The sequence below is a fragment of the candidate division KSB1 bacterium genome (assembly GCA_022566355.1).
Classification (GTDB): Bacteria; Zhuqueibacterota; JdFR-76; order JdFR-76; family DREG01; genus JADFJB01.
In genome coordinates, this window is record JADFJB010000014.1 from 1 (window position 1) to 52,061 (window position 52,061).

At 40.5% G+C, this 52,061-nt stretch carries 44 protein-coding genes, 1 tRNA gene and 1 pseudogene; 14 read left to right on the top strand and 32 right to left on the bottom strand.

Features of this window, described 5'->3' with window-relative positions; genetic code table 11:
• Positions 1 to 172 precede the first annotated feature (172 nt).
• The 11 genes from IIC38_04255 to IIC38_04305 all read right to left on the bottom strand — a co-directional run bounded on the left by IIC38_04255 (position 173) and on the right by IIC38_04305 (position 11,651).
• On the bottom strand, positions 173 to 1,120 hold the full coding sequence (locus tag IIC38_04255; protein ID MCH8125159.1) for a hypothetical protein: 948 nt from the start codon (positions 1,118 to 1,120) through the stop codon (positions 173 to 175).
• Between the two features lie 84 nt (positions 1,121 to 1,204).
• Complete coding sequence (locus IIC38_04260) at positions 1,205 to 2,194, bottom strand: hypothetical protein (protein MCH8125160.1); 990 nt, start codon at positions 2,192 to 2,194, stop codon at positions 1,205 to 1,207.
• Entirely contained in the window at positions 2,175 to 3,569 is a 1,395-nt protein-coding gene (locus IIC38_04265) for a sigma-54-dependent Fis family transcriptional regulator (protein ID MCH8125161.1), read from the bottom strand. The genes IIC38_04260 and IIC38_04265 overlap by 20 nt, the downstream gene beginning before the upstream one ends.
• A 1-nt stretch (position 3,570) precedes the next feature.
• Positions 3,571 to 4,974, bottom strand: coding sequence for a HAMP domain-containing histidine kinase (locus IIC38_04270; protein ID MCH8125162.1), 1,404 nt, complete (start codon positions 4,972 to 4,974; stop codon positions 3,571 to 3,573).
• 209 nt (positions 4,975 to 5,183) lie between these two features.
• Positions 5,184 to 5,600, bottom strand: coding sequence for an META domain-containing protein (locus tag IIC38_04275; protein MCH8125163.1), 417 nt, complete (start codon positions 5,598 to 5,600; stop codon positions 5,184 to 5,186).
• A 51-nt stretch (positions 5,601 to 5,651) separates the two neighbouring features.
• The gene (locus IIC38_04280) at positions 5,652 to 7,457 is read right to left on the bottom strand and encodes a hypothetical protein (protein ID MCH8125164.1); all 1,806 of its coding nucleotides are present in this window, start codon (positions 7,455 to 7,457) and stop codon (positions 5,652 to 5,654) included.
• Between the two features lie 356 nt (positions 7,458 to 7,813).
• Positions 7,814 to 8,176, bottom strand: coding sequence for a hypothetical protein (locus IIC38_04285; protein ID MCH8125165.1), 363 nt, complete (start codon positions 8,174 to 8,176; stop codon positions 7,814 to 7,816).
• Complete coding sequence (locus tag IIC38_04290; GenBank protein MCH8125166.1) at positions 8,176 to 9,414, bottom strand: serpin family protein; 1,239 nt, start codon at positions 9,412 to 9,414, stop codon at positions 8,176 to 8,178. Before IIC38_04290 ends, IIC38_04285 begins: the two co-directional genes overlap by 1 nt.
• Positions 9,415 to 9,469: 55 nt before the next feature.
• Complete coding sequence (locus IIC38_04295) at positions 9,470 to 10,534, bottom strand: DUF2330 domain-containing protein (GenBank protein ID MCH8125167.1); 1,065 nt, start codon at positions 10,532 to 10,534, stop codon at positions 9,470 to 9,472.
• 39 nt (positions 10,535 to 10,573) lie between these two features.
• A complete protein-coding gene (locus IIC38_04300) occupies positions 10,574 to 11,176 on the bottom strand; it encodes a hypothetical protein (protein MCH8125168.1) in 603 nt (200 codons plus the stop codon).
• A gap of 34 nt (positions 11,177 to 11,210) precedes the next feature.
• A complete protein-coding gene (locus tag IIC38_04305) occupies positions 11,211 to 11,651 on the bottom strand; it encodes a hypothetical protein (protein ID MCH8125169.1) in 441 nt (146 codons plus the stop codon).
• A gap of 408 nt (positions 11,652 to 12,059) precedes the next feature.
• On the opposite strand from IIC38_04305, the gene IIC38_04310 reads away from it, so the two are divergent.
• Both IIC38_04310 and IIC38_04315 read left to right on the top strand, forming a co-directional pair.
• Positions 12,060 to 14,108 (top strand): hypothetical protein, encoded by a 2,049-nt coding sequence (locus IIC38_04310; GenBank protein MCH8125170.1) that lies wholly within the window; start codon positions 12,060 to 12,062, stop codon positions 14,106 to 14,108.
• A gap of 265 nt (positions 14,109 to 14,373) precedes the next feature.
• Positions 14,374 to 16,659 (top strand): isocitrate lyase family protein, encoded by a 2,286-nt coding sequence (locus tag IIC38_04315; protein MCH8125171.1) that lies wholly within the window; start codon positions 14,374 to 14,376, stop codon positions 16,657 to 16,659.
• Positions 16,660 to 16,769: 110 nt separating this feature from the next.
• Here the strand turns inward: IIC38_04315 and IIC38_04320 are convergent, their stop codons facing one another.
• Together IIC38_04320 and IIC38_04325 are read right to left on the bottom strand one after the other, a co-directional pair.
• Positions 16,770 to 16,964 carry a hypothetical protein gene (locus IIC38_04320; protein ID MCH8125172.1) on the bottom strand — a complete coding sequence of 65 codons (195 nt, stop codon included), beginning with the start codon at positions 16,962 to 16,964 and terminating at the stop codon, positions 16,770 to 16,772.
• Positions 16,965 to 17,061: 97 nt separating this feature from the next.
• On the bottom strand, positions 17,062 to 19,347 hold the full coding sequence (locus IIC38_04325) for a family 10 glycosylhydrolase (GenBank protein MCH8125173.1): 2,286 nt from the start codon (positions 19,345 to 19,347) through the stop codon (positions 17,062 to 17,064).
• 491 nt (positions 19,348 to 19,838) lie between these two features.
• Here IIC38_04325 and IIC38_04330 point away from each other — a divergent pair, with 491 nt between their 5' ends.
• The 4 genes from IIC38_04330 (at position 19,839) to IIC38_04345 (ending at position 21,687) form a co-directional block, all read left to right on the top strand.
• Positions 19,839 to 20,408 (top strand): TlpA family protein disulfide reductase, encoded by a 570-nt coding sequence (locus tag IIC38_04330; protein ID MCH8125174.1) that lies wholly within the window; start codon positions 19,839 to 19,841, stop codon positions 20,406 to 20,408.
• A 49-nt stretch (positions 20,409 to 20,457) separates the two neighbouring features.
• On the top strand, positions 20,458 to 20,790 hold the full coding sequence (trxA, locus tag IIC38_04335) for a thioredoxin (GenBank protein MCH8125175.1): 333 nt from the start codon (positions 20,458 to 20,460) through the stop codon (positions 20,788 to 20,790).
• Positions 20,791 to 20,867: 77 nt separating this feature from the next.
• Positions 20,868 to 21,434: a sigma-70 family RNA polymerase sigma factor gene (locus IIC38_04340; protein ID MCH8125176.1), complete on the top strand. Its 567-nt coding sequence runs from the start codon at positions 20,868 to 20,870 to the stop codon at positions 21,432 to 21,434.
• Between the two features lie 16 nt (positions 21,435 to 21,450).
• Positions 21,451 to 21,687: a hypothetical protein gene (locus IIC38_04345; protein ID MCH8125177.1), complete on the top strand. Its 237-nt coding sequence runs from the start codon at positions 21,451 to 21,453 to the stop codon at positions 21,685 to 21,687.
• On the opposite strand, the gene IIC38_04350 is transcribed toward IIC38_04345, so the two are convergent.
• The 5 genes from IIC38_04350 to IIC38_04370 form a co-directional block, all read right to left on the bottom strand.
• Entirely contained in the window at positions 21,688 to 22,734 is a 1,047-nt protein-coding gene (locus tag IIC38_04350; protein MCH8125178.1) for a hypothetical protein, read from the bottom strand. It abuts the gene before it with no gap.
• A 29-nt stretch (positions 22,735 to 22,763) separates the two neighbouring features.
• Complete coding sequence (locus tag IIC38_04355) at positions 22,764 to 24,038, bottom strand: TRAP transporter large permease subunit (protein ID MCH8125179.1); 1,275 nt, start codon at positions 24,036 to 24,038, stop codon at positions 22,764 to 22,766.
• 7 nt (positions 24,039 to 24,045) lie between these two features.
• Entirely contained in the window at positions 24,046 to 24,543 is a 498-nt protein-coding gene (locus IIC38_04360; GenBank protein MCH8125180.1) for a TRAP transporter small permease, read from the bottom strand.
• 27 nt (positions 24,544 to 24,570) lie between these two features.
• Positions 24,571 to 25,614 (bottom strand): TRAP transporter substrate-binding protein DctP, encoded by a 1,044-nt coding sequence (gene dctP / locus IIC38_04365; protein MCH8125181.1) that lies wholly within the window; start codon positions 25,612 to 25,614, stop codon positions 24,571 to 24,573.
• Positions 25,615 to 25,679: 65 nt separating this feature from the next.
• Entirely contained in the window at positions 25,680 to 26,543 is an 864-nt protein-coding gene (locus IIC38_04370) for a TRAP transporter TatT component family protein (protein MCH8125182.1), read from the bottom strand.
• Positions 26,544 to 27,015: 472 nt separating this feature from the next.
• Between IIC38_04370 and IIC38_04375 the strand changes: the two genes are divergently transcribed.
• A complete protein-coding gene (locus IIC38_04375; GenBank protein ID MCH8125183.1) occupies positions 27,016 to 29,436 on the top strand; it encodes a 3-hydroxyacyl-CoA dehydrogenase/enoyl-CoA hydratase family protein in 2,421 nt (806 codons plus the stop codon).
• Positions 29,437 to 29,527: 91 nt separating this feature from the next.
• Entirely contained in the window at positions 29,528 to 30,709 is a 1,182-nt protein-coding gene (locus IIC38_04380; protein ID MCH8125184.1) for an acetyl-CoA C-acyltransferase, read from the top strand.
• 323 nt (positions 30,710 to 31,032) lie between these two features.
• Here IIC38_04380 and IIC38_04385 read toward each other — a convergent pair whose 3' ends face one another.
• Positions 31,033 to 31,638, bottom strand: a complete 606-nt coding sequence (locus tag IIC38_04385; protein MCH8125185.1) for a hypothetical protein — start codon at positions 31,636 to 31,638, stop codon at positions 31,033 to 31,035.
• Between the two features lie 192 nt (positions 31,639 to 31,830).
• Here IIC38_04385 and IIC38_04390 point away from each other — a divergent pair, with 192 nt between their 5' ends.
• The 3 genes from IIC38_04390 (at position 31,831) to IIC38_04400 (ending at position 34,970) form a co-directional block, all read left to right on the top strand.
• Positions 31,831 to 32,856, top strand: coding sequence for an endo alpha-1,4 polygalactosaminidase (locus tag IIC38_04390; protein ID MCH8125186.1), 1,026 nt, complete (start codon positions 31,831 to 31,833; stop codon positions 32,854 to 32,856).
• 77 nt (positions 32,857 to 32,933) lie between these two features.
• Positions 32,934 to 34,154, top strand: coding sequence for an AmmeMemoRadiSam system radical SAM enzyme (amrS, locus tag IIC38_04395; protein MCH8125187.1), 1,221 nt, complete (start codon positions 32,934 to 32,936; stop codon positions 34,152 to 34,154).
• A gap of 120 nt (positions 34,155 to 34,274) precedes the next feature.
• Positions 34,275 to 34,970, top strand: coding sequence for a haloacid dehalogenase type II (locus tag IIC38_04400; protein ID MCH8125188.1), 696 nt, complete (start codon positions 34,275 to 34,277; stop codon positions 34,968 to 34,970).
• Between the two features lie 121 nt (positions 34,971 to 35,091).
• Here the strand turns inward: IIC38_04400 and IIC38_04405 are convergent, their stop codons facing one another.
• Both IIC38_04405 and IIC38_04410 read right to left on the bottom strand, forming a co-directional pair.
• A complete protein-coding gene (locus tag IIC38_04405; protein MCH8125189.1) occupies positions 35,092 to 35,535 on the bottom strand; it encodes a hypothetical protein in 444 nt (147 codons plus the stop codon).
• 74 nt (positions 35,536 to 35,609) lie between these two features.
• Complete coding sequence (locus IIC38_04410; protein ID MCH8125190.1) at positions 35,610 to 36,053, bottom strand: hypothetical protein; 444 nt, start codon at positions 36,051 to 36,053, stop codon at positions 35,610 to 35,612.
• A gap of 161 nt (positions 36,054 to 36,214) precedes the next feature.
• Between IIC38_04410 and IIC38_04415 the strand changes: the two genes are divergently transcribed.
• On the top strand, positions 36,215 to 36,382 hold the full coding sequence (locus tag IIC38_04415) for a hypothetical protein (protein ID MCH8125191.1): 168 nt from the start codon (positions 36,215 to 36,217) through the stop codon (positions 36,380 to 36,382).
• A 424-nt stretch (positions 36,383 to 36,806) separates the two neighbouring features.
• Here IIC38_04415 and IIC38_04420 read toward each other — a convergent pair whose 3' ends face one another.
• From IIC38_04420 to IIC38_04470, 11 genes and pseudogenes are all read right to left on the bottom strand, one after another.
• The gene (locus IIC38_04420) at positions 36,807 to 37,799 is read right to left on the bottom strand and encodes a glycosyltransferase (GenBank protein MCH8125192.1); all 993 of its coding nucleotides are present in this window, start codon (positions 37,797 to 37,799) and stop codon (positions 36,807 to 36,809) included.
• Between the two features lie 428 nt (positions 37,800 to 38,227).
• Positions 38,228 to 39,726, bottom strand: a pseudogene (locus tag IIC38_04425) (MFS transporter).
• Positions 39,727 to 39,813: 87 nt separating this feature from the next.
• Complete coding sequence (locus IIC38_04430; GenBank protein ID MCH8125193.1) at positions 39,814 to 40,680, bottom strand: hypothetical protein; 867 nt, start codon at positions 40,678 to 40,680, stop codon at positions 39,814 to 39,816.
• Positions 40,681 to 40,773: 93 nt separating this feature from the next.
• A complete protein-coding gene (locus IIC38_04435) occupies positions 40,774 to 42,003 on the bottom strand; it encodes an ammonium transporter (GenBank protein MCH8125194.1) in 1,230 nt (409 codons plus the stop codon).
• Positions 42,004 to 42,289: 286 nt separating this feature from the next.
• The gene (locus IIC38_04440) at positions 42,290 to 42,574 is read right to left on the bottom strand and encodes an MGMT family protein (protein MCH8125195.1); all 285 of its coding nucleotides are present in this window, start codon (positions 42,572 to 42,574) and stop codon (positions 42,290 to 42,292) included.
• Entirely contained in the window at positions 42,567 to 42,764 is a 198-nt protein-coding gene (locus IIC38_04445) for a hypothetical protein (protein MCH8125196.1), read from the bottom strand. The genes IIC38_04440 and IIC38_04445 overlap by 8 nt, the downstream gene beginning before the upstream one ends.
• Before the next feature lie 537 nt (positions 42,765 to 43,301).
• Entirely contained in the window at positions 43,302 to 44,390 is a 1,089-nt protein-coding gene (locus IIC38_04450) for an ABC transporter ATP-binding protein (GenBank protein ID MCH8125197.1), read from the bottom strand.
• The gene (locus IIC38_04455) at positions 44,387 to 46,072 is read right to left on the bottom strand and encodes an iron ABC transporter permease (protein MCH8125198.1); all 1,686 of its coding nucleotides are present in this window, start codon (positions 46,070 to 46,072) and stop codon (positions 44,387 to 44,389) included. Before IIC38_04455 ends, IIC38_04450 begins: the two co-directional genes overlap by 4 nt.
• A 70-nt stretch (positions 46,073 to 46,142) precedes the next feature.
• On the bottom strand, positions 46,143 to 47,195 hold the full coding sequence (locus IIC38_04460) for a Fe(3+) ABC transporter substrate-binding protein (protein ID MCH8125199.1): 1,053 nt from the start codon (positions 47,193 to 47,195) through the stop codon (positions 46,143 to 46,145).
• 12 nt (positions 47,196 to 47,207) lie between these two features.
• The gene (locus IIC38_04465) at positions 47,208 to 49,676 is read right to left on the bottom strand and encodes a TonB-dependent receptor (GenBank protein MCH8125200.1); all 2,469 of its coding nucleotides are present in this window, start codon (positions 49,674 to 49,676) and stop codon (positions 47,208 to 47,210) included.
• 34 nt (positions 49,677 to 49,710) lie between these two features.
• Positions 49,711 to 50,253 (bottom strand): metal-dependent transcriptional regulator, encoded by a 543-nt coding sequence (locus IIC38_04470; protein ID MCH8125201.1) that lies wholly within the window; start codon positions 50,251 to 50,253, stop codon positions 49,711 to 49,713.
• Positions 50,254 to 51,001: 748 nt separating this feature from the next.
• Between IIC38_04470 and IIC38_04475 the strand changes: the two genes are divergently transcribed.
• Positions 51,002 to 51,075, top strand: a tRNA-Ala gene (locus IIC38_04475).
• A 222-nt stretch (positions 51,076 to 51,297) separates the two neighbouring features.
• A complete protein-coding gene (locus tag IIC38_04480) occupies positions 51,298 to 51,942 on the top strand; it encodes a cyclase family protein (GenBank protein MCH8125202.1) in 645 nt (214 codons plus the stop codon).
• Positions 51,943 to 52,061: the final 119 nt, after the last annotated feature.

Here is a 52,061-nt window from a genome sequence, read left to right on the forward strand (position 1 = left end):
ACAGACTTACATTTAGACTCCTGTCTCCCTTTCACTATTTCTCCTATTCTATCTTTTTGTCACGCTCTCCAATTATACTGGAATTATCAGTTTTCGGCGCTTTCACGTTTGCCGTTTGCCGTTTGCCGTTTGCCGTTTGCCGTTTGCCGTTTGCCGTTTTACGTTTCTCATACTATCTTCTCCACTCCAATCCCATGGTCATTTGTTTACTACTGAATGCAATATTTTGTAGGAATAGTTCATCTTTGGCATACTCAAGTTTGAAAAACAAATTTACCTGTGGATTAATTTTGTAATCAATTTTACCATACATATTGCTTTCAGTGTTCAGGGGAGTATACCTGGCATAGTAAACTGAGTCGCTGATTGCCGGTTTGTTCCGGATATAAGTGTCCAGCAAGATAAAAACCGACCATTGTTGATTGATGATTTTTCCGAACAGTAACCTCAGTGAATGCTCGGCTTTTATATCATTATCTAATTCTGATTGCTGTTTATAAATATGATAATTTAATCTTAAGATAAATTTTCGTTGATAGGCATAGCCAATATCCGGTCCAAGACGCCAGCCGGTATTGCTGAGCAGGTTTTTGTCAATCCCAATGAGTTCAGAGTTGTCTATCGTAAACTGTTCACCATAAATCTCAAATGTCAATTTCGCATATCGGTCCAATGACCAGTGTAGCGCCGCGCCGATTGCCACTGCATCCAGGCTATTCCGGACATTCGAAGACAAATCCCGGTAGAAATATTTTGCATACAACATTCCGGCCAATTTTGGATTTATGATTCTGGACAAATTAGCCTGCAGTTGGAGAATATCAAAGTTTATTTCACTAATGGGATTTCTATATTGATAAAATTGCCGGACAAAACTCAGTCCCCAAGTGGTTTTTTTGTTACGCCTAAGATAATCGCTTTGGGCCGAATATTTTGTGATGGAAGTCGTGTTAATCGATCCGTAAAATTTAGGCCTGATTCTCAGCTTTAGATTCCAATTATTTTTTTGATCAACAAATTTATAACTACCCTGGGCATCAAATCGGAAAGTAATATGACTATTTGTAGAAATCGATGTGCCGCTGCTGCTAAAAAATCCCGTTTCTGCTGATAACTTCATACCAATTTGAGCAAACAGCAAAAATCGAGGACTCAAGACAATGAATGCAAAGCAGACAATAAAAAGACGGATGTTCAAATCTTATTAATTTTCATTCAACTTTTTAGTGAGAATTTCTTGGTAGTCTAAAAGTCGCTGCTCAATTTGTATTAATAATTTAAGATATTCCTGGTTTGATAGGGTAGAAGCGCTTTGTCCGGGTTCGATCATAGAACTAATTGTTTGTACAACCGCCTGGTTCAATTCCAGTTGGTTTACTAAATATAAATAGGCTTGGATACGGGTTTCAATAATATTTGCCTTACTTCCTAAATCGCTTGCTCTAACGCTTGATTCATCAGGAGAATTCAAATTAACTAACGAAGAAGCTGAAGAAAAGCCAACGAATCCATCTGTGTCCACATCCTCCAGGAAATGCTGGGTTTTTTCTTCCAATAAAACAATCTCCTCCAGTTCCAATTTGGTGTTTTGTAGGTTGGCTAGCTTTTCAGTAATTTCGGACAAAGCGTTGTTCAAATAATCTTTTAACATTTCTTGCTCGAGTGGATCGTCACTTTTAATCGACTGGATAGAATTTATCTTTTGCGGATCAAAGGAAAACGATTGAACCAACGGTAAGATCATCATTCGTTTTTCTGCGATTTCTCGATGTTTTAATTCTAAGACTAACCGGTCTCCGGAAAATTCATCGGATTGTAACAGTAACTGGATAGAATCGATCTGAGCTGTATACACATTTTCCAGGTTTTTCCTGTGTTGTTCCAATTGGTTTTGTAACTTTCGAATTGAATTTTGTTGTTGTTCGATTTCGTTTGAAACTGAAAGAGCCTGGGCCATGAGCTTTTTCACTTGACCTTGATCGAGATTAGCTTTTTTTGCTTCATCGATTTCTTTGGCAAAATCTGCCAATGTTGTGTTCAATGAACCAAGTTTTGATTGCTGTTGTTTTACTGCAGCAAGGGTTTCATAATAGCTACGCTCTGATTGTTGCTGGTCCTGCGCCCAAAGCGGAGTGGTAAGCAGAAAAACCAGTACTATAAAACTTAAGTTTTGCTTATCTTTCTTTTTTCTCATTTGCATCGATGAATCCAAATTTTTCCATTTTATAATATAAAGTACTTGTGTTAATCCTAAGCAATTTTGCCGCACGGTTTTTCACACCATTCGTTTTTGTAAGCGCATCTTGAATCAAATTTTTCTCGAAATGATAAACCGCTGTTTCAAGATCATAATTATTAGATTTACTTGAAACACGATTGGATTGAATCAAATGTTGTGAAATCAGCATAGGATTAATCTCAGTTCCTTCTGAGATGACCCATAATCTTTCAATAAGATTTTCGAGTTCCCGAATATTACCCGGCCAGGAATGTTCCATCAAAATTCTCATCCCATCCTGGGAAATTTGTTTTTTTGCGCTATCTGATTTTTGTGTCATCTTGGTCAGGAAATATTCTACGAGAGCTGGAATATCTTCTTTCCTTTCTTGCAACAAAGGCAGCTTTATTGGAAATACATTTAGGCGATAGTAAAGGTCTTCACGAAATTTTCCTGTTTCGACCAATTTCTGCAAGTCTTGGTGGGTGGCGGTTATCAACCGAACATCCACCGAAATAGTCTGCTCTCCACCAACGCGTTCGAAATCCATTTCTTGAATCACTCGCAACAGCTTCACTTGCAGTGAGTTAGAAATGTCCCCGATTTCATCAAGGAAAAACGTGCCTTTGTCTGCCAATTCAAACCTGCCTCGTTTTTGTTTGCTAGCGCCGGTAAATGCTCCCTTCTCATGTCCGAACAACTCGCTTTCTAACAGATTTTCATTGAGAGCGCCACAGTTTATTTTAATAAAGGGCTTATCTCTTCGATTACTTTGCTTGCAGATCGCGCGGGCAACCAACTCCTTACCGGTACCACTCGCGCCTTCTATTAAAACGGTGCTATTCTCTTTGGCAACACGATCTATCAAGGAGAAAACATGTTTCAAAGCTGGCGAACTTCCAATCATATTGTCGTAGCCAATACTTAAATCCTGGTTGAGTAAAAGGTTTTCTTCTTGCAGTAGAGTCACTTTTCTACTTTGTTCAATTTTCTTCAGTATTTTTTTCACCCGAATTCTTAACTCTTCTGAAGAAAATGGTTTTGTTATAAAATCTGCTGCTCCAAGCTGCATGGCTTTTACAGCTTTTTCTACCGTTCCAAAAGCCGATATCATTAATATTTCCGTCGCCGGATTTTCAGCCTTCAATTTTTCCATCAATTCGAACCCATCTATGGGCTCCATCTTGAGATCGGAAATGACCAGGGGAACTTGTTGGCGGCTAAAAAACTCCAGGGCACTTCGCCCATTATCAAATTCAAAAATCTCATAATTTTTACGACGCAGGCTTTCAACCATTGCGAGCCGCATTGTATCGTTGTCTTCTACGATGATGACCTGGTTCAATTTCATATCAATTCATTTCATTTCTTATCGAAATTGTGAAAATGCATCCATTGCCTGCATTGTTAATTGCGGAGATATCCGCCTGATTTTCCTGGCAAAGCTTTTTGCAAATAGCAAGTCCGAGCCCAGTTCCATTCTTATTTGTTGTGAAGAAAGGTTCGAATATTTTTGGTAGATTTTCCTCCGGAATTCCAGGTCCATCATCATGGATCCTAATAATGTCGCTAGTCTTATTGCTAATTCTTGAGATGGATAAAGACCCTCCGGAATTTGCTGCGGTGATACTGTTAGAAATCAAGTTCATAAACACTTGGCGAATGTGTTGAGGATCAAACCAAATCTTACCCAAATCACCATTGTGGTTAATTTCAAAATTTTTAGCTTTGATTTCACTTTGCATTAACTCACTGGTCTCCGAGATGATATCTGGTAAACTTACCCATTCAGGTTTTGCCATTAAAGGCTTGCTGTAATTGAGAAATTCTGAAATGAGATGTTTTAAACCGCCAATTTCTCCTAGAATTTGTTCTGCGTATTTTTTACTATCCGGTTTAAGTGAAACATCCTCATGGATTAGTCCGGTTAATAGTTCAATACCACCGAGAGGATTGCGAATTTCATGAGCAATTTGTGCGAGTATCTCTTCTTTTTCCTTTTGTTTACGGGCTATATCTTTTCGCATTTTGTCCATTGCCCGGGAGAGGGCGGCAAGTTCTCCTTTCACGGAAGTTGGAGTATCAATATCAAAACGGCCTCTACCAAGCTCATTGCTAAATTTTACCAATCGGTCTATTGGTTTTGTAATTGATCTGGCCAGGAACCAGCCGGTTAGAATGGTAATCAGAGCTCCTGTCAAGCCAATCAACCAAAATATTTTTGCTAACTCTTCAATTTTTTCGAGCCTGGCTGCGCTTTCCTGAATGCTAAGCCAGTGATTTTCATCCAAGCGGTAAAATCCCCACAAATACCAATTATCATCGTTTCCTTTAAAAGGTAAAGAAAGGCTGCTTTGAGCGATGGGCAGGTTGGTGATTTCGAGTCTGCTAAGGTATAACCTGGGTTCTTTCCGGCCAAGGATAAACAGGGAGTCTGAATGCGCCAAGACATTGAAATCACCATCGAAAATGAAGGTCTGATTCAGTTGCATACTTTGGGATTGTTTCTTCAAGTACTCATAATAATATTTATTAGTCAGACTTTTTTTATCTCCACTTGCCAGGAACGATAAATACTTGGTATTCAGATTACTGCCAATCAAACGCGTCAATAACTGTGTCTGTTCTGATATTTGATTCATGTAAATATTTTTAACTGAATAATAGCTTACCATGGAAATGACCCCGACAAAAACCACCGTGATGATTGGAAATGTCAAAATGATTCGAGTTTTTAGAGTAGGGTTTATAAGCATCTGGTTATCTTTTGATTATCATCCTAAACTTATTAACTGATTCTGAGGAATTGCAACGATTATTTGCCAGGTTCTGCAAAAACTGAAATATCGAAATTGTGATTGCTTAAAAAACAAATAGTTACATAAGTATTTTGTTCATATATAATGGTCATTTTATATCTCTTTCATATTTTGTTTACCACTGTGATTTTTAGAACCAAGTTTGATTATTTACTCTTAAAAAACAAATAGTATATACCATAAAATATCCGTAATTTTTTATCATCAATAAAGTATGTCGTGGCATTATTTAGGGCGCGGTTTACTTCGAAATCTTTAGAATTTGGTCCACATAACACTTTAGTGCAAGCACCAGTATTAATAGAAATCACATTGTTCACCTTTACAGTATATTCACCGGAACAATTATTACAATCCATTTTTGATTTCATTGTTCCGGAATCAGAAAACAAAATGGTGAACTCACTTTTTTCTACTACTAATTTGGATACTCCAAAATAATTCAGAGATACCAGTTCCCAGGTTTTATCTGTTAACAGGAAGGCTTGATTGTTATTCCCTGTTGGATTTGAGTTACATGAAATGAAGATGAAGAAAATCACGAAGAATGAAACCCTAAACATTTGGTGTCCTGTTTTTATTTAACCTAAGATTGGTTTTTATGTTTGTGGTGTTTATTTAATAAAACTTCTAAAACTAAGCCACCACTGTGCCACCCGAAAGTGATCTTCGAAATCCGGGTTGATAAGAAAATTTACCTGTAATTCCTGAGATAGATTAGCTTGAAAACTAACCAATACATCCGTATGGTCTTCGGTAATTCTTTTACGCGGTGTTGTGTATCGCTCGCCAAAATTTGTTTCAACTTTAACTATTCCGTTGTCTTCTCGCTCCCTTTTATTAAAGATGGCAGTAGTTTGCTCTTTTATATTCCAGCTGTTTAGAATTCGATTAACGCCTAGCATTACACTCCAGTTCGGATTCAATTTAAAGTTAACCATTATGGGAATTTGGAAACTCCAGTTTCTGGATTCATAGTTCCACAGTAAGGATTTGTCTTCAAACAAACGATAGTCATTAAACAGGGTATCCGTTTGCGATGGCTGATAGAAATATTCGCTATGGGAGAACCTGGATGCCAGTACAGGTTCATTGCTATTGATTTTTAGATGATCCCTGGAAAAATAGATTGCTGCAAAAATCGAATTTTTGGGTGTGAGTTGCCATTTGTAGCTGAACAATCCCTGTTGAGTAGTCTTATTGCGGATTCCTGTCGAGGATCGAATATCGAAAAATGCTGAATTGCCCAAATAATAAGAGTTATTTGTATCCCATGACCATTGCGAAGTATAAAATGAAGTATCCCGGATGACCGAGGAATTTGATAAATCAATGTTACTCTCAGCGTATCTGAAATAAAAAGAGAATTTCTTGTCACTTGATAACTCATGAGAAAAACTTAGCCTGGCATATTTGGTATTGCCGTCCTGGTTCCAACTTTGATTGGTAGAAGAATTAAAAAATCCTTCACTACCATTAGCAGGATTGTTTGCATCACCATAGTTGTATTTTGAATCATTTGTTGACAAAAATTCTTGGGTAACATCTCCGGACAAAGAGCCTATTTTAATGCCAAAGCTGGAATTATCGTTAAGGTGAATTCTTACCCCGCCACTCAAATCCATGTGATCGTAATTCTGAGTACGTTCACGAAGGTTTCTATATTCATTTTGATAAGTATTAATATCTCCATAAGGACCCTGGGAAGCATTTAAATAGATGCCTTCTCTCGAATGGAAAACCGAATTTAAAGACACGCCAAGATCAACCGTTTGGTTTACGCGATATCCCAAATAGGATGAAAATAAATGGCCGTTGATCATCATTTCGTCTTCACCGGAAAATCGGTCGATTATTGGAACATCCGTAGACAACTCTCTGCCGAATGAATCATACCCCGCTCTGGCATTGTAAATTCCGGTGGGGACTGAATAAAACTGCTCATTTTTATGAATCAACTGGTAGGTTGCCCCTGCGAAAAAATTCTTGTTTGCATCCCCAAAAGGGTAGGTGAGTACTCCGAGTGAAAACACCGGTTCCGGTTCGGTACGGGTTTGACTAAACCACCTGGGATCGATATAAGGCGCTATAGAAATATCCAAAGCCCGGGAATCATATTCGACAGGATAAGCCGAGAAAGGTGTTTCGGAGCGATCGCCGCGAAAATCCAGGTAGATTAATGCTGTTTTATTCTGAAACTCCGGTAAATTGGCCGGATTGAGATGCAGGTCCAGAAAAGGATCTTCTATGAGCCCCGGGGCAACATTTTTGAATCGAAATAATCCAAACGTATTTAAAAAATTACTTTTAAAATAGACGTTAGATCGTTCAAAACTTTTTTCCGTTACTCTTTCGCCGTAATATTGAGCAGATAGTGTAAAGGGAAGAATAAGCATGAGTATCAATAGTTTTGATTTCATTTTGGTCTCCAATCAGTGTAATGTTTCTTGTTTATAAGGGAATCCTAGTTAATGCTGATAAGTAGCATACTGAGTAAAATGTTCTCATTTTTTGATTTATTTTTATTAACTTGATCATTCATAAACTTTGTCCTGGTTAATAATTAATGTCATTCCCGAATGTTTTCACGCTATCCAGGAAATCCAAAACTGTCACCCTCGAATGCTTTAATCGGGGGTCTGATCACTTTTTGAAAGACCTCATTTCCAAAGTGAATTCATCATCGGCTATTCCGGTACTCCCATCAAAATTAATTCTTTTGGGATAACCATACCTTGGATCATATTCGATCTCTAACGTCGCTGGATTTCTTTCTTCAAAATTTCGAATTTTGTTGAAAGGCTTCTTCGATTGTGTACAGTTTATCAGATATCTCGGTAGAATAAACTGATGAAGTCTCCAGATCTAAAGCTGCTTCGATTTCATTGTCCTTAACGGTTACGCGAATCCATCGACCTGCTGGCGAGATGCAAAAACAAATGAACCGTTGTTCGATTTGGTATGAAGAGCTTTTGTTTCCCTGCCATTTTTGATATGCAACCTCGATATTGGTGATTTCTTCTAACTCGCTATCCAGGGGAGATTGATTGCGCTTGCAGCTCATAAAAAAGAGAAAGCCGACAAAGACAATCAGGCTGATTAACCAACGTCGATTCATCAATTTGTCTGCAATTTTCATTATTCATTTCCCACCGGGTTTAGTACTTTACCCATGAAGAGAATAGTCTGTGAACGGTTTTCATGAATGAAGAAAAGAAACGGCCGGTCAATCCTCATCGTAAATCCTCCACCCCCAATTGAAGTAACCCCGATTATAACAGATGTAACTGCTGCCGCTTCGGTGCCTTCTTCGTTGACTTCCACAAAGGTTTTGTGTAGTACATCACTGATGAATAAATCTTTATCGCTGTTGATTTTGGAAAAATCCGCGTTTAAAGGTTCGAATGCTACGCTCATGCCCATCATTTTTAAAATTTCTTTTAATGAAAATTTTAACTCCATGGAAAATGTTGGCAGTTGGATCGTACCATTTTCGGGGATAAGTGAATTTTGCCAATCCTGCCAATTGGATTCATTGATTTGATTCATTACAGCATTTAAATCATTTTCCTGAGTTGGTAAAATCAGCATCATGCTGAAATCACCATCACCGTACGGCAGGTTAATGGCCTGAAATTCCTGGTTTTCAAAATAATCGAATTCCCCTTCCTGTTTCATCATTTGGACTGCAACAGTAGAACCGTCAGTTTTTGTGAAAATGTCATCAGTCGTTAAATCTTTATCGAATTCATAAGTCCAGTTCCCTTTGAAATAGATCGCATTGATGAGGAACATGACATCCTCATCCTTTATTTGCTCGACGATTTTTTCTATCTTTCCTGATGTTTTATCTTTTACCCACTGGTTGATGGTGTCCGGTGCCAGCGGATCGTTAAAATTCAACTTTTGTACCAAGGCATCAAAAAATGATTGGTTCACATCGATAAAATCATTTTCAACAGCAAACTCTTGTCTATACCAAATGGAATTGGCGAGCGTAAATTTTACTTTCGCATCCAAATGTGATAATAGATCGATCAGGGATTTATAGGTCTCATTGATTTGAACTTGCGATAATCCGTTTAATTGCAGGGTTTCTTTCATGGCATCAAACGTGGCGCCATTTGCACCATTGAGTGTCATTCCCAAAGCCATAGAGACACTCAGCGGAGAAATGAAGATGTTTTGCTTTGGATCGGATTTATTGATTTCCTTAAAAAGATTGAAGCCAAATTTATTACCGGACTGAGCAAGCTGCTTCTCCAGTTGTGTTGCATCTCGCTTAATTTGAAAATCAACCGGATCAAAGATTTTATCTGCACATTTGATCAGGAGTATTGCTAAAATGGTTACTATTAGAGTCGATCGTTGTATCATTTTTTACCCTCCAGGTAATTCATCTTATTAATTCCTCTGCTCTTAATTCTTTGGTCTAATGCACCAATTTTTTACTACGCCTCATTCTAAAAAGTCCATATGCCAACAACATTAACCCAATAAGATTAAGACCACTGGCGCGATAACGGATCTCTCGAAATTCTCTTCTGTCATTAGAAATAGTGATGTCCATATCTTGCTGCATTTCGGACTTTGTAAATGTTTTCCGCAATTTTGTAACAAAGACACCGGGTGGAATAAACTCCGAGAAAGCTGGGTAAATTTCAGCGATTGCCTCTGCCTCATCTGCATCGATCAGGTTGGCATATTCAACTTTAGCTCCAGGAAAGCGCATAGGATGTGGACCAATCGTGTAAACTAGAACCTCCATACGTTCCTTAGTACTGATTGAGGATATTTTCAACGGGTAAGTCAATTTATCGTTGTTGAAAGCAAAAGTGATCTTTGCAGGCGAAGTTGTTGCGTTCCACCACTGATTGACGTGCTGCGGTACTTGTGAAGTATCGAGCTTCATGGCAACAAAAAACCAGTTCTTTGTTATGTATTCCTCCAAAAGCTGTGAATGGGATGGATTAAATCTGTAATTGTTTTCATCAAGCCACTGAACCAGGTCATCAGCATTTGTTGCTTGTAAAACCACTGCCTGGAAAGTGCCAACGATTTGCTCATAGATTACAGTGACTCCAGATTTACTTGCTTCTGCGATTGCGCCATCGGCCAAGGATGCGAAAGATTGATCAGGGGAATTAAATATTTGGTTACTTTCATTACAGGCGCAGCTTTGACTGCTTTGTCTTACCAGGGGTTGGGTCATAAAACTGGCTTCAGAAAAAATCATAGAACTGACTGTTGCAAGTTTTGGTTCAGCCGGCACCGGCACAAAAATGCCAAAATCCCGGGCGTTTCCCTCGAAATGAACTTGCGGAATTAGCGAGACTTCATTGTCGCCAATGATTATAATATTCCTTTGCTCAACGCCAAAAATATCTCGACCATTTTGTGGAAAAATGACGCAGTAGCTATCGCCATCGTCGTAGGAAACAGCCATTAATAGGAATAGGCCCATAGATAAAAATAATGAGTTAAACAATGTCTTCATGATTTTTCTCCTGAATAAAATGATCATAAATTTATTGATTTATTTTACGAATAGATAAGCTAAGCCAAACAAAAGGTTGGCGCCGGAGAGGTTCAAACGATAACGGTTTTTACTTTCCTTAAAGGTGATCTCTTGGAATTGGTAGCTGGCTTCGGCGACAAAGGCTATTTTATTGGAAAGTCGAATATTGGGTGAAATGGATAGGTGCATCCCAATGGCTCCCCCGTGACTGGCTTTTATTCCAGTAATTTTTTCACGACCAAACAAATAGTCGATGCCGGCGCCAAAGTACAATTTTGGATTACCGGCAGATTTGGGACTGGTTTCCAGTGTAAAGGAAAAGCCGCCAAGCGTCAGTTTGCCTGCGTCTCCAGCATCGAAATCCCTGGACCTGTAAAATGGATCGCCTTTCAAGCCAAAATAATTTCCTGAAAATTTTAACCTGCCATGCTCGCCAATGGGAGATGTAAAGACAATTTTTCCGATAATACCATCGCCATAAATATTCTGCATCTCATCTTCGATAGGCGAATAAACTCCTGTCAGAAAATGAAGCTGCCATCGGTCCTCTGTTTGGCCTAATAAAGAAGCTGGTCCGAATATAACAAAAAATAGGATTAGTTGAGTAAATTTGGTTTGCATTGAAATCCTCTCGATAAATTGTTGTTAACGAACCTCATTTTTTGGTAGCGACAAACGTTCCTTGATTTGTGGGTCCAATAAAAGTAATCCACGACCATTGCCCGGATATAGACTTGTTTTCGATTCTTCCGTGTAATATGACATTATGATCCGCATAGCCCGGATGTAAATTAATAGAGATAGTATCACCTTGAACCCAACCTTCTAATTGACCCTCACCTACCTGGGCGCCCATCTCCAATGAATCGTTCTCACTGAAAAACTCCCATTTACCCAGAAGATCAGGTGAATCCTTGAAATTAATTGTAAAAAGACCGGAAACCCCCAGTTTGCCGTCGTTATCCAAAGCTTCATAGTGATATTTTGCTTCGTATGATGGAGATATATTTAAATCACGGCACGAAAATTGAGTAAGTCCGAAAGCCAGTAATATGAGGTAAAGCTTATTGTTATGAAATACTTTTGCTAATGACATTTTTTCTCCGTTTTAATTTAAAGATGTTACTTCTTTGGACAACAATGATGCCAGAAAAGATCGAGTAGAAAAAGTGTTTAAAGTGAAAAAATAAAATATGCGTATAAAAGTCTGTATTTTAATTAGTTACATTGATATGATAATTTATTTTCAATGAAATATAATGAATGAAATTGTTGTGAGAAGATTTATTATTTTTATCAGGATTTTGAAAGTATTATCAGATTTCTGATAGTGATGCTGGATGGAATTGTAATAGCGATGAAATTTGACATTCCATGAATCATAAAGACGGGGACAATTCTGATGTCGATTTCCTCACAAGGTGAATGAAACAAATCTATGAAATTTCAATAAGGATTCTTATATTGATATTCGAAGGATATTTTGAATTAGGAAGGATGTTTTATGAACCGCGGTAAGATAATGATTTTTTCAATGATTCTGATCGGCGTTTTCTCAAATTCTTTACACGCATCCGATCATTCGGCATTCAACAACACCTGGGAGCTCATCAAACCCATGAGTCTCAATATCGATCTTGAACTGAAGATCTCTGTGGGAGCCCAAAGTATAACAATTATTCACAACTGGCAAGGGCTAATTGATTCAATCCATGTCACTACGGATGGCAAACCCAATCGTGTACCTGTTCTAATCACGTCGACTCCAACAACACTTTATTCGGCAATGCATATGGTACCGGGTAGCGATCGCATTATCACTGCTACCTGGGAGGATGGCGGCAATATGTTAGTAATGAAGCAGAAATATCCTGTTGAGATTTCACAGGGAACTGCAATATTGAACGAAACTCATACTTTTAAAATATCGAAAAATAATACATTCCTCACATATACAATAAATCGTGATTCCCGTCCCGACCAACCAACTGCAAAATATGTCTTTAAAATTAAGGGAAGCCTCAGGGCTTATGGTATGGAATTGGAGGACAATTGGGAAGTCAAGGGCGATCTGCAACGACAAGCATTGCTGATTAGCTTACAGGGATTGGTCAATCGAAACGCTGCAAATCTCTATTTTGTCTATCCTGAAACCTGGCAGTTTAACTACAGCAGGCAGCTTTATGAATGGTATGAAGAAGATCGTGGTTATACTTTTGACATGCTTAACTCGCCGAATGAGGCCCTGACCGTTTTCCGAGATTACATTAAAGGTTATGTGGTCTGGGACAAGAATGTGCGCACTTCGCTGATTGTAGCCTATACTGTGGCTGGTCTCGAAGACGCGGTGGTGGTGAGCGAAGACCAGATCGAAATGCTCGATTCATTGGGATTTACCAGGATTGAAGATTTTCGTGGTAAATTTACTGGCAAAAATGACGCCGAAATCTATAAATGGGCGAAAGACAAATATTGGGAACGATGCAGCCGTAAATTTATAATCTGGCTTGGCGGCAGTTCCGGTAAGATACTTCATCCGGGGGTTGCAGATTGGGGTGTGGCCAACCGGGTCTTTTTTCAGGATCTATCCACAAATCCTGTTGACACTACCGAGTACAACTTGGCTAAAGAGTTGCTTGGTGACATGAATGCAAATGCCCTGGTGATGGGTTGGCATTCCTACGCTAAAGACCTTGAGAGGCAACACATCACCCTCTGCTCCAGTTTCGGTTTGCCGGTACTGGGGCTGCACAGTAATCCGAATATCAGTTTCGAGAATAAAATTGGATTTTCCGAAGGATTTGAATTCAAAAACAACCACAATATTGACTCTACTAAAATCTACAAACCGGAAAAGAAAGTCTATGTTGCCTGTATCCAGACCGATGGCATAGGGATTGGGGCCTGGCTGAAGCCAGGTCGCGGTGAGATTCCATATGCTTGGGAAACATTGATGAACTATAATTGGCTGGCTCCAAGCCTGCTTGAGTTTTTCTACAGTACTGCCACCCCTAATGATTATTTTATTGGTGCCATTTCCGGTCCGGGGTATATGTACCCCAAATCGGTTCCAAAGGCAAAACTACCCGGTTTAATCCGGCGGGCGGATTCACTTATGCAGCGTCTGGATTTACGGGTATTTGATATCATGGATTATTCTGTTAACGGGCGTGTGTCGGAGTTTGCCGACCTAACTCTTTCGGTTATCGAGGCATATTTTGAAAACATGCCCACCGCCATAGGTTTCGTCAATGGTTATATACCGGCCAACACTTATTATAATAAGGATAGCCGACCGATGATTTCATTCGAATATTATTTATCACCCGAGGTATCTAAACAAGAAGCGGTTGCAGATATAATTGAACTAGCAAATCTGAACAAAATACGTCCATACTTCTTGCTCATGCACATCCGGGAAAGCAGCAATATATCCCATGTAAAATCGATTCTCGAGCAACTTCCAGACGATTTTGAAGTGATTCCCCTGGATATATTCATTAAAATGGCCGGCGAGAACCCGACTTTTATTAAGAGGTATATTGATAGATAATCGTAAGAAGTAGAGTATGGGGAGATGAAGCAAACTCTAGGGTTGTAAAGTTTCGGGGGTTATTTATAGAATTTATTTATTGCGAATAGATGAAGTATTAATTGCATCCCATCAACTTTTTGCTGAGCTGGAAGTTGACTGTACGAAATGTAAATAACAAAAAATATTATGCTTTTATACCATTCGCCCGAATAATTATTAACAAATAAACTTATCCAGCAATCCTAAAAGTTAAGATGAAATAAGCAGCCAAAAGGAGAACCCAATGGAAAGATTTGAGCAAGACGTATTGGAAACCAAGGAGTGGTTTTCATCTTCCCGTTTTAGAGAGATTACCCGTCTCTATTCCTCACGACAGGTGGTTGAACAGCAGGGCACAATACGGAGAGAGTACTCCATCGCTAAAAATGCTGCAAAAGAATTTTATGAATTATTGAGAGAGCTATTTGCTAAACGGGAATCGATAACGACTTTTGGTCCTTATTCTCCGGGGCAGGCTGTAATGATGAAACGGACCGGGATCACAGGAATCTATTTAGGTGGCTGGGCGACTTCGGCAAAAGGATCCATCACTGAAGACCAGGGCGCCGATTTAGCCAGTTACCCGTTGAGCCAGGTACCGGATGATGCTGCAACAATCGTCCGGGCACTACTTTCTGCTGACAAGAATCAGCAATTTGCCAGGGCCAGGATGACTGAAGAAGAACGCAAAAAAACACCTGAAATCGATTACCGCCCTTTCATCATTGCCGATGCGGATACCGGGCACGGTGGCGACGCCCATGTTAGAAACCTGATTCGCAGGTTCGTTGAGGTGGGTGTTACGGGATACCATATTGAGGATCAACGGCCGGGTGCAAAAAAATGTGGCCACCAGGGCGGCAAAGTTCTGGTGCCGGTGGATGAACAAATCAAACGGCTGAATGCCGCCAGGTTTCAGCTGGATATCATGAAGGTGCCGGGAATTATCGTAGCGCGAACTGATGCCGAATCAGCTACTTTGTTGGAAACCAACGCAGATGAACGCGATTTTCCTTTTATATTTGGCGCTACAAATACTAACATTCCAAGTTATAAAAATTGTTATCTTGCTATTTTAAAGAGATGTTATGAAAAAGGCCTCGAAGACGTGAATGGCCATCTGCTCTATAAAATATCCGTCACTGATTACGATGCTGCATCCAAGTGGTTCAAAAAAGCAGGTATATTATCGGATATCGATGAGAAAATTGTTGCCCAGGTTAACGGAAGTGAGAAGAATCTTGAAAAGACCTTAAATGAAATTACCACAAAGTTTTTTGAAGCTTGGGAAGCAGATGCCGGAATTAAGACTTTTGGTGAAGCTGTGGCCGATTCAATGGAATTTCATATTGAAGAAGGCTCTGAATTTAAAATGACAGTTGAAGAATGGCTGGATTTTGCAAATCATGCATCATTTACTGAGGCAAAGAGAAAAGCCAAATCGATTGGTGTGAATGTATCCTGGGATTGCGAATTGTCACGAACACCCGAGGGTTATTATCAAATTCGGAGTGGAATTAATTATTCAATTGCAAAGTCACTTGCCGTTGCTCCTTTCGCAGACATCCTTTGGATGGAAACCAAAACAGCGGATCTCGCAGACGCCAAAACATTCGCGAATGCCATCCATGCAAGATACCCGGATAAAATGCTGGCGTACAACTTGTCTCCTTCATTTAACTGGGATACCACCGGCATGACCGACGGGGAAATGATGGAATTTCCCAAACAGTTGGGAAAAATGGGGTTTGTCTTTAATTTTATTACCTATGGCGGTCATCAAATCGATGGATTGGCGTCAGAAGAATTTGCCACAGCCTTACTGCAAAATGGTATGCTGGCGCTTGCAAATATCCAACGGAAATTGCGATTGCTGGAATCTCCTTATAGAACGCCGCAAACGCTTGTCGGTGGCGCTCGTTTGGATGGCGCATTAACGGCTTCATCCGGCCGTACGGCCACAACCAAAGCTATGAGCAAAGGTTCAACACAGTTTCAGCACCTGGTCCAAACCGAGGTGCCACCCAAGCTGTTGGAGAGCTGGCTGGAAATCTGGGCCAAACAATATGATATTGTGAGCACCCTGCATGTGAAACTACGACCGGCACTGGCAGGATCTGAACTCTTGGAAATCAGTGTGTTTGATGATTATGACAACAAGATTGCAAATGTAGTCTTTGCTGCCATCCTGGACCGTAGGGGCAAACATATCTTGTCCATTAGAGATCAGAACACACTCAACGCCGATTTTCGCAAGAAACGATTCATGACTCTGATCCAGCTATTCCTAATTCACCGCTATAAGAGTAATTGTGTTCATTATGTTACTCCTACCGACGATAACAAAAAACAAACCCGGGGCATGAAAAAATTGGGTATCTTTGACGAGGTAAATACTGAAATCGGTGATATCATTGTCGCTTCGGTAAACAGCAAACGAGTGAAGGAGTTGCTGAATCCAGATGAAGTGCAGTTGAAAAATCTCATCTACAAAAAAGTAACAAACGGAAAGTTAGTGGGTGTAGAATAGTTGGATCTGTTATATAATTGATCTTTGACTGGCTCAATCGCTTTTAGTGATTGAGCCAGTTTTGTATTATCATTTCAAAATGTGAGCTATTTTATCTTTATCTTTTAATATTAGATAATTAAGTCTAAGAATGAATTATCAGTTATTTTTACTCGCTTCCTAGAAAACGGTGGTACAAGACTATTTTCCCAACTTAGAAAACCATTATTGCGTAATTCTTCCGACAGTTTCTTTCCTTTTTCCAATTGCTCAAAATCAACCTGTGGTTTTTTTATGATTTCATCAATTGAAATTTGCTGTGACATAATCTCTCCTTTTGATTTTTTACATAAACGGCTCTCGAACAACTCATCTACATAAATTTTAAGCTGAAAAGGTTTAAAATTATCTAATCCCAATTTCTTAAAGCGTTGTCTTGATTTTAAGAAATTTTCTCATCCTAATAGGTGTGGTCCCACCCGTCTCAATAACATATAAAAATGAAGAATCACTCGAAGGGAGCACCAGTCTCGGTGCCGTAAGTCCTGGTTTACCCTTGGATAGAATATCGAATATATTCAAGTTTTGGTCTAAAATTCTTACAATTCCGCTCGGCGTTTCAGCTAGGTAAATAAATCCATTTGCTCCAATTGTAACTGAACCAAGGCTGATGTTAAAAACATCCAGATCCTGAACCTGTTTATATGAAGCGGTGTTCTCGGAAGCAAAACCAATCCAATGATGAACAGCTCCTTCAGTACGGCATGCCACAAAAACATGCCTACCATCGGCGCTCACAGCGATATTGTTTACCGTGTGGATTTGCGGAAATGGTTCTTTTCCGATTTTTATTCCAATAGGATTGAGAATAACCCAGCCATCAATATTAAGGATGTACAGGATACCATCACTGGAAGAGGCTAAATCGACTCCCGAAATCGGCATTTGAAACTTCATCGAAAGAGAAGATTGTACCTGGTTATTTGTCAATAAAATTGGAATGCTGTTTTTCAGTATAGTTACGGCAATCGTATTATTCGGTAAAAGAGTTATTCCGGAAACAATAGTAAAGTTTTGTGAATCTCCATCCGCATCGGTAAAACTATTCACTGGTGAAAAAGAGGCTTCGGTTCCGTCCGCTTCAATGATCCGAATTCCTTTACCGGGCTCGAGCAGCCATGCCCTGTTATTCAGATCCACAACACCTCGCGTCACAAGTGTGAGCAATGGACCGAATTTACCTTCGGACTTATATTCGGATTTGTTCACATCGATAATTATAGTGCGTCGATCGCTGGCAATCATTCGTTTGATGTTTTTATTTGGATTTCCGACAAACGCTCGCAGCAGTATCGTTTCACCGGTTTTCTGCGGCGGAATCTTGGATTTACTGTACCAATATTGAGGCTTTGATTTCATTCTGACCATGTTTAACCGTGGCGGTGAATTTTTGCTGGATTCGGCTTTCCAAATCAGAAATGCTTGATTGGGTGAATTGTTCTTGAGCCCCTCAATCTTGCAAACAATTCTTATTGAATCGTCATCACTAGGATGTTCGGGGAACCATCGAATTTCAGAGATGACTATTCCGGTTGCTGGTTTTTCTACCTGGTCGGGAGTTGAAGAGCTTCTAATATTCGGTTGAAGAACTGAGATTTTTTCAATAGCCTGGTGATTTGGAAACAAGCTTCTGTATGCAAAGACCGAAAAACCAGCAAATCCTTTATCTCGAACAAGTTGAATTTCATTTTGCAAAAGTTCCATATCCGGATAGACCATAATCCCGGGGAAAATTCGCTCTCTTCTTTGATGGATTGCATGTCTCAGCAGCCAGCGTTGTAACATCCGGATATCATTTGTATATGTCATCGGAAAAATAAAATCGATAATGCCTTCCGTAAGCCACTGGTGTGAATCCTGGAAAAACACTTTGGTGCCAAGGTCATAGTCACCGATTACAGCAGAGCTGATTTGGAAATTTGGCTTTTTATGCTTGATCTTATGATATACATTTCTGAGCCAGTTAGTAATTCCATCGCGGCGATATTGATTCCATAATTTGGTTGATTCGGAGGGCTGCCTTTTGTTTACATCATAAAATGTTTTGAGTGTCTTGTCATCAAATGAGTATCCGGGACCGGGATAGCGAAAATAATCGAAATGAACGCCATCAAGCCCGGGAATCTCTGCTAACTCTAAAACAATTTTTGTGAGGTGGCTTTGTACCTCGGGATTGGCCGGGTTATTCCAAACATAATGTGAACTCAGCTGCATGGATTTTCCGTCAGCATCAACCATCAGCCAATCGGGATGAGTGTTGTAAAAATGGTCCGGATTACTAGGTGGGTCGATTCCCCGCCAGGCTGGGTAAACATTAATCCATGCATGCAATTGTATATTTTGGTTTTTAGCGTATTTGATTGCTTCCTGAAGTGGATTCCAGCCGGGATCACTGCTGCCCAATATTTCTGCCCAGGGCTCGTGCTTGGACGGATAATACACAGTGCCATTTCCGCGAACCTGGAAAAGAATCATGTTGAAATGATGAGTGGAAGCATTATCAATGATTTTCCTGATGTCATCAGGACTGGTATAATCCCAGCGAGTTACCCAGATTGCTTTAACTTCCTGGGGTAGTTCCGCAGAAATTGGAAGCGTTAAGATTAGACTAAAAATAATAAAAGAGATAAATTTTAAAATTCGGTTCATAAGCCTCTAATTCGTGTTATCCAAATTGATGACAATCATGCAGGATATACATTGCGGAAATAACTTTATTAATCTCCGAAACATTTGATTAAACTAATTAACCTGTATTATTCATAAACCTTAATCGCTTTTATTCAAGCAAAAAGTTTTTTCACCATATTTTATGCTTAACATTCAGCTTATCAAATATATGGAAATAGATCCCGCCCAGGACGGGATGACAAAATTGGAAGTTTTAAGCTCAAAAGACATGATCCATGAATTATTCAGGTTAATTATTATTCAAAACTAAAATAAAATATCAGATTCATAATACTTATCAAAGTGGAATGTTTGGCCGAAGTAAATTATATGAAAAAAGTGAAGGACTGAACAGTGAATTATAAACTGGAATTACAATTTAAACTGAAATAAATTTTTAACTTCTTTTGTATCTTTAACCTGGTTGTTGCATCTAATTTTTAGATGTTTAAAAAATAAAGAGGACAGTAATGAAGAAAGTCGAAAATGTCAAATATTCTACCGCTCTCGTTTTTGCTATACTTGTGAGTGTTGGCTGCAGTAAGCAAGAACCGCAAACAGAGATTAGCGTAAATGTATCGACCAAAACATCCGAGTCAAACACAAAAGTTACTATTTCTGATGAAAGCTTTCCGGAAGCGCCTGATTTTGTTTTATCAGATCTGTCGGGTAAGCCGGTACAGCTAAGCGAGTTTAAGGGGAAAATGGTCATTCTGAATTTTTGGGCAACCTGGTGTGGTCCCTGCAGAGAAGAAATTCCAGATTTTGTCGATCTGTATAAAAAACATATGGATAAAGGGTTAGTAATCATTGGAATTTCATTAGACCAGGCCGGGGGAGATATGGTTAAAGCCTTCGTTTCGCGATATAAAATGAATTACCCGGTATTGCTTACCGATAATCAAGTTGATAATATTTATGGTGGTGTTTATGTGATCCCAACAACATTTATCATCAGCAGAAATGGTCGAGTTGTTAATAAAATTATCGGAAACCCGGGTATTGAAGCTTTTAAACGAGAAATTGATCAATGGTTATAAAATTTATTATAAATCAAGTAAATAACAAAATTCTACTTATGGAGGTTAAATGTCTAATCTAATAGAATTCACTGATGCGAATTTTGATTCTGAAGTGCTAAAATCTGATGTTCCTGTATTGGTTGACTTTTGGGCTCCATGGTGCGGCCCTTGCCGGGTTATTGCTCCTACTATCGAAGAACTCTCAAACGAATATGCCGGAAAATTCAAAGTCGGAAAAGTAAATACTGATGAAAATATGCAAATATCAACACAATATGGCATACGTAGTATTCCGACGTTGGGAATATTTGTAAATGGTAAAATGGTAGAATCAATTATCGGAGCACTGCCAAAGAAATCGATTGCAGATAAGATGGAAAACCATCTAACCACAGCCTAATTATTATTAAAGCTTGAGGTTAAAAAGGCTTTCCTTGATAGAGGCAAGCCTTTTTTATTGGCCTAATTTATTCCAGGATGAAATCTACCGATATAATTTCTCGCTTACAATCCGGCGATAAATCTGCTTTTGCCGAATTGATTAATCAATACAGCGATCGGGTATACAACCTGGCCTTAAAAATTCTGCACAATTCCCTGGATGCAGAAGATGTGGTTCAAGAGACATTCACTACAGTTTTCCAGAAAATTAATACTTTCCAAGTACAGTCGGATTTATTTACCTGGATTTACCGAATTGCAACGAATTATGCGCTTTTAAAAATACGAAAGAACAAAAAAGAAAGGCTAGTTCCGGATGAGCTTGAAAAGTACGATAATCAATCTATTTCGAAATCTGGGATCAGCACGGATTTTACTGATAAAAACTTACTGGATGCAGAACTTGTTTCTGAATTAAATCTCGCGCTTGACAATATCCCTGAAAAATATCGCATAGTTTTTGTTTTAAGAGACCTGGAAAACCTCTCAACCACAGAGGTGGCTTCAATTTTAGAAATAACCAAGGCAAATGTTAAAATCCGACTCAGACGAGCCAGGTTGTTTTTACGTGAAGAATTATGCGCTTATTTTGGAAGATGTTAAAATCAGGAGAATAAAGATGAAAAAAACTGAATGTAAAGAAAATTGGCAAGAACTTTGTAATTATTTGGAAGAGGATTTTGATTCGGTGATTTGCCAGGATTTAAAGGATCACCTTGAAGAATGCCCGGATTGTAAGGAAAATGTTGAAAGTATTCGTAGCACGGTTGATATGTATAGAAAATCGAATCCTGATGTTCCATTAAGCCAGGAGATGAAGAAAAAACTGATCAACCAGTTAAAAAAAACGGATTGATCAGGGCGATTTTAGTTTTTTATGTAATTTTTTTGCATTTTTAAAAACATCATTAAAATCGTCTAGGGGTCCTTCCAATTCTTGTTTTTTATTCCTCTTCTCCTTTAAGATCATTGCCGTTTCAAGGTGTTGCAAGGCTTCTTCATTTTTATTTAGATTGTGCATTGCCAAAGCCATTAAATAGTGGCATTCGACCAGGTAGCCCATACTCTGGTGCTCATAATCTGTTAGCAACTTATAAAGATCTTGGCTGGTGCCATAAAGATCCTGCCATCTCTCTGTTTTCTCAAAAATCTTCGCTCGCAGGTAAAGCACAGAGGGATCATAAGGAAATTTTGAATAGAGATCACTATTTATAGCCAAAGCACTGTCGTACATAGCTTCATTATAGTAACAAGTAACAATCCCGAATTGACTTTCCACGATAGCATACTTGCCTTTTTCGATGACCCAATTCAATTCGTTTATTCCTTGTTGGCGTTGGTCTGAAAAACCACGAAGGAAAAATAATTTTCTTGTCATAGCGCTGCGCCAGTAATGGTACATCCCAAGTCCAAAATATGCATCATAAAAATCCTCTCGAATTGCTAGGGATTTTCTCAGGTGATTTAATCCTTTGATTCCATCTACAAATGCTTTGAACCATTGGCGTTTTTTTACTTCGTGTAACCCTTTAATTCCATATGCACCGCCTAGATAAAAAAAGCCAAGTGGATTTTTTTTATTCTTTTTGATGAATTTCTTTCCTTTTTTAATGGCCAGGTCAACTTCTTTTTTGAATTCCTTTTCAAACGTGGTTATGCGATAATTTTGGTTGACCAGGTCATAAATTGCTGCAAGATAAAAATAGCCAATTGGGTCTTCCGGGTAAATTTCGGTTAAAGCTGAAAAAGTGACTAATGCCGAATCCGTTTCTAACCGATGGATTTGATCCATTCCAACAGCGATGAGAGAATCTGTCTCCGGAGAGTTGCTAATAAATTGTGCGTATGTAATGGTTTGCCATATAAAAATAAGAATAGTTAATAAGAATATCAGTCGCTTCATAAATTCCTCAATGTATTTCTAGTTAATTTTCACTGTCCGCCGGCTAAATTAACAAGCATTAAACTTAAACCCGGGACATAAGTTATGATAATCAAACAAATAATTAAAATGATAATAAATGGAATAGCCGCCAGGTATAATTTAATAATTGGCCTCTGGAAGCGGAAACTTGCTATGAATAGATTAATACCGACCGGAGGTGTACTGTAGCCAATTTCAAGATTGACCAGGAAAATGATACCCAGGTGAATAGGATCAATTCCAAAGCTCAGCGCAACAGGAACGATTAATGGCACAACTACTATGATTGCAGAGAAGATATCGATCATACTGCCTACAACAAATAAGAACAGGTTGAGCATTACCAGGAACCAGATTTTACTAGTAACAAATTGCTGCATAAACGCCAAAATTTGCATGGGGATTTCGGAATAGATGAGGTAATTGGTCAGCCCCAAAGCACAGCCAAGAATGATGAGAATCCCGCCAACCAAAATCATGCTTTCCCGCATGATCCGGGGAACATCTTTGAAAAAACTTAAATCTCTCAGAATTATAACTTCGACCACTAAAGCGTACACTGCTGTAATTGCCGCTGCTTCCGTTACGGAAAACAGTCCACCATAGATGCCACCGATAATGATGATTGGCAGGGGAATTTCCCACCGGGTTTCTTTTAAAGCAGCCAGGAGTCGTTTCCAGGAAAATGGTACCGATGGGATATGACTTCTTTTGCCAATAAAAATGCTGTATGCACTCAGGAGGATCATTATCAAAATACCAGGTAAAACCCCGGCCAGGAAGAGTTTGTCTATATTAATTTTAGCTACAAAACCATATAGAATGATAGCCAGGCTTGGCGGAAAAAGCATGCCAAGGTTTCCCGAGGAAGTGAGTAGCCCCAATGAAAAGTTTTCCGGATATTTATCTTCCAGCAAAGATGGAAGCATTAAACCGCCAAGGGCGATTATGGTTACACCGGATGCCCCGGTAAAAGCGGTAAATACTGCGCAGCTGGCCAAAGCCACTATTGCTAATCCGCCTGGTAACCAGCCAAATAACGCCCGGGAAAAATTTACCAACCGCTGTGGCGCTTTGCTTTCTGAAAGAAGATAGCCCGCAAAAGTGAAAAGGGGGATAGCGAGCAAAACCGGGGCATTCGCCAATCTATAAGTTTCAATAATGACGGCAGAGCTATCGACATCTTGAAAATAGAAACCGAGAAGGGCAATAGCGCCGATGATGACAAACAGAGGCGTTCCGAAAAGTGCCAGTAACAGGAAGACGAGACCGAATAATGCAATTTCCACGCTAGCCTTTTTCCGCTTCAAATTTAGGAGATGAGATTGCTTGTATCGCCTGAATGACAAAACGAAAACTAATGATAACAAAACCGATTAGGATGATAATCATAAAAACCCATACCGGTATTTCCAAAAATAAAGTTGAGCCAGCCGAGCGTTCATCGGTAATGAACACAAAAGAGGCTTTGGCCAATAATATGCAAATAAATGCTGAAAAGGATCTTGTGATGATTATTGAAATTTGTTTTATTTTCGGTGATAAAAATCGCGATAAGACGTCAATGTTGATATGTTTATTTTCATAGGTTGCCAGGCTGGCGCCTATAAATCCAACCCATAGAATCAAATGTCGTGAAAATATATCGGCCCATAGAATGCTATAGTCAAAGAAATTGCGTAGAATGACTTGCAGGAAGGCCATTGAAATCATGCTGGTTAACGCGATGATTAAGGTAACCGATTCTATCCGTTCTAAGATCCGATCAATAAAGTTGATAATCTGCACACAACCTCGATGAATTATATAATAACTCTATTTTAAAGAACCATTGGACGATCGCAAAGTATTCAACTCATTTTCGATTTGATTGAGTAAACTTTCCGAATAAAATTTGTTAACGAGTGAACGCCTGGCTTTTTTTCCCACATCATAATAGGATTGAAGAACTTGCGGATTATCGACAGAAACAAAAGTGATATTATTCTTTTTTAATGTTTCAATAGCTTTTGCATTGTCATCGCGGCTAAGCTGAGTGAGCTTTGACATATATTTCCTACCGAGTTCCCTGAGAGTATTTTTATGGATATCAGGGAGTTTATCATACTTTTCCTTGGAGACAAGAACAGCTCCTGCAGCATTGGCCAATGGTATATTTATCATGAATTTTACTTTTGTGAACCACTGTAATACGACTAAACCCAGGGGTGACGTGTAAACTCCCTCTATCATATTTGTTTGCAATGCAGTCATTACATCGATAACGGAAAGAGGGATGGGTTGTAAGCCAAAGGCTTTAAAAGTCGCTTCCGCAACCCGGTCTCCTTCCCAAACCCACATTTTGAGTTTTCTCATTTCATCCAAATCGGCGGCTTTTTTTTTCGTAAACATGTAAACAAACCCAACTTCGGCCCATCCTAATAGCACATAATTCTTACTTTCAAATCCTTCTGCAAATCGTTCATAAAACTTGTTGTAAATGTGGTCCACTTCTTCATAATTACGGAAAAGAAACGGAGTATCTAAAATTCTAACTTCCGGCAATATTTCGCCCATACCAACACCTGTAAATCCTGCCGATTGAATCTGACCAATCCGTATTCTTCGAAGGACGTCTTTTTCATCTCCTAAAACTCCACCGGCATAAATCTTAAATCCAACCTCGCCATTGGTTTTTTCACGCAATTCTTTATCATATTCCCTCATTACCACCATCCATGTGGATCCCTCCGGCGCTAAAGTTGCAAATTTAATCGTATGTTTTTGTGCCCAACCATTTGAAATAAGAACAGACACAAATGTTAAAAGTACGAAGAAGAAAACTCGTCTCAAAATTGATACCTCCTGTTTTGTATTCATTTTTTTATTAAAATGCACCGTTGTTTAACGTCATTCGTTTAAGGTAGTTTCATTAGAGTTGATCCCTAAAAGAACAGCTCATCTTCTTTCTCTAACAACGCTTTTGCCTTCTCTTTCGCAATTTCATTGGCAAGCCGTTGCTCCGGTAAAATATCATTTGGTGCATCTAATATTTCTTGTAATTGTCTTTTAAATAGATCTCTGTCCTGTGATTGAACGGCATAACTCATCGCAAAAAGATATTTCCACAATAAAAAAGACTGATTGCTTATTTCCAGGCATTTCGTAAAGTGCTCTTTTGCTCGTTCCGGATCTCCACCCAGGATTCGTGACCGTGAAGCAAACAATGTTCCTAAAAAAGCATGGGGACCGCCGTAATAAAAGGTTTCATCCAATTCCAGCGCTTTTTCCATAATTGCCTGAACTTTCGGCAGGCTTGCGATTGCATCCACATCTGTCAGGTCTAAATTGATATAACTACCCCAGGCATTTGCCGTCCAGAATAAAGCGGGTACGTCAGATCTTTTGAAGGTGTTTAAAGCGGATTTAAATTGTTCAATATCCTGGTTTAATGCTTTTCGAAAATTTTTATTTTTGTTTAGTACCCGAAGTGCATAGTCGCGGGCACGAAGATAAAAATTCCGAGCTCGTTCTGGATATTTGTCCTGAATAAAACCAAGAGTATAACTTGTATATGCTTCCGCTGCAAGTAAAAGTAATTTTTGATTATCCGGATCGTTTCTAATCAAAACTTCCAGAAACTTTAGATTGGATCCAAGAGCTAGTTCTGCTAATGGCAGGTCACTTTCTTCCAGGAATGTGGGCATGCCAACAATTAAAATGCCAGCGGTAGATTTTACGGCAATTTTTTGAATACTGCAACCTGCCAAAAGGAGGAGACTTAAGAAACAGGAACTAATAATTTTCATACAAAAATGAGTTGGTTAACTATATGACGGCATTGTAAAAAGTCGGCAGCCTTTTAGTGAATACAATATAATGTTAAGCTAAAGTTGAAATGTCAATATATTGTATGTCCTTCTAAACTTTCGACTTTTTACGAGTTCGTCAACTATAAATTTAAACAATTGAATTAATCCAAATGAGCAATGTAATAAAATTTTGCTATTTGCGCCAGAGTTAGTCATGTCTTCCGGACATACACAATTCATTTTTTGTGTTTAATGAAAAATTGTTATTGCAATTTAAGGCATAATATTAAAAAAAATTCATTTGCCTTATAGATGCAGAAATAGTAGCAAGTAGATTATGCCTTTGAATATTTTTAATTACGTTGATATCACCCAAAAAACAGCAGAAAAATCACTTCATGGTATTATTATCATTAATTAGAATTATCACAAAGCTCAGATCATTATCTTAATCTGGAGAATTTATTAAATGTCTCAACCTTATAAAATCAAAAAAATTGCCATTCTTGGATCAGGAGTTATGGGTTCCCAGATCGCAGCCCATTTGGCCAATGCCGGTTACCCTTCCTATTTATTAGATATTGTTCCTAATGAACTAACACCGGAAGAAGAAGCTGCCGGTTTAACACTGACAGACCGGAAGGTGCGAAATCGTATTGTTTCAAATGGCTTAAAAATGGCGCTCAAATTAAAGCCGGCGCCTTTTTATGATACCGGTCTGACGAGTTTAATTACAATCGGAAATTTTGAGGATAATTTCAACTGGCTTGCGGAGGTGGATTGTATTATCGAGGCTGTGGTGGAGAGGTTAGACATCAAACAATCTTTGATGCAAAAGATAGCTGAAGTTAGAAAACCGGGTACCATCATCGCAACCAATACTTCCGGTATTTCACTTACCAAAATTGCCGAAAATCAGGATCATGAATTCAAACGGCACTTTGTTGGGATTCATTTTTTTAATCCTCCGCGTTACATGCGTTTGCTTGAAATCATCCCAACTGCGGATACGGATACCGGATTGGTTGATTTTATGGCAGATTTTGTCGATCGGCAATTGGGGAAAGGCGTTGTATTCTGCCAGGACACCCCCAATTTTATTGGTAATCGTATCGGTGTGATGGCCATGATGATTGTAATCCAGCAAATGATAAAAGACGGACTAACCATTGATGAAGTGGATGCAATTACAGGTCCCGCAACCGGAAAACCCAAGAGTGCAACGTTTCGTACAGCAGATGTGGTCGGTATTGATACCTTTGTGCATGTAGCTAAAAATCTTTATGAGGCGGCTCCCGAGGATGAAATGCGCGACCAACTTTTGATCCCTGATTTTGTCAATGAAATGGTTAAAAAAGGATGGCTTGGATCAAAAACCAAACAAGGCTTTTATCGAAAAGGAATGGATGCATCCGGTAAACGTCTTATTTTTGCCTTGAATCCTGATAAGATGGAGTTTGAACCGACGCAAAAAGTGAGCTTCCCATCATTGGATGCTTCTAAGAAAATCGATGATGTTGGCGAACGTATTAAGTCAATCGCATATGCGGATGACAAGGCAGGGAAATTTTTCTGGGAAACTTTGAGCGCTATTTTAATTTATTCCGCCAATAGAATTCCCGAAATTACCGATTCAATTATGAATATAGATAATGCCATGAAATGGGGTTATAACTGGGAATTAGGTCTCTTTGAAACCTGGGATGCCATCGACCTCCAAAAATCAGTCAACAGGATGGTGTCTGAAGGAAAAGTAGTCCCGGATAATATAAAGCAAATGCTGGCTGCAGGAAACACTTCATTCTACAAAACCGAAAACGGAATTCTGCGGCAGTTTGATTTTAACAGCCGGGAATATAAAGAAGTTGAGTTTAGTCCGGGAATAATAAATCTCAATCTTCAAAAAGAATCTCCCGGTAAAGTACTAATAACGAATGAAGAAGCAAGTTTAATTGACCTGGGTGACGGCGTCGCATTGGTAGAATTCCACTCTAAAATGAATTCGATTGGCGAAGGGATTCTCGGTATGGTGAACCAGGCTGTTGATGTAGTAGAGAAAAATTATGATGGATTGGTCATCGGTAACCAGGGTAGTAATTTTAGTGTCGGCGCTAACTTATTCCTTGTTGCTCAGCTCGCTCAAAACAAGGATTGGGATGGTTTGGAGCAGGCAGTCAAGTTATTTCAAAACACGAGTATGCGGTTAAAATATGCAGAAAAGCCTGTGGTTGTTGCACCATTCGGAATGACTCTTGGCGGCGGCTGTGAATTGCAGATGCATGCTGCAAGAACACAGGCCTCAGCTGAAAGCTACATTGGTTTAGTGGAAGTAGGTGTCGGATTGATCCCGGCAGCCGGTGGAACAAAAGAATTAACTTTGCGAACTTTGAAAAGTGTTGAGAACATTCAAAACGTCGATTATAATTCATTTATCCAAAAAGTATTCGAAACCATCGGAATGGCGAAGGTCTCAACAAGTGCGGTTGAAGCTAAGAAAATGAATTTGCTGCGAAATTCAGATTTAATCTCCATCAATCCTGCTCGACTTATCGGTGATGCAAAACAAACAGTCCTTAATTTGGTATCCGAAGGTTACCGCAATCCAGCCGTCCAAGAACGAATGTTAGCCCTTGGTTCTAAAGTTTTGTCGCGATTGTTGATCGGGATTGATAATATGCATGAAGCCGGGTTTATAACAGATTATGATCGAGTAGTCGGTGAAAAGCTAGCCTTCGTAATAGCTGGTGGAAATCTCACCGCTCCACAAGAAGTTAATGAGCAATATTTTCTGGATCTGGAGCGGGAAGCATTCCTTTCACTTTGCGGTGAACAGGGAACCCAGGAACGAATTATGCATATGCTAAAAACAGGAAAACCATTAAGGAATTAGCTTATCCGTTAATGTTAGATCAATTTGAGCTGATGGCAAACTGAAGCACAAGTTTGTTAGAATGATTCGATTTAAATTTAGGAGAAATTCAATGAGAGACGCTTTAATAGTAACCAATGTTCGGACCCCAGTAGGCAAGGGCAACCGGGGAACCCTAAAAAACGCCAGGCCCGATGATTTGGCTGCCCTGGTTATCAAAGAAGCAGTTGATCGAACCCCCGGGCTGGAACCCGAATCAGTAGACGACATCCTAATTGGTTGTGCCTTCCCGGAGGCTGAACAGGGCATGAACATGGCAAGGATAGCTTCATTGCGGGCTGGGATGCCTACTTCAGTTCCGGCAGCGACAATCAATAGATTTTGTGCTTCCGGATTGCAATCGATTGCATTTGCAGCTGAACGGATCAAAAGTGGCATGGATGATACGATTCTGGCGGGTGGCGCTGAAAGTATGAGTGTAGTCCCCCTGGGTGGTAATAAATTTGCTCCTAACACACATCTAACCGAAAGTTGGCCAAAGTCTTATCTAAACATGGGGTTGACTGCAGAAAGAGTAGCTGAGCAGTATAGCATCAGTCGTGAAGAACAAGACGAATTTGCCTTGCGAAGCAATATGAATGCCGTCAACGCGATCAAAACAGGTAAATTTAAAGATGAACTCGTAACTGTAAAACTAACTGAGAGAATCGCCGGTAATGGAAACAAAATTGTGGAAAATGAAGTCATCCTGGAAATTGATGAAGGACCCCGTCCCGATACAACATTGGAAAAATTGGCGAAATTAAAACCGGCGTTCAAAATGAATGGAACTGTAACCGCAGGTAATTCCTCGCAAGTTAGTGATGGCGCTGCTATGCTCGTCGTGATGTCGGAACAAAAAGCAAAGGAATTGAACCTGACGCCAAAAGCACGGTTTGTGGGTTTTGCGGTGGGTGGCGTTGCTCCCGAGGTGATGGGGCTCGGCCCGATCGAGGCAATTCCCAAGGTCCTCAAGAAGACCGGCTTAAAGCTTGAAGATATTGAATTGATCGAATTAAATGAGGCATTCGCAGCCCAGGCTCTCGGGGTAATCAAAGAACTTGATTTGAACATCGATAAGGTGAATGTCAATGGCGGGGCAATTGCCCTTGGCCATCCTTTGGGTTGTACCGGAGCTAAGCTGTCAGTTCAGCTTCTCAACGAAATGGAACGCAGAAGTATTCGTTATGGGATGGTCACCATGTGTATTGGCGGCGGTATGGGAGCGGCTGGTATTTATGAATTGATGAATTGATTGAAAAAGTAACAAAGTTACAAAGTTACAAAGGCACTAGTGGCACAAAGTGACAAAGATGCTAGCTAGGAATGAAACGGTAAAACTTCGACTTTGCTCAGGACAGGAGGCGGATGTGCTTAAAAAGTTAAAAGTGAGAAGTAAAAAGTAAAAACAATGTAAATTTGTAACCCGACATTTATGTCGGACCACCAAAAAATAAACTATGTTTTGGCGGTCTGCTAATTTAATTAGCGGATCGCCCTTTTTATTTCAAAACCATGATTTTTGCAGGATTACCTGATCTCCCAGATTTATTCCTACGTAATCTGCGCCATCAGCGGTCACCCTTTTCCCAGGAAAACCCCGGAGTAAGCATCAATATAAAATATTTCATTCATATTGTTTTTAAGTTCATAAGTGATTACCCAGGCTACATGATTAGGTCCGGTTTTTGGCCAGGCAGGTTCTCCGGCAAGTACAGCGATAATAGTTTCAACTTCACTTAAATCTTTTCCACCACTGGCTTCAGCCTTTATGATCGCTTCTGATGAATCGATGTAATCCGGAAGTATTTCTTGTAAACCTCTTAGATTATCAAGCGATACAATTGCGGAGAATAATAGAATACCCTCAGTCTCTATGATCAACCCTTCTATTGATCCCAGCTCGTGATAGCCAAACCACCATTTCCCTTTTTCACCTTCAGCCAATCTTCCTTCCCGATTCAAACCGCCGCCGCTATCAGGAGTTTCAATACTGATCAAGGAAGGATTTCCAAGGATTTCCAAAGCCCGGCTGCTTGCCAGCTGTTCCGCCTCTTTTGCTGTCAATCCTTCTTTAACTTTAGAGGGCCCGGTTGAAGAACTGCAATTGTACAAAAAGGAAAATACCGCAATAAGAATTAATGTGAAAATAATTGAATATCGATTTGAGTAAAATTTATTCATTCTTAAAAGTATGAAAGTATTAAAGAGAATTCACCAGGCTTTCACCTGTATAAATTCCAGGATCGTTTATTTTTCGATTAAACTTAAACCAGCTCGTGCAATGATTGTTTCAATCCAAGAATAAATAACAAAATTTAACTGACTTGCAATTAAAATAAAATTCATTTACTTTTTATCGAAATGTTTAAGAGAATGAAATTAATAATGTCCCTGTTTTTGAGTTTTAGAAAAAAATATTTAATATTTATTCTGACTTCCTTTATCTCTTTGAGCTGTAAATCCAGCGTTAATCCTGATAATACTCGAAATCAATTTTTCCGCTCTGAAATGCGTGGATTTGTTCAAAATATTAGTGATTATGCTAAATCAATGAATCCTGGTTTTATTGTGATCACTCAGAATGGCTTAGAGTTATTAACTGACAATTCCATGCTTGATGGCAAAATAGTTCCAACATACCTGGATAAAATTGACGGAGTTGGTCAGGAACATGTGTTTTATGGTGAAAAAGGATATGAAGTCCCCACACCATCGGATTATCGCAATTATCTCCTTGGGTTTCTTGATCTTGCTGAAAGTCAAAACCTGAAGGTTTTGGTAACCGATTACTGCGCGGTACCGGAGCAGGTGGATGATTCATTTTCAAAAAACAATGAAAGAAATTACATTTCTTTCGCAGCTCCGAGTGATGATTTTGATTTGGATGAAATACCTGAGTATCCCGAAACGACCTTCGGTGAAAATTCTTTAGATATTTTAAAATTACCTGAAGCGAAAAATTTTCTTTACCTGATCAATTCAAGTATGTTTAAAAATAAACAGTCTTTTCTAACTGCTTTACAAAAGTTAAATTATGATCTTTTGATTATTGATCCCTATTACTCAGGAAGACTCTTAAAAGAAGCGGATATTCAGTTTTTAAAAACGAAAGCAAATGGTGGGAAACGGTTGGTAATTTCATATCTAAATATTGGCGCTGCGGAGCAATTTCGTTATTATTGGCAAAGCGACTGGGAAATCGGCAATCCAGCATGGATTGCTGCGCGATATTCAGATCCATTGTACTATAATGAGTACTGGGTAAAATTCTGGGAAAAGGATTGGCAGGACATCATCTTCGGGAATAGGTATTCCTTTATAGACAAAATCCTTGCTTCAGGTTTCGACGGGGTTTATTTGGATAACCTGGAAGTCTACGCTTACTTTGAAAGCTTGTAATATCCTTATGTGACATTCTGCTTGATTCAACTGGGAATTCGGGGTATATTTTAATCGAGAACAAAAGAGGCATTAAAATGAACACAAAAGAAGAAGTTCCCATTCGCCGTTCGGACAGGGCATCTTCTGAAATCGATCTCCTTGAACAATTACATACACTACGCAGACCCATATCCGGTGATGTACCCATTGCAAATATTATTAATCCCATGGTTCGGCAGGGTGAATTGTATGACGAGCTTGAAGATGAAGCTGTACATTGTTATTCCTGCGGCCATGATTGCAAGATAAAAGTTGGTAAACGGGGGATTTGTCAAGTTCGGTATAACCTGGATGGTAAATTATATGTACCCTGGGGTTATGTTGCTGCATTACAATGTGACCCAACCGAAAAGAAACCTTTCTACCATGTTTTCCCGGGCTCGGATACGCTTACGTTTGGCATGCATGGCTGCGATCTACATTGCTCTTATTGTCAAAATTGGGACATTTCCCAAACCTTACGTGACGCCAATGCCGGCAAACCACCGGAGGAAGTTACTCCTGAGCAGTTGGTGGAATTAGGGAAACGAAATGACGCTAAATGTTTTGCCAGCTCTTATAACGAACCTCTTATTACTTCCGAATGGGCAATGGCTGTTTTCAAATTGGCTAAAGCAGCCGGTTTCACATGCCTTTATGTCTCTAATGGTAACGCAACAAGGCGGGTCTTGGAGTATATCCGGCCGTTAACCGAGGGTTACAAAGTTGATTTGAAATCCATGCGAGACAAGAACTATCGATCTCTCGGTGCAGTTCTCGAAAATGTTCTAAACGGCATTCGGATGGTCCATGAGATGGGTTTTTGGGTTGAAATCGTAACCTTGATCGTTCCTGGTTTTAATGATTCAAAAGATGAGCTGCGGGATGCGGCACAATTTATTCATTCTGTCTCACCGGATATCCCGTGGCATGTTACCGCTTTTCACAAAGATTACAAAATGCAAGACCCGGAAAACACCACGGCGCAGACCCTGATCGAAGCAGCGGAACTGGGTTATGCAGAAGGTCTGCATTATGTGTATGCCGGCAATGCAGCCGGCAGGGTAGGGCGGTTTGAAAATACGTATTGTCACAGTTGCGGCGAGCTTTTAATTGAGCGAATCGGTTACGTCATCCAAAGTTATCATATCACATCGGACGGAAAATGTCCGAAATGCAGCCAATCGATCCCCGGCATCTGGCCAAAAAGTAGTGAAGATGTTCGATTAGGAAATATATCGGATTTATTTTTTAGAGTGCCACACTTGGTGAGGTAATTTGAAATCAGTTTAACTTTATCTTAAATTCATTAACTTTGTTCCTTTGTTCCTTTGTTCCTTTGTGCCTTTGTTCCTTTGTGCCTTTGTCTCTCCGTCACTCTGTAACTTTATACTCCTATGCTAAATCTAAACCATTTCGAAATTCTATCCTTCGACTGCTACGGCACATTAATCGATTGGGAATCCGGTATTCTCAATGTATTGAAACCCATAGCGTTAAAGAATAACTTAAATTTATCCGATGCCCAGATCCTTACTACTTATGCGATGCTGGAAACGGAGTTAGAATCAGGTAAGTATCAAACCTACCGGAATGTCCTACGCCAGGTGATGATCAATTTTGCCGACCAATTTGATTTTGTTCTCTCGGAATCGGAAACTAACACTCTAGTTGATTCGGTTCGCGACTGGCCGCCCTTTCCGGATACGGTCGAAGCATTGTCACGATTGAAACGAAATTACAAATTGGCCATTTTGTCCAATGTGGATGATGATCTGTTTTCCTATTCTTCGAAACATCTGAAAACGCAATTCGACACCATTTTCACAGCCCAACAAATAGGCAGCTACAAACCAGCGGAGCGAAATTTTCAACATTTGCACGAAAATATCGATATCCCACAAGATCAACTCTTACATGTGGCACAGAGCATTTTCCACGATATTATCCCAGCCAAGAAAATGGGATTAGCGACTGTTTGGGTAAATCGCAGGAAGGGAAAGGAAGGATTTGGAGCTACCCCAAAAGCTCATGAAACTCCCGATCTGGAAGTGGCGGATCTTAAGACGCTTGCTGATTTGGTTAATAGCTAACGCCGGTTGTATTAAATAAATTTCTCATACAAAAACGGCGGGCAATAGCCGGGTTAGGCTGCCGGGACTGCGGCACGAACCCAGCTAAACCACAATTCGCCCTTCTCTTATTTTTGTTATCCTACCCACAAGCGCCACTTTTTTGATCACATTTTTCAACATTGAAATTACCAGTTCTATCGCTGCCTTCAAATTTCCATGTTCCTTCTAACCTTTCCCTGTCACTACCCAATATCTCTATTGAAATAACACCTATTTCAACACAATTCTTAAAATCCTTTTCGCATTCGTATCCAGAATCTGGCTCACCGCCTATACTAGAGGCGTGACCTGAAATTACCATGCCGATCTTTATTTCTTTTACAGTTCCGATTTCAAGATATGAAACAATGTGGTTGACATTTCTATGATTATCTTTACATGAAAATTCTTCATCTGTTAGTATTATACGAACAACCGGAGAGTCGGTAGGTCCACAATCGTTGTATACAACCCCGTACTTCAATGCATCACTGTTTACGGCCTGGCTTCCTGTCCCGTCAAAATCACAACTGCAGGTGGTCAACAGACATAAGCTGGCGTATGTATCTCATCATAAGCATGACGTTAAAAAGTTAGTTAAATGTCGTGATCATCTTATCATGGGGTTTCTATTCGGTAGCCAAACTCGATCATCTTTTGAACATCTTCAATCGCGACAATAAGGTAGAGTGTGTGCCCTTCAGGACAAAAACACGCAGCGCACACGGTATCGTATTTTTGCACTGTCTCGGCTTTGAAAACAGTTACCCCCCGGCGATTATAGAAATCCTGGATAATCGCAAACTCCTCCGGTTCGAGTTCTATAGTAGTGTGATCCTTAGGATAACCAGAGTAATTCCAATTGTGAGACTCAAGCCAGTCAAGTTCCCAGGGATTGCCCAGGCATTGAATCGGTTCCGTCGCCATCCACACTCGCTCAGGCTGTACTGTGCCGAAATCCCAATTACAAGACATTGTGCACGCAGCGAGCAGTGCCAAAATAACTCTCCAATCCAAATTTGGTTTATGAGGATTTGAAATTGTACGGTGCAAGGTTTCCATGGTTTTCCCAATGGGATTTTTTTTATTTTGGAATTAACCCAAGATAACTTCCATATGATCATAAGTCAAGAATATATCTAACCCTAAATTTATCCCAGCTTATGGTATATTGATTAAATTGTTAGTTACAGGATATTGCCCCATCTTTTACATGTAGCCAGATGCATTTTTCACGATATTGGCCCTGCCAGGAAAATGGGATTAGCGACTGTTTGGGTGAAATCGCAGGAAGGAGATGGCAGGATTTGGATGCTACTCCTAAAGCTCAAGAATCACCGGATCTGGAAGTGTCGGATCTTAAGACACTTGCTGATTTGGTAAATATCTAACGGATTGCTCTGCTGTGCGCGGGAGTTCAAACACGGACTTCATTTATAACACACTACTATGCAGTAACACAAAATGTAATTTATTGCACGCGTCCCGCAGCCGCAAAATGTTAGCTCTTTTGTATGATTTTTCAAATATTTCATCCACAATGTAGGTTAAGCATTAATTTTTTCGCATGGAAAAACCGTTGCTACCTGATTTTTATGACTCCTTTTAATTGCATTACATTAGCGCACCGATAGTGGTTACCGTACTCCTTAGCAAACTCTGAAAAGAGAGTGTCAAACCGTATTCCAGGTTTCTCTAGGTCTAATAGAATATCCATTTATTACCCCAGCTTCCAAAGTTGGGCGAGTAGGCCTTACAACAATTTCATGAATAGGGCGCCATATCGACGGATACCATGTTTGTAGTGTGCTGTGCTTATTTTATCCAGTCAAGAAATTTTTTACTCTGCTTTTCTTTTAATTTTGGAAAATTCTCGTTCAAGGTTTCCCCATCCATTACTTTTTGATATTTTTCTAGATAAGATTCTGCCATTTTTTTTGAGTTAAATTTCTCTACTGCATATTCATGACAAATTTTAGATGAAAACATATCACTATTTTCAACAGCGTTCGCTAATATATCTATCTTATTTGAAAGAATCCCCACATCTTTTATAACTATTTCAGGAAGCGACCCATAGGGTGTACCAAATACCGGACAACCAAAGTATAAGCTTTCTATAATTGCTAAACCAAAAGGTTCATGCCATCTAACAGGAAATATTAAACCTTTCGAATTATTAAGCAATTGATTTTTTTTGTTTCCTCCTACCATGCCGCAAAAGGTCACACGAGAACTAAATGTAAGTCTGAGTCCCATATTAATGTTAAATCTATGTCCTCCTAATACTTTCAGTTTTTCCTTTTTTGTTTTTTTTATTATATCTATCGCACCCTGGATATTTTTTACTCGCCAAGCTGCCTTCCCAAGAAAATGGAAATAATCTTTTTTTAAGGAAAAGTCATAGGTTCCGTAATCCTCCCAATCTAAACTATTGTAAACATAAGAGTCGGACATATAGCGATTTGCGTGATTTTTTGAAACAAAAATTGTATTTCTATCGAATTCTCTATAATCTTTACAGTTTCCTTGTATCGTTATAACATAGGGTTTTGTAATTGTGTCAATATCCTGGGGAGTAAAATTAAAATGTACAATGTCTATTGAGTTGAGAATTTGTTCTACTATTTTCTTTTTCTTATCAATGTAAATTATTGAGGCAAAGTCGCAAAAGGAATCTTCAGATACCAAATATGTAACTTCATGTCCCATTTTAACTAATTCTTTTCCTAAATACCAGATAACCCTTTCAGTACCACCATACAATTTGACTGGAATAATTCCTGAATACACAATCAATATTTTCATTTTACCATTTGATTTTGTATTAGCATTACACACAACTATTATTAAAGATATACATTGTTTTTTCACTCCGGATTAGCAGTATAAACACAATTGCCTTTATATTTATATTCACATAATGTTGCTGTTCTCCTGCCGAGCGAAAAAACTGCCAAGTGAAAAAAAGGTGGGTTACCACCCCACCCACTTTGACTTTTGTCTTAAATATAAATAGACTAAATTCTAGCAAGTGCCAGCTTTGCTATCTCGAATCGGCAAGGATGAAACAAGGAAAAAGCCACGGGATGGAAAGAGCATCTGCTCTATTCAGGGGAGGAAAGCGGTCCTCAACCTGCAAGGCCGTACCAGTAGTATCAAGATTGATGATTACTTGCTAGGCCGTTTTTGGTCTGTTTCCCCAGAAACGACCCGGCCTAAGCCGCTGGTGCTTCCTAGACATCAGGACCTACCTTGGCCTCTTCAGCTTGCAAATCAACAGGCTTGTAGCCGCCCTGCGACCTAAAGTACAAAATGAGACCCAGGTAGCACACCAGCATGAAAGCAGGAAAGATGGCAACTGTCGACAAGGCATGCTTCTTCGCCGTGGCACCCAGGTCCGCGATGGTCGCTTTCTCGTCCTCGCTCAAGGTCGCGACCTTCTCCTGGTCCAGTGGACGATAAGTGCCAAAAACGCTGGCCTTCTCTTCCATTACGACTTTCGAATGAAGTGCAGAGTCTTTAGCCGCCAGAGCCTGGTCGATTTCTTTGTCCTGAATATTTCCAAGGAAAGCTGCGCCGATAATTCCAACACTCAGCATACCAACGCCGCTTATCGTGTTCAAAGTCATCGCACCTCCGCGTGGGAATCTCTCCGCGACAACACCAAGCATCGTCGGCCAGAAGAAAGTTTTGCCAAAACCGTAGACGGTCGCAGCTAGAAAGATGGTCACACCGACGGTTTTTGAGAGAAAGATCAGTCCCAATATGGCCACTGCACTACTCGTGGCGAGTAGGCCTAAGGGTGACAATTTATGGACAATTGGCCCTGCAAAGAAACGAAGAACCATCATGATAAATGCGGTGTATACCAGAACCCACACTGCATTGCCGCCGAGAAACGGTACCATCAGGTCAGTGATCCAACTATCCGTACCAAGCTCCGTTGTTGCTAAAGGCATCATAATAAGCAGTAGGAAAATGAACATGGGACGTCCGATGCTCCTCGCATAAATGCCATAGCCAACGACGAGAATACCGGCTACCACGATCTGAGCTGTCAAGCTCCACGCAAAAACTCTACCTATTTCACGTACTATGAGGACCACGACAATAAGGGCTCCCACGATGCCAACTTCCTGAAGCATTGCTTTATACGACACGCCAGCCTTTACCCTCTCACTTACCGGGAATTCGCGGCGAAGCATCATAAGCCCGTACGTGATGGCAGGAATCAAAACAAGGCCTACTTTCCATCCCCAATGCACGCTTCCCATAGACAATGCCAGTATGCCGCCCAGGACCATTCCTCCAGGCCAGCCCGCGTGCAAAATGTTTAGCCACTTCGTCTTCTCTTTTGAATACATGCTGGCGACCACAGGGTTTATCACTGCTTCTACCGTGCCATTACCCAAAGCCAACACAAAAGTCCCTACATACAACATCCAGTATCCGGTGGCGAAAATCGTAATAATCGCTGAGCTGACATGACAAAGGAATGCGAAAATCATTGCTCTACCATACCCTATTTTGTCAATCACCAGGCTGAACAGTACGATGCTTATAGCGAAAGGCCACAAACCAACACCAAAGAGCTCGCCTTTCTGCGTTTCGCTCAAATTAAACTGCGTTTGCCAATCACCGATTATCTGTGCCCGTCGACAAATCCAAAAGAAGTTGCCACCAGTGCAATGAAACATGCCCAAAACAGCCATTTTTCTTTGGAGCTAATCATAATAGTCCCCTCCCTCGATCTAGTGATTCGTGGATTAAATATTGTTTTCCGCCTCCATCATTAAGATTAGAGACGCGCTTCCGGTGTTCAGAAGGAGATCCCAAGGCCGAGGGAGAGGATCACCTCCGAATTGTCGCCTCCATTGATCGTCTCGAGATTGTCGCCCAAAAACAGGATGCTTACCCCACCACTCAAGCTCCAACTTCCCATTCGGGCTGGAACGAAGTTCAGCGAGGTCGAGAGCGAAACGCCACCTTGTGCGAATCCGAAGAAATCGTCGCTCCCCGTGCCGTCTTCAAAATAGTTCGAGAGACTGAAACCCGCGACAATCGGAAACGAAACCGAGACCAGCTGGATATCGAAAGCAGGCTCGATGCCAACTTCGAGGTAGATCCCCTCGTCGGTGCCACCGTCCGACTGTCCATCCAGCTCCCAGGCGAGAGTCACGGACGGCTGAAGGCCGGAAAAGCTGCTCGACTCTCCTCCGAACAGGCCCGAGTCATCGAAGGAGAGCGAGAAATCAAGCTCCTTCACCGTTGCGAATGCGGAGTTTGGGCTCGTGAGCGCGACGTAGCTGACGGAGCCGCTCCAGTTGTTGGCGAAGTCGACGCCGACCCCAATATAGGCGTCAAGTTCGTAATGATTGGACATTCCGGCACCACCCGAGCCCGACGGCCCGTCGTGCAGACTGTTCCAAACACCGATATTTAAAGACCACGACGTGTTCTCCCCTCCCGAGAGTGGGAACACGAAATCGACCCAGGGCTGCGCAATCATCCCCTCGTTTTCCTGTATTATACCCCTAAAAAAGTACTGGTTAGTCACATCAACTCCGATGCTGCTTTCAACCTCAGAATCCTGAGCCGCAGCGGCATCCAAAGTAAGCAACGTGGCACCCACCACTAGTATTGTTCTGATTGAGCTTAATATGGTCTTGGCGGTGTTTTTTTTCATGACATGGTGTCCTCTATTTGGAGTTCCAGTTTTGGATGTCCCGCTCGCCTTGCTTGGGAGTTGAGGCCTGCATCCGAAACGATAAAGCAATCTCTATTGCACTAGTCTTGCGTGGATGTAGGCTGTCTCTCCGTGGAGAGCACTGTCGAGGCCCGCCTGTTCGTCCGTGTCCGATACGCGTACGGGTGTGATCTTGTTGATTACCCATAACAGGACGTACGTGACGATGAAGGCCCAGGCGATAGCGACCAGCACGCCCACCAATTCCGTTACGAAAAAGGAGGCATTTCCGTAGAACAGGCCATCTGCCCCACCTGGATTCATTTCCTTTGTAGCGAGAAGGCCAAGGGCAAGGATCCCGACGATGCCACCGATGCCATGGACACCCCACACGTCGAGCGCATCGTCCCAGTTCTTCTTTTGGCGGAACATGATGGCAGCATAGGGAATGCTGCCTGCGAGGATCCCGATTAACATCGCGCCCTGAGGTGCCACGAAGCCGGCTGCCGGGGTGATCGTCGCCAGGCCGGCAACCGCTCCAACGCAGAACCCGACCAAGGTCGGCTTCTTTTTTAGCTTCCAGTCGAGGATCATCCAGGTCACACCGGCAAACGCACCGCCGATCTGGGTGTTGATGAAAGCCAATGTGGTGATTTCGTTCACCGCAAGTGCGCTTCCGGCATTGAAGCCGAACCAGCCAAACCAAAGCAGGGCAGTACCGAGTGCAACAAACGGGATATTGTGGGGTTCCGGCTCGGAAACACGCCTCTTGCCGAGAAAGAACACGGTGGCAAGGGCTGCGATGCCGGCAATCGCGTGAACCACAATGCCACCAGCAAAATCCAGTACTCCGTAATCCGCCATCCAGCCGCCGCCCCACACCATGTGGACGAATGGGTAGTAGACCAACAACTGCCAGCCCACCAAGAACGTGAAATAGGCCTTGAACGTCATACGGTTGGCGAAGGCGCCGGTAATCAGGGCGGGAGTGATGATGGCGAACATCAGTTGATAGACAGCAAACAAGTAGACGGGAATTCCCAATCCCTCGTAGATGGCTCCGGGGGTAATGCCAGTCATCATGAAGAAATCGGATGGATTCCCAATGATACCTCCGATGTCGCTTCCGAAGCAGAGAGAAAAACCAACCGTCACCCAGAGCACGGTTGTGATACCCAGAGAGACGAAACTCTGCATCATAATGGTTACTACGTTCTTTCTTCCGATTAGGCCGCCATAGAAGAAGGCAAGGCCCGGTGTCATGATCAGCACGAGAGCGGTGGCCACGAGCATGAAAGCGGTGTCGGGGGCATTAAGCTGCATATATTGACTCCTTGAGATTTTATCGGTTAAAATACCAATACTTTATAAGTCATCTATCATAAAAATACCAAAATTTATATCTGAATATAAGTCTGGTTCAATAAAATTACAATAAAGAACTAAACTTTTCTAATATTACATGAATATTCAGTCAATATCAACCTCGCCCGGATGCCAGAATATTTACGGAAAAAGTGCTCAAGACCGGGTGGGTTCACTAGGAAGAGATATAGACGTTCTCGACCGGATTCTCAAAACCGTGCCAGGTACCTGAAGGTATCTTTTGTTAGCTGTAGTTTTTTAATTTATTTTCAAATGAAGTCACTTTTGGTGGTTTGTTCCCTTTTCCTTGCTCAATACTGTGTCCTTCTGATTCAAGCAGATATATCTGTCTTTCGGCGCCACCGGGAAATTTTATATTAATTGCCCCATCAGGTTTTAATACTCTCCAATAGGGTGTTACATTGTCCTCTTTGACTGGTCTTTGTTCTTCCGCAGCTAAAGCAATGAATTTTAAGTAGACTCCTGTCGGGATTGCAGCAGTTACTTGTACTTTTTTCTCTTTAGCCAATGTCTCTCTGATAATGTTCATTGGTCAGCAATTCACCTTTTTGGGTTTTGTTTATGAGTCGTTCAATATCCAATGCATTTGGAATCAGTATTTTTCCTTTACCTAATTTTTTTTCCCATTCAGGGGTAATCACATGAATCTTTTCTTCAATTTCATTTACTTTCTCCCGCCAGGTTTTCTTTTTTGCCATGAGTTCTCCTTCTTAAATTAATCCTAACTAATTAAATTAACCTGATCTATTCATAAACCTTATCACTGTCACCCCGTTGCGCGACGGGATGACAATTAGGAAACTTTAAGCTTAAAACTATGATTTATGAATTACCCAAGTTAATAAAACATAATGATCTGAATTAGATTTTATGCCGCTGGTTTTTTTTGTTGTGATAGAGTATTTAAAATACATAGTACCGTTTACTCTTATTAGAAAAGTAAGCTATGAAAGCATTAGACCTCACAGAAATCATATAATATCGATTTTCAGTCTTTGTATTAAAAAATAACTCTCGGATGGAATTTATCCCACCTACAGCACCAGTATGTACTCGAGAATGCTTCGCCCCTACAATATGTCCATTTGAATATTTGTTTGTCTTTTTTGGTAATAAATCGTAAGAGTTTTCTAAGTTCCATGCTCTCAAAAAACGTCAAATTCACCCATAAAATAAAACCAAATGTGGTTTATGCAAATAGAATTTGTAAAAAACTCCAGGGAGGAAAGATAAATTTATTTTGACAAAAACGAATTTGTAACAGTTTTCCACTCGTTCAATATCTGAATTTTTTGAACATCCGGCTTTACATGAATTCGTTGGTTTTTTTTGAGTTTAGTATCCAGGCTCACTGAAATTTGTAAGTTTTGGTTAGCGACTGGAGTGTTTAGAACAGAGAGAAGCACTTCTTGATGGTCACCGCAAAAAGTAACTTTGTCTACGCTGGCACAGATGCCTGGTTCGGATGTTGGAATAATATCAAAATGTTCAGGGCGAATGGATAAAATAACTTTATTTTTGCCGCTGTGTGGAAATTCAGACTCAATAAAACCGAGTGGTGTATCATATCCTTTGTTTGTTATTTTTGCTTCAACCAGGTTTGCTTTGCCGAAAAAACTCGCAACGCAGCAACAGATTGGTTTGGCATAAATCACTTCAGGGGTATCGATTTGACGGAGCCGTCCTTCTTTTATCAACGCTACCCGATCTGCGATTGACAAGGCATCTTTGGTATCGTGGGTGACAAAAATCGCCGTGGTGTTCGTCTGGTTGATGATTTGCTTTATGTCATCTCTAACCTGGTCTTTTAAATTTCGATCCAGGCTGCTAAAGGGTTCATCCAAAAGAACAAGCGATGGTTTCGGCGCCAAAGCCCGGGCTAAAGCAATCCTTTGTTTTTGACCGCCGGAAAGTTCATGCGGGAAACGCTGCTCAAAATCGCTTAATCCAACCAAATCAAGCAGTTCTTGAATCCGTTTATTCTTGGTTGATCGATTGCCGCCATTTATACCATAACCAATGTTATCCGAAACGGAAAGATGAGGAAACAGACCGGCATCCTGAAATACCATGCCGACCCCTCTTTTTTCCGGTGGTATGAATTTCTTACCGTCAAACATCACTTGATTTCGGATCAACATTTGACCTGTATTTGGTATTTCAAAACCGGCAATGAGACGCAGCAAAGTTGTTTTACCGCTGCCGCTTTCACCGACCAAAGCTATAATTTCGCCGGATTCAACAGTTAAATCGATATTTCTAACGGCAAAATTATCACGAGAGAAATACTTTTTGGAAATATTGTTTAGACTTAAAATACTCATTTAGCCTCTCTTGAAATCAGGTTACTTAGTATGATGATGGGTATAATACCCGTTAAAATAATAATGATTGCCGCATTGGCTGATTGAGCTACCATTTCGTCGCTTGCCAATTCAAAAGCACGAATTGACAGGGTATTAAAATTAAACGGTCTTAAAACCAGAATGATTGGCAACTCTTTCAGGACATCAACAAATACTAAAATTGCAGCGCCCAACAATGTTCCTTTAATTAAGGGCAAGTTGATTCTTCTTAATGTACGTAAAGGTGAAATCCCTAAAGAGCGTGAAGCCTCATCCAGTTTTTCACAGGTATTCTCAAAACCGGCTTTAATCGGGTTAAATGAAATAGCCAGGAATCGAACCAGGTAAGCAAAAATTAATGCAAAAATCGTCCCGGTCAACAATAATCCGGTAGAGATTCCAAAGTTGGCGCTCATGAATCCTGCTATGCTTTTATCTAATGAGATGAGAGGGATTAACACGCCAACAGCTATAACCGCTCCTGGCATTGAATACCCCAATACTGCAATTTGTGAGAATCTACTGGTTAAATACGAATGGTATAATCTGGCTGTATAAATAAGGACAAGCGCTACAAACACGCAAAGTAAAGCAGCGACTACAGCCAGAAAAAAACTGTTGAGAACCAGCACAATGAATTCGGTATTCACAACGTCTTTAGCAGTCTGCAAGGCCCAAGATCCCAGTTGAAGGACTGGAATGAAAAATCCAAACAGGAAAGGGACCAGGCAAATTGTGAAAGCAATACTTTTGCCAACCTTACCGAAAGTTAATTTTTGCATGGGTTTAAAGGATGAATCGCTGCTGGTAAATTTTGCCTTGCCTCGCTGCCAATTTTCCAGCCACATCAGGGAAAATATAAATATCATTAAGATTGCCGATAAGCGAATTGCAGCATCAGAATCTCCAAGAGAAAACCAGGCTCGAAAAATTCCGGTTGTAAAAGTTGGTATGCCAAAATATTTTACCGCTCCGTAATCATTCAATACTTCCATCAATACTAAAAACAGTCCACCAACTATTGCCGGCCGCGCCAACGGTAAAGCAATCTTGAAAAAAGTAGAGAATTGTCCTTTGCCTAAACTTCTTGAGGATTCTAAGAAGGTTCTGGATTGACGATGAAAGGAAGTCCGCGTAATTAAATAGACGTATGGAAACAGGGTAAACGCCAGAATAAAAATGATGGCTTCGATAGTCATCACGTCGAAAAAAATAGTGTTATTATCAATACCCAAAAAAGTTACCCATTTTTGCACTGGACCGGTATAATCAAAAATGCCGGCATAGGTATAAGCGGCGATATAAGTCGGAATGGATAAAGGTAGAATTAAAGCCCAGCTAAAGAATTTTCGCCCGGGAAAGTTGCAAGTGGTTACCAGCCAGGCTGTGCTTACTCCCATAATAAGAGAAAGAGATCCGACTCCGGCAATTAGTATGAAGGAATTGATAATGTAATCTTTCAAAACGGTGCTGGCCAGGTGTGACCAGGTAGAGCTTGGACTCGCAAAAAGATGACTAAAGATAATGAAAATGGGTATACATATGAGCAGGACCAGGAAAAGGGAGAAAATAGTCCAACCATTAAATCCGAATTTAAATTCGATCCTGAGTTGAAATAATATATCTTTCCAGGTTCTTATTGAAAGTCTTGCTACGGTCATATTTGAGATTCTTTACTCTGATTTGTGATTGCGTATCGAGGGATGTAACCCTCAAAATCATCCATTCAACCTACTTCCATCCGACTTCATCAAAGAGCATTACGGCTTCCCGATTGTATTTACCCAGAAGGGCCAAATTTAACGTGTCTGCCTTGAATTCGCCCCATGATTCAAGCAGGGCAGATCTTTTAGCATTTGGATTTACGGGATATTCAAAATTACCTTCTGCGAACTTCTCTTGCGTTTCCAGATTAGAGAGGAACTCTATCAATTGAATGGCATTTTCTTTGTGTTTCGCACTTGCCGTGACTCCTGCTCCGCTGGTATTAATGTGAGTGCCTCTGCCATTTTGATCGGGGAAAAATACACCGATTTGCTCCGCTACCTTTCTTTCTTCTTCAATACTGGAAGTAATCATTTTTCCGACATAATAACTATTTACAATGGCTACATCTCCTATCCCAGCAGCGATAGCTTTCATCTGGTCTCTATCGTTTCCCTTGGGATCCCGGGCAAAATTTTTGACGATTTTTTCAGCCCACTGTTTAGCGGCTTGTTTACCTTGAGTAGCAATCATCGATGCCAATAGTGATTGATTATATATATTGCCGGAAGACCTGCATAATATTTTGCCTTGCCAATTTGGTTTGGTTAAATCATCATAACTCGATAATTGTTCAGGGTTCACCCTGTCTTTCGAATATACCAGCAATCGAGCTCGTATGGTCAAGCCATACCAATATCCTTCCGGGTCGCGAAGATTAAGTGGAATATTTTTATCCAAACTATTCGATTGGATGGCTTGCAGTAATCCTTTCTCTTTCGCTCGATGCAATCGACCGGCATCTACCGTGATCAACAAATCTGCCGGGGAATCTAACCCTTCGATTTCAAGCTTTTTGATGAGTTCGTCTGCCGAGGCTGAAACCACATTCACCTGAATGCCGGTTTTATCAGTAAATTCTCTAAACAGTTGTTTGTCGATATCATAATGACGATGCGAATAAACATTCACGATATTATCTTCACCGGAATCGCTGCATGCAAAAACAAAAAGTCCGGTAACGAACAGCAATAATACAGAAATGGATTTCAAGGCAATTTTATTTCCTATGATTTTCATGGTGAAAATTTCTCAGAAACTCGTTTTAATTCCGCCCATAAATGTTCGGGGCAGGCCGGGTCTAATACCGGCAGGGCGTCTGGCGGCAATGTATTTTTGATTTGTAAGATTCCTGATTCCGATGAATAAACGGTTGGTTGATGTTATGGAATATTCCGCCACCAGATCTAAAACCAGGTGACTTTTTATACTTTCAGAATCCAATAATTCACCAGAACCTGCCTTTGTTCGCATACTGCCGGCATGTTTTGCGCTTAATTTTAATTGCCACAGTTTTCCTGCAAGTCCCAGGCTTGCTGCAAATTGATGGTTAGGCAAATAGGGCAGTTCATCTCCTGTACTAACCGTTCTCCATGGCTCATAATCACTCACAAAATCGTTATTAAACTTGGCATTTGTATAAGTATAACTTAGCCGAAAGGGTATGGAGTATTTAGTATTTGAATTGCCAAGATCAGTATCCACCATGAACTCAAGACCCTTTACTTTAACCTTGCCGCCATTGAAGAGATCAGTTGTTCCCCGGCCGCCACTGGCCGCCAAATCCGAGCCTAACAAATTGTCATAATCATTGAAAAACAGTGTTGAGTGAATACTGAGTTTACCTGTGTTTAATCGAAATCCTAATTCGTAATTAATACTCTCTTCCGGTTTTGCCCCTTCTTTTGATCCGGGCGGGGCGAATCCTCTGTGAATGCCAAAGAATGATGTTAATGAAGAGGATATTCTGTAGTTGATCCCAATACCGGGAATAACGATATTTATTTTATTTTCGCGTTCTTTTAAGTCTGTAGCACTTCTCTCAGGATCGGTATTGCCGTAATCCAGGCGTTTCAGCGTGATATCTTCGTAACGCATGCCGGGAAGAAAGGTCCATTTCCCTGAAGTTAATCTATACTGGAGGTAAAGGGCCAATGCTTTCGCTGATTCGATGCGATTACTTTCGGTGCCTGGAATTCCCGGCGTTGTTAATTTCATGGTTCCATTATCCATGGCAAACATGTCGACCCATTGAAATCGATCCATTTGATCACCGTGATAACGAATGCCAAATTCCAGGTCATGGACTGCTCCCAACCGGTTAAATTGATATCCAGCCACCGATTGAATGCCCTGTGAATAATATTTGCGATTGTTATTTTTCACTTCGAGAGCGTTGTCATTCAAACTATTCGATCCGGTTAGAATGGCAAATTCGTTGAAATAGAATTCAGGATCTTCAAGAATCTTAGAAATACTTACAGGACTTCCGTCAGATTCAATCATTACCCTATCTAATTTGAACCAGTTTCGCTTAAACTCGTTGCGGTAGATTGTAGTGGTAAAATCCAGGGAACTGTTTATTTGAATAAAATGCCGCAATTGAAATTGTTTTTGTTCGGCATCCATCAGATCCATTTGTGAAGCTGAATAACGGCGATAAGGAGTTTTTGCATAATCCGCATCGGTAAGACCCAGGTAGGTTTCGTTGGAGAGTTCTGTCACTTGTCCGATTTTTAATGTTAATGCCTGGTAATGCCTAGCGTTTTTATGGGTGTTCAGTCGCAGTTTAGCGAGGTAATCTTTTTTATCAAAGCCGGTATCTCCACCGCCATCCAAATTTTTGAAACCATCAACATTCATCTGGTATGTTTCAATGAGGAAGCCATAGTTTTTATACGAATCTCCCACAATCACATGCAGGTTGCGGGCATCGTTGGCGCCGGCAAAAAAATCTGTAGAACCATGAAACTCCGTGGGGATAGGTGTGGAAATCATATTTAAAGCGCCGCCTGTCGTAAATGGGCCATATTTTATTTGGCTTGAACCTTTTCTTACTTCGACGCTGTGCATGCGGCCGACGGTGGGAAAATAGTAAGCCGCCGGAGCGGAATAGGGGGCTGGCGCCGTGAGAATACCATCTTCCATCAATGTGATCTTTTGACTGCGGTCTACGCCGGTGCCCCGCAATCCTATATTGGGTCTAAGTCCGTAGCCATCTTCTTCCTGGATGTTTACACCAGGAATATCGCGGAGCACTTGATGAATATCGTAATGGTTGTTTTGCGCCATTTCCCGCGGTCCGATATAATGCACCGCGCCGGGAATGGGGGCAATTTGATTTTCACCGCCGGTCAGCATAACACGGGAAACGATTACTCGCGATAATTCAATAGCCTGGATTTGTAAACCAATGTTAAGCGTTTGCGTGGCTCCTGCTGTAATTTCTATCTCTTTCTTCTCTATTTTGTAACCGATTCTACTGACAATTAACGAATATTTTCCTGGTGGAATATTTGCAATTTCATATTCGCCGGATTTGGCTGATGCCGAACCAAATGTGGTTCCATCCAAAGTAATGTTGACATTGGCCAACGCTTCTTTGGTAAATTCGTCGGTGATTGTTCCTTTTATGATCCCGGTTTGGGCAAATAAACTCAGGGGAGTACAAATTAAAATAAAAAGGGAGGTTAAAACCGTTGTAAGTAAATTCCGTTTCACTACACTATTCCTAAGTACGATGATTCTATTTTATTTAATTCTGTTCCGGATCACACACTTCACAAATTTCTGTGTAAATACATTCATCGATACACAGGTTACAGTTTTCCACATCTCCTGCCGCAATGGGTTGATACGCCTTTAAATCTTTCAAGAATTCCGTAGTTTTTTTGTCGCCGGATGAAACGAATTGCACAAAATGAAGTAACTGTTCACCTGATTCCTGACTAATCAGATGCTCGATTTTACAGGCATCAATTTCCGCTTGTTCCGGAGTTACGCTTAAAACCTCGGAGAGAAATTTAATGATAATTTTACGCTTGGCAATAACTGAGCGGACCGTATGTTTGCCCATTTGGGTCAGCTGAACAAACCTGTTTAAATCCTCCTCGATGTATCCCCGTTCTTTGAGATGCTTCAGGGTAATGGATGCACTGCCTTTGGTGATGTTAAGGTATTTGGCCACATCCGTAACCCGGGAGTAGCCATGCTTGTTCAAGAGATCGTTCACTGCCATCAAATGATGGGCAATACTGTGGGTGATCTCGTTATGTTCGAACTCTTTCCAGACTTCCATTTTACTATCCTTTAGTTTTATTGGCAGGTCTACTATTATATAGATGATACAATAGTTTTATTAACCAAACTAATGGTTAGACCATATAACAAATGAAATATCCGTGCAACAATAAAATGAGATTTTTGGGGGCGGGGAAATTTATTGGGGAGATTATAGTTGCCCATTTAGCTTGTTGGCCTTAAATATCATGTTAGAGTCAGATTATGAAAATAGGGATGAGGTTTTCGGCTTATTATATTAGTACGAGCGCGCCAATACCATGTTTGACAATATCGACAATTTAGAGGAGGAGAACGGTCATTCATGAAGATAAAATGTAGTTACAGATAGAAAGCAACATGGTTTCTTTGCAAGATAAAAAGTGCGCCCGTCATGTCGAATCGGTTGGGATGCTTCACTGAATTCTATCATTTACTTTTAAATCCCGCCGCCAGGATCGGACTCTTCTCCATACCCTAAACCCGGATTAAGAGCGAGTTTTCCGTGAATGGCGGTGGATTTTGTTTTTTCATTTTTACTTGCCAAATGGATATTCTTGACGATATATTATGCATTAGCTAGAACAGCGAGGGTTTTTGAACCCTTATGGCAAGCCATACACTAGGAGAGAAAAATCGTCAGCTAGGAGGCTAACAAGCTAAAAAGTGAGCGATTTTTAAGTGCTTGTAACTTGAGACCTTCAAAAGTGTATGGTTGAATTTCTGCGAGGTGGAGCTCTCGGGCTCCACCTTTTTTTGTATAAAGTGCCCCCGTCGTCTAATTGGATAAGACGCTGTTCTAGCTAAGCAGGAAATGCGGGTTCGAATCCTGTCGGGGGTACTACTTATTTTTTCCATTTACTTCTTCATTTTCTCTTTCATAACCCTCCGCTCGTATTGTCTCCGCCTTGTCTCACTCAACCATTGCCCTTATTCCCAGGCAGCACATACACATTAGTAAAGTTCCGCGCGCGTACAGAAACGAGCAAGCTTTTTTTATTTTACTTTCAAAAATAATACATCATATATTACCTAATAAATCAAGAACCATAAAGAAACCAGTATGAAACTTATCGATATATCCGTTCCGGTAAACGAACAATCACCCCATTGGCCAGGCGATCCTGGAATAAAAGTGAAGCCATTTTTCAATCACAAAAATGACGGTTTTCATCTCACACGAATGACACTTCATAGCCATGCCGGTACTCACATCGATGCCCCGTACCATTTTTATGAGGATGGATTAAAGATCAAGGATATTGGCCTGGAGAAATTTTTTGTCTCTGCAAAAGTGGTAGAGTATCCAGGAACAAATGATATTTCTCAAGAATTTATAGCCACATTGGATTTGGAGGATGTGCAAGCTATCCTTTTCAAAACTTCGAATTCACGCTGGTGGCAAAATCCAAATGAGCCATTCCATGAGGATTTTATTGCGATGGATCAATCTGCTGCTTTGGCTTTCGTAAATAAAGGACTTACATTGGTTGGCATCGATTATTTTTCAATTGAGGCTTATGAAAGCGTTAATCATGAAGTTCACCAAATTTTGTTAGAGAATAACATCTTGATTTTGGAGAACCTGGATCTTAATGATGTGAAACCGGGAAATTACCAGCTTGTTTGTTTTCCACTTAATATTGGCAGTGATGATGCCGGGCTTGTAAGAGCGGTTTTGGTATGTAACGCAAGACTTGAGACTTGAGACTTGAGACTTGAGACTTGAGACTTGAGACTTGAGACTTGAGACTTGAGACTTGAGACTTGAGACTTGAGACTTGAGACTTGAGACTTGAGACTTGAGACTTGAGACTTGAGACTTGA

What these genes read in the sequence shown, in the direction of transcription:
- IIC38_04315 (MCH8125171.1), top strand. Translation starts at nt 14,374, where the DNA reads ATGGAAAGATTTGAGCAAGACGTATTGGAAACCAAGGAGTGGTTTTCA.
- IIC38_04255 (MCH8125159.1), bottom strand. Translation starts at nt 1,120, where the DNA reads ATGAAGTTATCAGCAGAAACGGGATTTTTTAGCAGCAGCGGCACATCG.
- IIC38_04445 (MCH8125196.1), bottom strand. Translation starts at nt 42,764, where the DNA reads ATGGCAAAAAAGAAAACCTGGCGGGAGAAAGTAAATGAAATTGAAGAA.
- IIC38_04320 (MCH8125172.1), bottom strand. Translation starts at nt 16,964, where the DNA reads ATGTCACAGCAAATTTCAATTGATGAAATCATAAAAAAACCACAGGTT.
- IIC38_04310 (MCH8125170.1), top strand. Translation starts at nt 12,060, where the DNA reads ATGAACCGCGGTAAGATAATGATTTTTTCAATGATTCTGATCGGCGTT.
- IIC38_04390 (MCH8125186.1), top strand. Translation starts at nt 31,831, where the DNA reads ATGAAATTAATAATGTCCCTGTTTTTGAGTTTTAGAAAAAAATATTTA.
- IIC38_04430 (MCH8125193.1), bottom strand. Translation starts at nt 40,680, where the DNA reads ATGAAAAAAAACACCGCCAAGACCATATTAAGCTCAATCAGAACAATA.
- IIC38_04375 (MCH8125183.1), top strand. Translation starts at nt 27,016, where the DNA reads ATGTCTCAACCTTATAAAATCAAAAAAATTGCCATTCTTGGATCAGGA.
- IIC38_04385 (MCH8125185.1), bottom strand. Translation starts at nt 31,638, where the DNA reads ATGAATAAATTTTACTCAAATCGATATTCAATTATTTTCACATTAATT.
- IIC38_04305 (MCH8125169.1), bottom strand. Translation starts at nt 11,651, where the DNA reads ATGTCATTAGCAAAAGTATTTCATAACAATAAGCTTTACCTCATATTA.
- IIC38_04350 (MCH8125178.1), bottom strand. Translation starts at nt 22,734, where the DNA reads ATGAAGCGACTGATATTCTTATTAACTATTCTTATTTTTATATGGCAA.
- IIC38_04265 (MCH8125161.1), bottom strand. Translation starts at nt 3,569, where the DNA reads ATGAAATTGAACCAGGTCATCATCGTAGAAGACAACGATACAATGCGG.
- IIC38_04300 (MCH8125168.1), bottom strand. Translation starts at nt 11,176, where the DNA reads ATGCAAACCAAATTTACTCAACTAATCCTATTTTTTGTTATATTCGGA.
- IIC38_04330 (MCH8125174.1), top strand. Translation starts at nt 19,839, where the DNA reads ATGAAGAAAGTCGAAAATGTCAAATATTCTACCGCTCTCGTTTTTGCT.
- IIC38_04380 (MCH8125184.1), top strand. Translation starts at nt 29,528, where the DNA reads ATGAGAGACGCTTTAATAGTAACCAATGTTCGGACCCCAGTAGGCAAG.
- IIC38_04275 (MCH8125163.1), bottom strand. Translation starts at nt 5,600, where the DNA reads ATGTTTAGGGTTTCATTCTTCGTGATTTTCTTCATCTTCATTTCATGT.
- amrS (MCH8125187.1), top strand. Translation starts at nt 32,934, where the DNA reads ATGAACACAAAAGAAGAAGTTCCCATTCGCCGTTCGGACAGGGCATCT.
- IIC38_04455 (MCH8125198.1), bottom strand. Translation starts at nt 46,072, where the DNA reads ATGACCGTAGCAAGACTTTCAATAAGAACCTGGAAAGATATATTATTT.
- IIC38_04415 (MCH8125191.1), top strand. Translation starts at nt 36,215, where the DNA reads ATGCATTTTTCACGATATTGGCCCTGCCAGGAAAATGGGATTAGCGAC.
- IIC38_04410 (MCH8125190.1), bottom strand. Translation starts at nt 36,053, where the DNA reads ATGGAAACCTTGCACCGTACAATTTCAAATCCTCATAAACCAAATTTG.
- IIC38_04370 (MCH8125182.1), bottom strand. Translation starts at nt 26,543, where the DNA reads ATGAAAATTATTAGTTCCTGTTTCTTAAGTCTCCTCCTTTTGGCAGGT.
- IIC38_04420 (MCH8125192.1), bottom strand. Translation starts at nt 37,799, where the DNA reads ATGAAAATATTGATTGTGTATTCAGGAATTATTCCAGTCAAATTGTAT.
- IIC38_04470 (MCH8125201.1), bottom strand. Translation starts at nt 50,253, where the DNA reads ATGGAAGTCTGGAAAGAGTTCGAACATAACGAGATCACCCACAGTATT.
- IIC38_04290 (MCH8125166.1), bottom strand. Translation starts at nt 9,414, where the DNA reads ATGATACAACGATCGACTCTAATAGTAACCATTTTAGCAATACTCCTG.
- IIC38_04435 (MCH8125194.1), bottom strand. Translation starts at nt 42,003, where the DNA reads ATGCAGCTTAATGCCCCCGACACCGCTTTCATGCTCGTGGCCACCGCT.
- IIC38_04260 (MCH8125160.1), bottom strand. Translation starts at nt 2,194, where the DNA reads ATGAGAAAAAAGAAAGATAAGCAAAACTTAAGTTTTATAGTACTGGTT.
- IIC38_04400 (MCH8125188.1), top strand. Translation starts at nt 34,275, where the DNA reads ATGCTAAATCTAAACCATTTCGAAATTCTATCCTTCGACTGCTACGGC.
- IIC38_04345 (MCH8125177.1), top strand. Translation starts at nt 21,451, where the DNA reads ATGAAAAAAACTGAATGTAAAGAAAATTGGCAAGAACTTTGTAATTAT.
- IIC38_04325 (MCH8125173.1), bottom strand. Translation starts at nt 19,347, where the DNA reads ATGAACCGAATTTTAAAATTTATCTCTTTTATTATTTTTAGTCTAATC.
- IIC38_04285 (MCH8125165.1), bottom strand. Translation starts at nt 8,176, where the DNA reads ATGAAAATTGCAGACAAATTGATGAATCGACGTTGGTTAATCAGCCTG.
- IIC38_04460 (MCH8125199.1), bottom strand. Translation starts at nt 47,195, where the DNA reads ATGAAAATCATAGGAAATAAAATTGCCTTGAAATCCATTTCTGTATTA.
- IIC38_04270 (MCH8125162.1), bottom strand. Translation starts at nt 4,974, where the DNA reads ATGCTTATAAACCCTACTCTAAAAACTCGAATCATTTTGACATTTCCA.
- dctP (MCH8125181.1), bottom strand. Translation starts at nt 25,614, where the DNA reads ATGAATACAAAACAGGAGGTATCAATTTTGAGACGAGTTTTCTTCTTC.
- trxA (MCH8125175.1), top strand. Translation starts at nt 20,458, where the DNA reads ATGTCTAATCTAATAGAATTCACTGATGCGAATTTTGATTCTGAAGTG.
- IIC38_04480 (MCH8125202.1), top strand. Translation starts at nt 51,298, where the DNA reads ATGAAACTTATCGATATATCCGTTCCGGTAAACGAACAATCACCCCAT.
- IIC38_04450 (MCH8125197.1), bottom strand. Translation starts at nt 44,390, where the DNA reads ATGAGTATTTTAAGTCTAAACAATATTTCCAAAAAGTATTTCTCTCGT.
- IIC38_04340 (MCH8125176.1), top strand. Translation starts at nt 20,868, where the DNA reads ATGAAATCTACCGATATAATTTCTCGCTTACAATCCGGCGATAAATCT.
- IIC38_04295 (MCH8125167.1), bottom strand. Translation starts at nt 10,534, where the DNA reads ATGAAGACATTGTTTAACTCATTATTTTTATCTATGGGCCTATTCCTA.
- IIC38_04280 (MCH8125164.1), bottom strand. Translation starts at nt 7,457, where the DNA reads ATGAAATCAAAACTATTGATACTCATGCTTATTCTTCCCTTTACACTA.